This is a genomic window from Pseudomonas benzenivorans (genome assembly GCF_024397895.1).
In the GTDB taxonomy this organism is placed as follows: domain Bacteria; phylum Pseudomonadota; class Gammaproteobacteria; order Pseudomonadales; family Pseudomonadaceae; genus Aquipseudomonas; species Aquipseudomonas benzenivorans_A.
The window spans coordinates 4,292,625-4,349,659 of sequence record NZ_CP073346.1; the positions used below are offsets into that span (position 1 = coordinate 4,292,625).

45 protein-coding genes and 1 pseudogene (2 of these 46 cut by a window edge) are annotated in these 57,035 nt (G+C 65.3%); 22 read left to right on the forward strand and 24 right to left on the reverse strand.

What is annotated here, in order from left to right:
• A protein-coding gene (rlmKL, locus tag KDW96_RS20160) for a bifunctional 23S rRNA (guanine(2069)-N(7))-methyltransferase RlmK/23S rRNA (guanine(2445)-N(2))-methyltransferase RlmL (RefSeq protein ID WP_255837991.1) crosses the window boundary here: on the forward strand, positions 1 to 2,088 show its 3' portion. Its footprint begins 180 nt before the window's first position; only the last 2,088 of its 2,268 coding nucleotides appear in the window; its start codon lies beyond the left edge, outside the window; its stop codon occupies positions 2,086 to 2,088.
• Positions 2,089 to 2,152: 64 nt separating this feature from the next.
• Here the strand turns inward: rlmKL and dacB are convergent, their stop codons facing one another.
• On the reverse strand, positions 2,153 to 3,589 hold the full coding sequence (dacB, locus tag KDW96_RS20165) for a D-alanyl-D-alanine carboxypeptidase/D-alanyl-D-alanine endopeptidase (RefSeq protein ID WP_255837992.1): 1,437 nt from the start codon (positions 3,587 to 3,589) through the stop codon (positions 2,153 to 2,155).
• Positions 3,590 to 3,825: 236 nt separating this feature from the next.
• Here dacB and KDW96_RS20170 point away from each other — a divergent pair, with 236 nt between their 5' ends.
• On the forward strand, positions 3,826 to 4,167 hold the full coding sequence (locus KDW96_RS20170) for a YggL 50S ribosome-binding family protein (RefSeq protein ID WP_255837993.1): 342 nt from the start codon (positions 3,826 to 3,828) through the stop codon (positions 4,165 to 4,167).
• Positions 4,168 to 4,205: 38 nt separating this feature from the next.
• On the opposite strand, the gene KDW96_RS20175 is transcribed toward KDW96_RS20170, so the two are convergent.
• From KDW96_RS20175 to KDW96_RS20185, 3 genes are all read right to left on the reverse strand, one after another.
• On the reverse strand, positions 4,206 to 7,178 hold the full coding sequence (locus KDW96_RS20175) for an HD domain-containing phosphohydrolase (protein WP_255837994.1): 2,973 nt from the start codon (positions 7,176 to 7,178) through the stop codon (positions 4,206 to 4,208).
• 103 nt (positions 7,179 to 7,281) lie between these two features.
• Positions 7,282 to 8,346 carry an FUSC family protein gene (locus tag KDW96_RS20180; protein WP_255837995.1) on the reverse strand — a complete coding sequence of 355 codons (1,065 nt, stop codon included), beginning with the start codon at positions 8,344 to 8,346 and terminating at the stop codon, positions 7,282 to 7,284.
• A gap of 3 nt (positions 8,347 to 8,349) precedes the next feature.
• A complete protein-coding gene (locus KDW96_RS20185; protein WP_255837996.1) occupies positions 8,350 to 9,681 on the reverse strand; it encodes a deoxyguanosinetriphosphate triphosphohydrolase in 1,332 nt (443 codons plus the stop codon).
• A 278-nt stretch (positions 9,682 to 9,959) separates the two neighbouring features.
• Between KDW96_RS20185 and KDW96_RS20190 the strand changes: the two genes are divergently transcribed.
• Positions 9,960 to 10,337: a DoxX family protein gene (locus KDW96_RS20190; RefSeq protein ID WP_255837997.1), complete on the forward strand. Its 378-nt coding sequence runs from the start codon at positions 9,960 to 9,962 to the stop codon at positions 10,335 to 10,337.
• A 220-nt stretch (positions 10,338 to 10,557) separates the two neighbouring features.
• On the opposite strand, the gene KDW96_RS20195 is transcribed toward KDW96_RS20190, so the two are convergent.
• The 3 genes from KDW96_RS20195 to KDW96_RS20205 are packed head-to-tail and all read right to left on the reverse strand — an operon-like array spanning position 10,558 to position 15,470.
• Positions 10,558 to 11,916, reverse strand: a complete 1,359-nt coding sequence (locus KDW96_RS20195) for an HlyD family type I secretion periplasmic adaptor subunit (protein ID WP_255837998.1) — start codon at positions 11,914 to 11,916, stop codon at positions 10,558 to 10,560.
• A gap of 9 nt (positions 11,917 to 11,925) precedes the next feature.
• On the reverse strand, positions 11,926 to 14,076 hold the full coding sequence (locus KDW96_RS20200) for a type I secretion system permease/ATPase (protein WP_255840579.1): 2,151 nt from the start codon (positions 14,074 to 14,076) through the stop codon (positions 11,926 to 11,928).
• A 32-nt stretch (positions 14,077 to 14,108) separates the two neighbouring features.
• A complete protein-coding gene (locus tag KDW96_RS20205; RefSeq protein ID WP_255837999.1) occupies positions 14,109 to 15,470 on the reverse strand; it encodes a TolC family outer membrane protein in 1,362 nt (453 codons plus the stop codon).
• Between the two features lie 459 nt (positions 15,471 to 15,929).
• Between KDW96_RS20205 and KDW96_RS20210 the strand changes: the two genes are divergently transcribed.
• Entirely contained in the window at positions 15,930 to 24,887 is an 8,958-nt protein-coding gene (locus tag KDW96_RS20210) for a retention module-containing protein (RefSeq protein ID WP_255838000.1), read from the forward strand.
• A 71-nt stretch (positions 24,888 to 24,958) separates the two neighbouring features.
• Positions 24,959 to 25,297, forward strand: a complete 339-nt coding sequence (locus tag KDW96_RS20215) for a tryptophan synthase subunit beta (RefSeq protein ID WP_255838001.1) — start codon at positions 24,959 to 24,961, stop codon at positions 25,295 to 25,297.
• A gap of 5 nt (positions 25,298 to 25,302) precedes the next feature.
• On the opposite strand, the gene lapD is transcribed toward KDW96_RS20215, so the two are convergent.
• From lapD to KDW96_RS20235, 4 genes are all read right to left on the reverse strand, one after another.
• Positions 25,303 to 27,258 carry a cyclic di-GMP receptor LapD gene (gene lapD / locus KDW96_RS20220; protein WP_255838002.1) on the reverse strand — a complete coding sequence of 652 codons (1,956 nt, stop codon included), beginning with the start codon at positions 27,256 to 27,258 and terminating at the stop codon, positions 25,303 to 25,305.
• A gap of 9 nt (positions 27,259 to 27,267) precedes the next feature.
• Complete coding sequence (gene lapG / locus KDW96_RS20225; protein ID WP_255838003.1) at positions 27,268 to 27,960, reverse strand: cysteine protease LapG; 693 nt, start codon at positions 27,958 to 27,960, stop codon at positions 27,268 to 27,270.
• 106 nt (positions 27,961 to 28,066) lie between these two features.
• A complete protein-coding gene (locus tag KDW96_RS20230) occupies positions 28,067 to 28,468 on the reverse strand; it encodes a YbaN family protein (protein WP_255838004.1) in 402 nt (133 codons plus the stop codon).
• A gap of 11 nt (positions 28,469 to 28,479) precedes the next feature.
• Positions 28,480 to 29,067 (reverse strand): UPF0149 family protein, encoded by a 588-nt coding sequence (locus tag KDW96_RS20235; RefSeq protein WP_255838005.1) that lies wholly within the window; start codon positions 29,065 to 29,067, stop codon positions 28,480 to 28,482.
• 309 nt (positions 29,068 to 29,376) lie between these two features.
• Here KDW96_RS20235 and recQ point away from each other — a divergent pair, with 309 nt between their 5' ends.
• From recQ to KDW96_RS20270, 7 genes are all read left to right on the forward strand, one after another.
• Positions 29,377 to 31,503 (forward strand): DNA helicase RecQ, encoded by a 2,127-nt coding sequence (gene recQ / locus KDW96_RS20240; protein ID WP_255838006.1) that lies wholly within the window; start codon positions 29,377 to 29,379, stop codon positions 31,501 to 31,503.
• A 129-nt stretch (positions 31,504 to 31,632) separates the two neighbouring features.
• The gene (locus KDW96_RS20245) at positions 31,633 to 32,772 is read left to right on the forward strand and encodes a GGDEF domain-containing protein (RefSeq protein ID WP_255838007.1); all 1,140 of its coding nucleotides are present in this window, start codon (positions 31,633 to 31,635) and stop codon (positions 32,770 to 32,772) included.
• Positions 32,773 to 32,880: 108 nt separating this feature from the next.
• Positions 32,881 to 33,897, forward strand: coding sequence for a DUF2804 domain-containing protein (locus KDW96_RS20250; RefSeq protein WP_255838008.1), 1,017 nt, complete (start codon positions 32,881 to 32,883; stop codon positions 33,895 to 33,897).
• 81 nt (positions 33,898 to 33,978) lie between these two features.
• Positions 33,979 to 34,413 (forward strand): MarR family transcriptional regulator, encoded by a 435-nt coding sequence (locus KDW96_RS20255; RefSeq protein WP_255838009.1) that lies wholly within the window; start codon positions 33,979 to 33,981, stop codon positions 34,411 to 34,413.
• Positions 34,413 to 35,816, forward strand: a complete 1,404-nt coding sequence (locus KDW96_RS20260) for a DHA2 family efflux MFS transporter permease subunit (protein WP_255838010.1) — start codon at positions 34,413 to 34,415, stop codon at positions 35,814 to 35,816. Before KDW96_RS20255 ends, KDW96_RS20260 begins: the two co-directional genes overlap by 1 nt.
• Positions 35,817 to 36,141: 325 nt before the next feature.
• On the forward strand, positions 36,142 to 38,193 hold the full coding sequence (locus KDW96_RS20265) for a FimV/HubP family polar landmark protein (protein ID WP_255840580.1): 2,052 nt from the start codon (positions 36,142 to 36,144) through the stop codon (positions 38,191 to 38,193).
• A 125-nt stretch (positions 38,194 to 38,318) separates the two neighbouring features.
• Entirely contained in the window at positions 38,319 to 38,612 is a 294-nt protein-coding gene (locus KDW96_RS20270) for an Rdx family protein (protein ID WP_255838011.1), read from the forward strand.
• On the opposite strand, the gene KDW96_RS20275 is transcribed toward KDW96_RS20270, so the two are convergent.
• From KDW96_RS20275 to KDW96_RS20285, 3 genes are all read right to left on the reverse strand, one after another.
• A complete protein-coding gene (locus KDW96_RS20275; protein ID WP_255838012.1) occupies positions 38,613 to 39,464 on the reverse strand; it encodes a DMT family transporter in 852 nt (283 codons plus the stop codon). It lies immediately after the preceding gene.
• A complete protein-coding gene (locus KDW96_RS20280) occupies positions 39,461 to 39,796 on the reverse strand; it encodes a tRNA-binding protein (protein WP_255838013.1) in 336 nt (111 codons plus the stop codon). The genes KDW96_RS20275 and KDW96_RS20280 overlap by 4 nt, the downstream gene beginning before the upstream one ends.
• Before the next feature lie 83 nt (positions 39,797 to 39,879).
• Entirely contained in the window at positions 39,880 to 40,632 is a 753-nt protein-coding gene (locus KDW96_RS20285) for an AraC family transcriptional regulator (protein WP_255840581.1), read from the reverse strand.
• A 136-nt stretch (positions 40,633 to 40,768) separates the two neighbouring features.
• Between KDW96_RS20285 and KDW96_RS20290 the strand changes: the two genes are divergently transcribed.
• Complete coding sequence (locus tag KDW96_RS20290; RefSeq protein ID WP_255838014.1) at positions 40,769 to 41,584, forward strand: UDP-2,3-diacylglucosamine diphosphatase; 816 nt, start codon at positions 40,769 to 40,771, stop codon at positions 41,582 to 41,584.
• Complete coding sequence (locus KDW96_RS20295; RefSeq protein ID WP_255838015.1) at positions 41,581 to 42,618, forward strand: glycosyltransferase family 4 protein; 1,038 nt, start codon at positions 41,581 to 41,583, stop codon at positions 42,616 to 42,618. The genes KDW96_RS20290 and KDW96_RS20295 overlap by 4 nt, the downstream gene beginning before the upstream one ends.
• A gap of 59 nt (positions 42,619 to 42,677) precedes the next feature.
• On the opposite strand, the gene KDW96_RS20300 is transcribed toward KDW96_RS20295, so the two are convergent.
• Together KDW96_RS20300 and KDW96_RS20305 are read right to left on the reverse strand one after the other, a co-directional pair.
• Positions 42,678 to 44,066: an adenylate/guanylate cyclase domain-containing protein gene (locus tag KDW96_RS20300; protein ID WP_255838016.1), complete on the reverse strand. Its 1,389-nt coding sequence runs from the start codon at positions 44,064 to 44,066 to the stop codon at positions 42,678 to 42,680.
• Positions 44,067 to 44,281: 215 nt separating this feature from the next.
• Positions 44,282 to 44,599, reverse strand: a complete 318-nt coding sequence (locus KDW96_RS20305; RefSeq protein WP_255838017.1) for an Mpo1-like protein — start codon at positions 44,597 to 44,599, stop codon at positions 44,282 to 44,284.
• 171 nt (positions 44,600 to 44,770) lie between these two features.
• Between KDW96_RS20305 and KDW96_RS20310 the strand changes: the two genes are divergently transcribed.
• The gene (locus KDW96_RS20310; RefSeq protein ID WP_255838018.1) at positions 44,771 to 45,772 is read left to right on the forward strand and encodes an AraC family transcriptional regulator; all 1,002 of its coding nucleotides are present in this window, start codon (positions 44,771 to 44,773) and stop codon (positions 45,770 to 45,772) included.
• A gap of 19 nt (positions 45,773 to 45,791) precedes the next feature.
• Here the strand turns inward: KDW96_RS20310 and KDW96_RS20315 are convergent, their stop codons facing one another.
• Positions 45,792 to 47,246, reverse strand: a complete 1,455-nt coding sequence (locus KDW96_RS20315; RefSeq protein ID WP_255838020.1) for a TrkH family potassium uptake protein — start codon at positions 47,244 to 47,246, stop codon at positions 45,792 to 45,794.
• Between the two features lie 117 nt (positions 47,247 to 47,363).
• Positions 47,364 to 47,666, reverse strand: a pseudogene (locus KDW96_RS20320) (potassium transporter TrkH); the annotation flags it as partial.
• Positions 47,667 to 48,048: 382 nt separating this feature from the next.
• Here KDW96_RS20320 and KDW96_RS20325 point away from each other — a divergent pair.
• A complete protein-coding gene (locus KDW96_RS20325; RefSeq protein WP_255838021.1) occupies positions 48,049 to 48,420 on the forward strand; it encodes a YkgJ family cysteine cluster protein in 372 nt (123 codons plus the stop codon).
• Between the two features lie 79 nt (positions 48,421 to 48,499).
• The gene (locus tag KDW96_RS20330) at positions 48,500 to 49,060 is read left to right on the forward strand and encodes an NAD(P)H nitroreductase (RefSeq protein ID WP_255838023.1); all 561 of its coding nucleotides are present in this window, start codon (positions 48,500 to 48,502) and stop codon (positions 49,058 to 49,060) included.
• A gap of 42 nt (positions 49,061 to 49,102) precedes the next feature.
• Here the strand turns inward: KDW96_RS20330 and KDW96_RS20335 are convergent, their stop codons facing one another.
• From KDW96_RS20335 to KDW96_RS20355, 5 genes are all read right to left on the reverse strand, one after another.
• Positions 49,103 to 50,434, reverse strand: coding sequence for a sensor histidine kinase (locus KDW96_RS20335; RefSeq protein WP_255838024.1), 1,332 nt, complete (start codon positions 50,432 to 50,434; stop codon positions 49,103 to 49,105).
• A 66-nt stretch (positions 50,435 to 50,500) separates the two neighbouring features.
• Complete coding sequence (locus tag KDW96_RS20340; protein WP_255838026.1) at positions 50,501 to 50,905, reverse strand: Spy/CpxP family protein refolding chaperone; 405 nt, start codon at positions 50,903 to 50,905, stop codon at positions 50,501 to 50,503.
• Positions 50,906 to 51,020: 115 nt separating this feature from the next.
• Positions 51,021 to 51,698 carry a response regulator transcription factor gene (locus tag KDW96_RS20345; RefSeq protein WP_255838028.1) on the reverse strand — a complete coding sequence of 226 codons (678 nt, stop codon included), beginning with the start codon at positions 51,696 to 51,698 and terminating at the stop codon, positions 51,021 to 51,023.
• Positions 51,699 to 51,705: 7 nt separating this feature from the next.
• A complete protein-coding gene (locus tag KDW96_RS20350; RefSeq protein ID WP_255838029.1) occupies positions 51,706 to 52,095 on the reverse strand; it encodes an SH3 domain-containing protein in 390 nt (129 codons plus the stop codon).
• A 51-nt stretch (positions 52,096 to 52,146) separates the two neighbouring features.
• Positions 52,147 to 52,446 carry a YciI family protein gene (locus KDW96_RS20355; RefSeq protein WP_255838031.1) on the reverse strand — a complete coding sequence of 100 codons (300 nt, stop codon included), beginning with the start codon at positions 52,444 to 52,446 and terminating at the stop codon, positions 52,147 to 52,149.
• Positions 52,447 to 52,607: 161 nt separating this feature from the next.
• On the opposite strand from KDW96_RS20355, the gene KDW96_RS20360 reads away from it, so the two are divergent.
• Positions 52,608 to 53,471, forward strand: a complete 864-nt coding sequence (locus KDW96_RS20360; protein ID WP_255838032.1) for a PHP domain-containing protein — start codon at positions 52,608 to 52,610, stop codon at positions 53,469 to 53,471.
• A gap of 13 nt (positions 53,472 to 53,484) precedes the next feature.
• Positions 53,485 to 54,111: an L-threonylcarbamoyladenylate synthase gene (locus tag KDW96_RS20365; protein ID WP_255838033.1), complete on the forward strand. Its 627-nt coding sequence runs from the start codon at positions 53,485 to 53,487 to the stop codon at positions 54,109 to 54,111.
• A gap of 39 nt (positions 54,112 to 54,150) precedes the next feature.
• Here KDW96_RS20365 and KDW96_RS20370 read toward each other — a convergent pair whose 3' ends face one another.
• Positions 54,151 to 54,507, reverse strand: coding sequence for a PA2779 family protein (locus tag KDW96_RS20370; RefSeq protein WP_255838034.1), 357 nt, complete (start codon positions 54,505 to 54,507; stop codon positions 54,151 to 54,153).
• Between the two features lie 242 nt (positions 54,508 to 54,749).
• Between KDW96_RS20370 and KDW96_RS20375 the strand changes: the two genes are divergently transcribed.
• The 3 genes in view from KDW96_RS20375 to scpB are tightly spaced (at most 13 nt apart) and all read left to right on the forward strand, a layout consistent with a single transcriptional unit that may run on beyond the window.
• On the forward strand, positions 54,750 to 55,925 hold the full coding sequence (locus KDW96_RS20375; RefSeq protein ID WP_255838036.1) for a tryptophan--tRNA ligase: 1,176 nt from the start codon (positions 54,750 to 54,752) through the stop codon (positions 55,923 to 55,925).
• Between the two features lie 13 nt (positions 55,926 to 55,938).
• Positions 55,939 to 56,766, forward strand: coding sequence for a segregation and condensation protein A (locus KDW96_RS20380; RefSeq protein WP_502221328.1), 828 nt, complete (start codon positions 55,939 to 55,941; stop codon positions 56,764 to 56,766).
• Positions 56,767 to 56,768: 2 nt separating this feature from the next.
• A protein-coding gene (gene scpB / locus KDW96_RS20385; protein WP_255838037.1) for an SMC-Scp complex subunit ScpB crosses the window boundary here: on the forward strand, positions 56,769 to 57,035 show its 5' portion. 516 nt of this gene lie beyond the right edge of the window; 267 of the gene's 783 nt are visible here — the first part of the coding sequence; it begins with the start codon at positions 56,769 to 56,771; its stop codon lies beyond the right edge, outside the window.

Sequence of the window (57,035 nt, forward strand, 5' to 3'; positions counted from 1 at the left end):
CTGCTGGTGCTCAAGCGCTTTCCGGTGCAGGACGCCGAGAGCCTGTATCACGGCGTGCTGGAGGTCGACTGGTTCGAACACCTGGAGCCGAGCGGCAGCCTGGCGGTGGAGTTCAGTGGCCATGGGTCGGGGATCGACAACACCCACTTTGGCGCACTGAAGGTCAAGGACGCCATCGTCGACAAGCTGCGTCAGGCCGACGGTACCCGGCCGTCGATCGACAAGCTCAACCCCGATCTGCGCGTCCATCTGCGCCTGGAGCGCGGCGAGGCGATCCTCTCCCTCGATCTGTCCGGCCATAGCCTGCACCAGCGCGGCTACCGTCTGCAGCAGGGCGCCGCGCCGCTCAAGGAAAACCTCGCCGCCGCCGTGCTGATCCGCGCCGGCTGGCCGCGCATCGCCGCCGAGGGCGGGGCCCTGGCCGACCCGATGTGCGGCGTCGGCACCTTCCTGGTGGAGGCGGCGATGATGGCCGCGGACATCGCGCCGAACCTCAAGCGCGAGCGCTGGGGCTTCAGCCAGTGGCTGGGCCACGTGCCGGCGTTGTGGAAGAAGCTGCAGGCCGAGGCCCAGGAGCGGGCCGGCGCAGGTCTGGCCCGAGCGCCGCTGTGGATCCGCGGCTACGAGGCCGATCCACGCTTGATCCAGCCGGCACGCAACAACATCGAACGCGCCGGCTTGAGCGACTGGGTCAAGGTCTACCAGGGCGAGCTGGCGACCTTCGAGCCGCGTCCGGATCAGAACCAGAAGGGCCTGGTGATCAGCAACCCACCCTACGGCGAGCGCCTCGGTGACGAGGCCAGCCTGCTGTACCTCTACCAGAACCTGGGCGAGCGCCTGCGTCAGGCCTGTCTGGGGTGGGAGGCCGCGGTGTTCACCGGGGCGCCGGAGCTGGGCAAGCGCATGGGCATCCGCAGCCACAAGCAGTACGCCTTCTGGAACGGCGCGCTGCCCTGCAAGCTGCTGCTGATCAAGGTGCAGCCGGAGCAGTTCGTCACCGGCGAGCGGCGCACCCCGGGGCAGCGCGAGCGTGAGCGCGAACAGGCCGAAGCCGCCAAGGTACAGGCCGAGCCGCAAGAGCGTCAGTACAACAAGAACGGCAATCCGATCAAGCCGGCAGCGGCCGCCGTCGTCGAGCAGGCGCGCCTGAGCGAAGGCGGGCAGATGTTCGCCAACCGCCTGCAAAAGAACCTCAAGCAGCTGGGCAAGTGGGCGCGCCGGGAAGAGATCGAATGCTACCGCCTGTATGACGCCGACATGCCGGAGTACGCCCTGGCGGTGGATCTGTACCGAGACTGGGTGCACGTGCAGGAATACGCCGCGCCGCGCTCGATCGACCCGGAGAAGGCCCAGGCGCGCCTGTTCGATGCCCTGGCGGCAATCCCCCAGGCCCTGGGTGTCGACAAGAGCAAGGTGATCATCAAGCGCCGCGAGCGCCAGGCGGGCACCAAGCAGTACCAGCGCCAGAGCACGCAGGGTCAGTTCATGGAAGTGAGCGAGGGTGGCGTAAAGCTGCTGGTCAACCTCACCGACTACCTCGACACCGGTCTGTTCCTCGACCATCGTCCGCTGCGCCTGCGCATCCAGCGCGAGGCGGCGGGCAAGCGCTTCCTCAACCTGTTCTGCTACACCGCCACCGCCACCGTGCATGCGGCCAAGGGCGGGGCGCGCAGCACCACCAGCGTCGACCTGTCGAAGACCTACCTGGACTGGGCACGGCGCAACCTGTCGCTCAACGGCTATTCCGACAAGCAGCGGCTGGAGCAGGGGGACGTGATGGCCTGGCTGGCCGAGGATCGCGGCGAGTACGAGCTGATCTTCATCGACCCGCCGACCTTCTCCAACTCAAAGCGCATGGAGGGCGTGTTCGATGTGCAGCGCGACCACGTGCAGCTGCTCGACCTGGCCATGGCGCGGCTGGCGCCGGGCGGTGTGCTGTATTTTTCCAACAACTTCCGCAAGTTTCAGCTCGATGAGGGGTTGGCGGCGCGCTACGCGGTGGAGGAGATCAGCGCCAATACCCTGGATCCGGATTTCGCCCGCAACCCGAAGATCCATCGCGCCTGGCGCATGACTTCTCGGGGCTGATAGAGGCGGGTGCCGCGGCGGCTGCCGCGGTACCCGTTTCCGGGCCGGCCTGGCTCGCTCGGCCCTACTTCGGTTGCCGGTAGAGGTCGACCAGCACCTGATCGAGGATCGAGGACGCGCCCCAGGGCCGGGGGTCGTTGAGGATGGCAACCACCGCCCAGGTATTGCCATTGCTGTCGCGGCTGTAGCCGGCGATGGCCCGCACGTTGTTCAGCGTGCCGGTCTTGATGTGCGCCTGACCTTCCAGGGCGCTGCGCTTCAGGCGTTTGCGCATGGTCCCGTCCATCCCCACCAGCGGCATCGAGCTGATGAACTCGGCGGCATAGGGGCTCTTCCAGGCCGCCTGGAGGATAGTCGCCAGCTCGCGGGCGCTGACCCGCTCGGCCCGCGACAGGCCGGAACCGTTCTCGATCACCAGGTGCGGCGCGGTGATACCCTTGCGTGCCAGCCAGGCACGGATCACCCGCTGCGCGGCCTTGGCATCGTCGCCGTCGGCGGAATTGCGAAACTTCGCGCCGAGGCTGAGGAACAGTTGGCGGGCCATGGTGTTGTTACTGTACTTGTTGATGTCGCGGATGATCTCCACCAGGTCCGGGGAGTGCGCGCGGGCCAGCAGGCGGGCGCTCTTAGGCACGTCGGCGATGCGGTCCTGGCCGAGGATGCTGCCGCCCAGCTCCTGCCAGATGGCTCGCACGGCGCCGGCGGCGTAGCTCGGGTGGTCGAGCAACGACAGGTAGGTCTGGGCGCTGCAGCCCTCGGCCAGTTGGCCGGTGACGATCACCGTGGTGCCGTCGAACTGCTTTACCGGGTTGTAGCGCACGTCCGGCCAGCCGGGACACTTGCTCGCCTTCAGCAGCTTCACCCGGTTGTCGATGCGGATGTCGGCGATCGGCGGCTCGACCGCGATCTGCACCTTGCCGGCCTCGGCGCGGGCGATGAAACGCAGCGCCTTGAGGTTGACCAGCAGGGCGTCCGGGGTCACCAGATAGGGCTTGTTGGCGTCGCCACCGTCGTCGTTGAAGGTCGGCAGCTGGGGCTGGATGAAGTGGCTGCGGTCGAGCACCAGGTCGCCGCTCACCTGGCGCACGCCGTTGGCGCGCAGGTCGCGCAGCAGCAGCCAGAGTTTCTCCATGTTCAGCTTGGGATCGCCGCCGCCCTTGAGGTAGAGGTTGCCCTGCAACACGCCATCCTTGAGCGGGCCGTCGGTATGGAACTCGGTGACCCACTGGTGGGTCGGGCCCAGCAGCTCCAGGGCGGCATAGGTGGTCACCAGCTTCATGGCCGAGGCCGGGTTGACCGATATGTCGGCATTGACCAGGGTGCGGGTGCCGGGGCCGGTCAGCGGCAGGGTCACCACCGACAGCGAGCGCGGGTGGATCTTGTTGGCCTTGAGCGCCTGTTCGACCTTGCTCGGCAGGCGGTTGTTGTCGGCGGCCTGCAGCGGCAGGGCGAGGGGCAGCAGGAGGCTGGCGATCAGCAGCCGGCGCAGGATTCTAGTCATGGGCAGAGGCCCTCAGGGCGGGGGCTGGAAGTGACGCGTGGCATGTGCGGTGGGTCCCACGATGGTTCGGCAAGCAGCCCGGCATTATGCCCGAAGGCCCGTGGGCCAGGGTGGCCCCGGCGACCGGCGTAATCGATATATTTTGCGGCGGGCGAAGGGCGGGCAGACACGGAGGCGGGCAAACCAGCCGGCAAACTGCTAGAGTGCCGCGCGTTATTACTTTTGAGGATCCACCCATGGCTACCAACCGTTCCCGTCGTCTGCGCAAAAAACTCTGCGTGGATGAATTCCAGGAGCTGGGTTTCGAGCTGAACCTGAATTTCAAAGAGGACCTGACCGACGAAGCCGTTGACGACTTCCTCGACCAGTTCCTGCGTGACGCCATGGAAGCCAATGGTCTGGGCTATGTGGGCGGCGACGACTACGGCCTGGTCTGCCTGGCCAAGCGTGGCTCGGTGAGCGAAGAGCAGCGCGCCCAGGTCGAAGCCTGGCTGAAGGGCCGCAGCGAGCTGATCGACTTCAGCGCCAGCCCGCTGATCGACGTCTGGTACCCGGAAAACGCAATCAATCCGGCCTGATGTCATGTGGCTGGGCATGCGCCGCGCATGCCCAGCCGTTACCCCCCCGCCTCTCCGCTCTCCAGGCCCGCCTTGGCCAGCACCGCCGCCTCGTCCACCGCATCGATCTGCGCCTGCTGCATGAAACGCTCGGCGTATTCCCGGTAGACCCGCGCCCGCACGAACAGGCCGAACAGCTGCGGGTCGATATGCGCCGTGCGGCACATCTCGGCCATCAGGTTCAGCGATTCCGACAGCAGCTTGCCCTTCTTGTAGGGACGGTCCACCGCGGTCAGCGCCTCGAAGATATCGGCGATCGCCATCATCCGCGCCGGCAGGCTCATCTGCTCGCGGCGCAGGCGTTTCGGGTAGCCGCTGCCGTCCATCTTTTCGTGATGACCGCCGGCCATCTCCGCGACGTTCTGCAGGTGGGGCGGGAAGGGCAGGCGATCGAGCATGAGGATGGTCTGCACGATGTGGTGGTTGATGATGTAACGCTCCTCGGTCGTCAGGGTGCCGCGACCGACGCTGAGGTTGTGCAGTTCGCCGCGGTTGAACTTGTACTGCGGCACCTCCAGCTGGAAGCCCCAGGGATTGTCGGCCGGGATCAGCTCGTCGGCAGGGCGCTCGAGCAGGTGTTCGGGCTTGTCGGCCAGCAGCGGCTCCTCCACCGGCAGGCTCGCGGGCGGCCGCCGCTGCAGGCGCTGGGCCTCCTCCCAGGACACGCCGAGACGGTCGTCCAGGGTGCGGGTCCAGGTGCGTGAGGCGATCTGCCTGAGGCGCTCCTGGTCGGCCTCGGCCATGCTTTCGCCGCCCAGGTTGCAGGCGGCGACGAAGGCGAACTCCTCATCCAGGCTGGCCAGCAGCGAGTCGCGCAGTTCGCCCAGGGCATTCGGCTCGCCACCTTCGGCGCAGCCGCGCCAGTAGGCGATCCAGGCATCGCGCTTGAGCACCTCGAAGCGCATGCGCACCTCGTGGATGCGGTCGTACAGGGTTTCCAGCTTGGTCGCCTTGTCCACCACGTATTCCGGGGTGGTGACCTTGCCGCAGTCGTGCAGCCAGGCGGCGATGTGCAGGGCTTCCCATTCCTCGACGCTCGGCTGGTAGTGCTGGAAGGCGGGGTCGTCGCTGTCGGCCGCGGCACGGGCGAGCATCAGGGTGATCTCCGGCACCCGCTGGCAGTGGCCGCCGGTGTAGGGGCTCTTGGCGTCGATGGCGCCGGCGATCAGCTGGATGATGGCGTCGAGCAGCTTCTTCTGGCGCAACAACAGGCGCTGGCTCTCGATGCAAAGGGCGGCGACACCGGACACTGCCTCGACGAAAGCCACCCGTTCGCGGCGCAGCAACGCCAGTTCGCGAGGCTCGCCGCTGTCGCAGTGCAGCAGAACCAGTATGCCGACCGTGTCGCCCTGACGGTTGTGCAGGCCGGTGGCGACCAGGTGGACGCGTGGACTGTCGAGGGTGCTCAGCAGGCTGCGGTAGTCGCCGGCCTGGTCGAAGCCGAGCGAGACCACCGCGCTCGGCCCGCCACCGGCAGGCCCCCGCAGCCACTCGGGCAGGGCATCGGTGGCATTGTCGTAGCCGGGTATGTGGTGCTGGCCGAGACTGCGTCGTGTGCCATCGAGGAACAGCCCCTGGGGTTCCAGGCGGCCGTGCTCGGCGTCGACCAGGTAGATCAACCCGCCCTGGGCCTGGCTGATGCCCACGGTTTCCTCCAGGACCCGCTCGAGCAGGATGTCGAAGCGCGTCACGGCCGACAGGCTGGCGGCGATCTCCAGGAAGCTGGCAATGGTCTCCTTCATCTGGGTCATGGACACCGCCAGCTGATCGACCTCCAGTACGGGCGAGTGGCCGCTGGCGGGATACTGGAAATCGAAGCGGCGGATCGCCTCCGCCTCGTCGACCAGGGACTTCAGCGGCTTGACCACCAGGCGCGAGGTCAGCCAGCCCAGTGGCAGGCACAGCAGCAGGGTGGCGAGGGTGATCAGCGCGCCCTGCCAGCGCAGGCGATAGGCGTCCGCCAGCAGTTCGTCCTCCGGCACCAGCAGCGCCAGGAACAGCCCTTGCGGGCCGCCTTCGACCAATCGGCTGCGTGACACCACCCAGCGCCGTCCGCGCAGCTCGAGCACGCTCTGTTGCAACTCCCCGGTGTCATTGGCCAGCAGGGCGTCGATCTCCGGACTGAGTTCGCGGGCCGGGCTCAGCATGGCCTCGCCATCCATCATCATCATCAGACGGGCGCTGTCGGGGTAAGCCACGGCGTTGCCGGCGGGGTCATAGAGAACGACCTGGCTGCTGGCGGTGATCTGCCGGTCTGTCAGGGCGGCGGACAGCTCGGCGAGGGTCAGGTCCGCGGCCAGCACGGTGGTCAGGCCGCTGCGCCTGGCCAGGGTGGTGCCGACCTCGGCGGTGGAGAAGAACACATAGGGCTTGGTGGTGATCTGCCCGCCGTCGACGCGGGCGCGGCGGTACCAGGGGCGACTGCGCGGGTCGTAGTCCTCATCCAGGCGTGGGCTGCGGCTGAGCAGGTTCAGGGAGCCGTCGAAGAACAGGTAGGCGGCCTCGACCCCGGCGGCGCTGCGGTCGATCGACCAGACCTGAAAGGCCGCGTTGTCCGGTGCCGAGAAGCGCAGCTTGATTGCCTCGTCACGCAGCGGCCGGACCATGAAGAAGTCGCCGTCTTCGTAGCCGAGGTACAGCGAGGCCATCTTCGGGTTGTCGCGAAGGGCCTGGGCAAAGGGCTTGAGCAGTGCCAGGCGGCCCTGCAGGTCGCCGGCCTGGCTGGCCTCGTTCAACGCCAGCAGGCTGAGCAGCTGGCGGATCGGCTGGTAGGTGTGCTCGAGATCGAGCTGCACGTTCTGCTGGATCTGGGTGAACAGCCGGGCGCTGCTGTCGAAGATGATCTGGGTGGTCTGCCGGTGGTTGAACACCCCCAGCACGGTGCCGGTCAGCAGCAGCAGCAGGGTGAACAGCAGGCTGATGTGCACGTGCAGGGGAAAGCGGCGATCCCGTGGCCAGAATCTGCTGGGCATAGCGCGTCACTCCGTCGGTTGCGCCGTTGAGCCATAAGCATAGTGAAGGGGGCGTGCAAGCGTCGGCTGAAGGCCGATCGCCGCCGGATTGAATCCAGGTCGCTCAGCGGGTGTTACGGGTGGCGGTGCTGTGTCGGGCGCGATTCTCCAGCAGCTGTCGCAGGCCATACATCAGCAGCGCCACGCACAGCGCCAGGACCACGCCGAACAGCGCGTTGAGCAGGCGCGGCTGGGCCAGTTGCCAGTCCAGGGAAAGGCTTTCGGCGAGCAGCACGAAGCTGAGGGTGGTCTGCATCACGAACACGCCATAGTGGTTGGCCTGCAAGGCGCGACTGATGGCTATCAGTGGCACCAGAATGGCCACCATCAGTGGTGGGTCCTGCAGGCTGTGACCGAGCAGGATCAACAGGCCGGCGGCGGCCAGGCTGGCCAGGCTCGATTGCAGGGCGCGTACCAGGCTGCCCTGAAACTCCAGCTGCAGGGTGGTCACCACGATCAGGGTCAGCCAGTAGCCGTGGTGCAGGCCGGCGAGACTGACCAGCATTCCTGCCAGGCCCAACGCCAGGGTGCAGCCCAGCGCGTGCAGGCGCCACTGCCGGCGTGGCAGGCGCCTGGCATGGCGTCTGAGGACTTTGAGGATGCCGATGAAGCGCGGCATGTAGGGCCACATGCGCAAACCATGCAGGCCGCGCAGGCCGAAGGCCAGCAGCATGACCCAGAGGCCGCCGAGGATGAACAGGGTGGCGATGGCGTAGGGGTTGTTGAGGTTGCCGATGCCGTACTGGCCCTGACCCAGGCACAGGCACAAGGCCAGGCCGAGCCCCTGCTTGCCCGCCTCGCTGCCGAAGCGTTGCAGCCAGGCGAGGAGGAAACCGAACGCGGCGAACAGGCCCAGGCTGATCAGCGGATCGCTGGCCGACCAGAAGCCCAGGCCGGCGCTGCAGGCCCCGAGCCCGGTGAGCAGCAGCATCCTGAGCATGCCGAAGCGGTGCAGGGGGCTGGCCTGGGCCGCCTGAAAGGCGCCCAGCGAGGCCCAGAGAAAACCGGTGTGGCCGCTGAACAGGCCCAGCAGCAGGGGCAGTGCGCAGCCGATACCCGCCACCAAAGCCGGTCCCCAGGCGGGCGGGCCGGCGTGCCAGCTGAGGGTGTCGCGCAGGGCCTGTCTCATCGATTACACCGGACTCGAACGTCCCGTCATTTCGCGGGCCATTTCAGTAGCGTAGCTGTCGGTCATGCCGGCGATGAAGTCGATTATGCGCAGGAAGGACTTGTGCAGCGGCCAGCTCGGGTCGGGCGCATTGTGACCGAGCAGGTCGAGGATGCGCCGGTGCTTGAACGACGGTGCGCGGCCGCCCTGTTGCTCCAGCGCCGCGCCGCAGAAGGCGTTGAGGAGGATCTCCAGGGTGGTGTAGGCGCCGATTTCATGCAGGGTCTTGCGCTTGTCCTGAAAGATCTTCTGCCGCGCCATGGCCTTGGCACTCTGCACGCAGCGCTTGGCCGGGCCGTGCATGTGCTCGACCAGATCGCCTTGCAGGGTGCCGGCCAGCAGCGCCGGTTGCTGGGCGACAAAGGCGTGGGCGGCGGCGTTGGTCAGGTGCTCGATGGCCTTGCCGCGCAGGATCGCCAGCTTGCGCCGCCGGGAATCCTGTGGGCCGAGTTGTCGATAGGTTTGCGGCAGGTCGTCGCCGACCAGGTCGAGCAGCAGGGCCTCGACCTCAGCGTATTCGAGCAGGTCCATCTCCAGGCCGTCTTCCAGGTCGATCAGGCCGTAGCAGATATCGTCGGCCGCCTCCATCAGGTACACCAGCGGGTGGCGCCCCCAACGCTGCTCCTCGAGCTGGGGCAGGCCGAGCTTCTGGGCGATCTGCTCGAGCAGCGGCAGTTCGCTCTGGTAGCAGCCGAACTTGTGCTTCTTGTAGCCCAGCGCCTCGGCGTGGCGGGCCGTCCAGGGGTACTTGAGGTAGGTGCCGAGGGTCGCATAGGTCAAGCGCGTGCCGCCGTCGAACTGGTGGTATTCCAGCTGGGTGAGTACACGAAAGCCTTGGGCATTGCCCTCGAAGCTGAGGAAATCTGCGCGCTCGGCCTCGCTCATCGCGTCCAGCCAGCCACGCCCGGCGGCCTGCTGGAACCAGTGGCGAATCGCGTCCTCGCCGGAGTGGCCGAATGGCGGATTGCCGATGTCGTGGGCCAGGCAGGCCGACTGCACGACCATGCCCAGGTCGCTCGGCTCGCACCAGTCGGGCAGGGTGTCGCGGATCATCTCGCCGACGCGCATGCCCAGCGAGCGGCCGACGCAGCTGACCTCCAGCGAATGGGTCAGGCGGGTGTGGATGTGGTCGTTGCTCGAGACCGGATGCACCTGGGTCTTGCGGCCCAGGCGGCGAAAGGCGCCGGAGAAGATGATGCGGTCGTGGTCTTTGTGAAAGGGGCTGCGGCCCAGTTCGTCGACGCTGTGCGTCGGCTTGCCGAGACGCTCACGGTTGAGCAGGGTTTGCCAGTCCAAGGACGATCCTCGCCATTCAGTGGCCGATGGGCCTAGCTTCGGGGTTCACGCGAGCGCCTGCAAGCTCTGCTTGGCGACGAGACCGGCACCTGGCGGGGCGGGGCCGGCGTTGCTAAGGTCAATGCAGGGTGCAGATGGAAGCATTAGGCCAGCTATAAGCCGATTTAACGGCGAAGTTGCGTCTTTCCTGGCGCGCTCGGGCCCGGATGGCTCGGTGCAGTCGAGGCGTGCGGAGTCAGGTACCGGATGACGCGGTTTTCCCTTTTAGAGGTGGGTGTATGAACAATGCAATCGTCTTGCTCGCTCGGCTGCTGCTCGCACATATATTTCTGCTGGCCGGCATCAACAAGATTTCCGGTTTCGCCGGTACCCAGGGCTACATGGAAAGCATGGGGGTGCCCGGGGTGCTGCTGCCCTTGGTGATCCTTCTCGAGGTGGGCGGCGGTCTGGCGCTGATCCTCGGCCTACTCACCCGCTGGGCGGCGCTGGCGCTGGCGGCGTTCTCGGTGGCGGCGGCTGTGATCTTTCATTCCAACTTCAGTGAACAGATGCAGATGATCCTGTTCATGAAGAACTTCTCCATGGCCGGGGGCCTGCTCATGCTCTACGTGCACGGCGCGGGGGCCATCAGCATCGATGCCATGCGCGGCAGGTAGTGCGGCATTGGGCGCGTCTGGCGTGGCAGGCCGCGCCAGCTTCGCGCTTGCGGTGCAGTGAGCCCTTGAGCCGAGGGGGGCGCGCATCGCTTAGGCTGGCCAATGCCCTGGCCGCTGCAGTCATCGGAACATTGGGCGTGGCCGGGATCTGCCGGGCCTTCACCCCGGCAAATTGTCGAAGGCATTCAATGCGCGCCCATGCATTGGCGCGGCTCACGGCTCAGCGCTCGCGCAGCGCCTCCGAACGGGCCTTGAGTACCGGCTTGAGCAGATAGTCCAGCACGCTTTTCTCGCCGGTGATGATGTCCACCGTGGCGATCATGCCGGGAATAATCAGCAGCGGGTTTTCGTCGCTGCCCAGGTGGCTCTTTTCGGTGCGCACCTGGATCAGGTAGAAGCTGTTGCCTTCATCGTCGGTGATGGTATCGGCGCTGATCAGCTCCAGGTTGGCTTTCATGCCGCCATAGATGGTGTAGTCGTAGGCGCTGAACTTGACCATGGCCTTCTGCCCCGGGTGCAGAAAGGCGACGTCCTGGGGGCGGACCTTGGCCTCGATCAGCAGGTTGTCCTCCAATGGCACGATCTCCAGCATGTCGTTGCCGGGCTGGACGACGCCGCCGATGGTGTTGATCTTCAGTTGTTTGATCACGCCCTTGACTGGGGACATCACCGTGGTGCGGCTGACCCGGTCCTCGATCGCCGAGCTGGTCGCGGTGATCTTCTTCAGCTCGGTGCGCGCCTCGTTGAGCGCCTTGAAGGCTTCGGAGCGGAACGCCAGTTCGGACTCCTCGATCTTGCTTCTGATTTCGCTGATGGCCGCTTCGGCCCGGGGGATGGCCAGGTTGGTGGCATCCAGGGAGCCGCGTACCTCGACCGCACTGCGACGCAGGCGGAGGATTTCCACCTGGGAAATCGCGCCGCTGGCCACCAGCGGTTGCGACATGTTCAGCTCCTGCTGCAGCAGACCGAGACTGGAGCGGTATTGCCGAGACTTGGAGCGAAATTCCGCCAGCTCCTGCTCCTTCTGCCGCAGCTGCTCGCCGAGCGTACGCTGCTCGCTGTGCAGCCGCTCCTGCCGCGAGCGATACAGGGCCAGTTCGTCCTCGGCCAGCTGCGGCGCGCCGGCGGTGATGGCCTGCGGCATGGCGATGTCGCGGCCCTCGGCCTCGGCGCTCAGGCGTTCGATGCGGGCGATCAGGGCCAGGCGGTCGGCTTCGGTCTCGCCCTGGTTGGAGAGAAAGCGGGTGTCGTCGAGGCGTAGCAGCACATCGCCTTTGTCCACCACCTGGCCCTCGCGCACGAATATTTCGCTGACGATGCCGCCTTCCAGGTTCTGGATCACCTGGATCTTGCTCGAGGGTATCGCCTTGCCCTCACCGGTGGTGACTTCCTCCAGCACCGCGAAATGGGCCCAGGTCAGTGCCGAGAGCAGGCAGGCGGTGACCAGCCAGATGGTGATGCGCGAGAACCAGGGCGAGTCCTCGAGCACGGTGCCCTCGACCTCGGGCATGAATTCGGTGTCCTGCCGCTGTCGACGCAGGCTGGCAAAGTAGTCGCTGACGGTCTGGTTGGCTTGCATATATGGGTCCTAGCTCGCCGCCGGGCCGACGCGGCCGGTGCGCAGGGCCTCGATCACCGACTCTTTCGGGCCGTCGGCGACGATGTGGCCGTTGTCCAGCACCACCAGGCGTTCGACCAGGCTTAGCATCGACGCGCGGTGGGTGATCAGCAGCAGGGTTTTGCCCTGGGCCCAGGTCTGCAGGCGATTGCGCAGGATCTCCTCGCTGGTGTTGTCCATCGCGCTGGTGGGTTCGTCGAGCAGCAGGATGGGTGGGTCGAGCAGAATGGCGCGGGCCAGCAGCACGGCCTGACGCTGGCCACCGGAAAGCAACTGGCCGCGTTCGCCCACCGGCCGGTCGAAGCCCTGCGGGTGCTGTCGGGCCAGGTCGTTGACGCCGGTCAGTTCGGCGACCTCGAGCATGCGCGCGTCGCTGATGTAGCGGGCCCCGAGGGTCAGGTTGTCGCGCAGGCTGCCGGCCAGCAGGGGCAGGTCGTGGGCGACGTAACCGATCTGGTGACGCAGGTCGGCGACGTCCAGCTGGCGCAAATCGAGGTTGTCCAGCAGGATCTGGCCTTGCTCCGGCTCGTAGAACCCCATCAGCAGGCGGGCCAGGGTGCTCTTGCCCGAGCCGCTGCGGCCGATGATGCCGATGCGCTCGCCCGCGGCCATGCGCAGGCTGACCTCGGCCAGGGCGGGCGCGCTCTGGTTCGGGTAGCGGAAGGTCACCTGGCGGATGTCCAGGGCGCCCTTGAGCTGTGTGCGCTCCAGGGGCCGTTGCTTGGCCTGGCGTTCCTGCGGCAGGGCCATCAGCGCGTCGGTGCTGGTCATGGTCAGCCGGGCCTGCTGGTAGCGCGTGATCAGCCCGGCAATCTGGCCCAGCGGCGCCAACACCCGGCTGCCGAGCATATAGCAGGCCACCAGGGCGCCCACGCTGAGGTCGCCGGCGATAATGCTGTAGACCCCCGCGACTATGGTGGACATGCCGGCAAGCTGTTGCAGGAACAGCGTGCCGTTGGTTGCCAGGGCCGACAGGAAGCGTGCATGGCTGTCCAGGCGGGTGACCGCGCCGTGGGTCTTTTCCCACTCGTGCTGGCGTTCGCTCTCGGCACCGTAGGCCTTGAGGGTTTCCAGGCCGCTGAGGGTTTCGATCAGCAGGGCCTGGCGTTGTGAGGCCAGTGCCAGGCTCTTCTGCACCGTGTCGCGCAACCGGGTCTGGATGATCAGGGCGAACAGCGCGGTGAGCGGGAAGGCCAGCAGGGGAATGACCACCAGCCAGCCGCCGATCAGCCAGATCACCACGATCATCAGCAAGGCGAACGGCAGGTCGATCAGGCTGGTCAGGGTCACCGCCGTAAGGAATTCCCGCAGGCCCTGGAAGTCGTGGATGCTCTGGGCGAAGCCACCGACGCTGGCCGGTCGGGCCTTCATCGCCATGCCACTGATGCGTTCGAACAGGGTGGCCGACAGCACCACGTCGGTCTTCTTGCCGGCGCTGTCCAGCAGGTGGGCGCGCAACACCCGCAACAGCAGCTCGAAGCCGGTGCCGATGAACAGGCCGATCGCCAGCACCCAGAGCGTCGCGGTGGCCTGGTTGGGGACCACGCGGTCGTAGGTCTGCATGACGAACAGCGGCACCAGCAGGCCCAGGGCATTGATCAGCAGGCTGGCGAGGATGGCGTCGGAATACAGCCAGCGCGACAGCTTGAGGGTGTCGCGGAACCAAGCTTCGATGCGCGGGACCAGAGGCCTGTGTGCGTCCTCCAGCTCGTGCCGGGGGCGGGCGAACAGGGCCTGACCGCTGTATTCATCGGCCAGTTGCCGGCGACTGACCCACTGCTCGCCGCCTTCCGCCTCGCTGGGCAGGATCAGCGCCTGGTCTTTCTCACCCCATTTGCGCAACACCGCCGTGCGGCCGTCTTTCAGCAGCAGCAGGACCGGCAGGTTCAGCGCGGAAATGGCACCCAGTTCACGACGCAACAGACGCGCCTGCAAGCCGGCGCGGGCCGCGGCACGGGGCAGCAACTCGGCGCTCAGGCGTTGCTCGGGCATCGGTAGACCGGCGCTCAGGCTCGCGCGGCTGACGGTGCAGCCGTGCAGCCTGCAGAGAATCAGCAGGCCATCGAGCAAGGGGTCATCGTGGCTCAGGCGAGGGTCACTGGCGGGCCCGGGCCGTTCCATGGTCGTCACGTACTACAGCTCCTCGGCCGGTACTACTTCATTTCCGGCAAGCGTGCCTCGCTCTTTACCTCGGTAAGGGCTACAGCCTCGGCCGGTACCACGACCTGCTGCTGACGCAGCAGCTCGCCCATGGCCGCGATCACGCGGTACATGGCGAACTCCTCGGTGTAGCGCACTTCGCTGTAACGGCGGTTGGCTGTGAAGAGTTCGTTCTCGCTGTCGAGCAAGTCGAGCAGGGTGCGTTGGCCCAGGCGAAACTGCTGCTGATAGGCCTCGCGCACTCTTGCAGTGTAGTCGGCGTAGTCGCGGGCCTTGGGGGTCTGCAGGCGGGCGTTCTCCATGGCGTTCCAGGCCAGGGAGAGGTTTTCGTTGAGCACCCGCAAGGCGTTGTTGCGAATGTCCATGGACTCGTTGATCTGATGGGCGGTGGATTGCAAGCGGGCCTTGTCGCGCATGCCATTGAACAGGTTGTAGTTCATCACCACGCCGGCACGCCAACCGTTGGAATGTCCTTCATCGCCCTGCAGGTTGTCGTCCGCGCTGGTCGCCACCTCGACATCCAAGCGTGGGTAGAAGGGCGACTTGGCCACCTCGTACTGCTTCTCGGCGGCGTGGACATCGGCCTGCGCCGATTTCAGAAAGGGGTTGTTGTCCATCACCATCTGCCGCGCGGCAACCAGGTCCGCCGGCATCGAGCCTCTGACCGTGGCCGGGGAGGCCAGCTCATCGGGCATGCGCCCGACGGCGCTGAAGAAGTTCGCCTCGGCGTCGGCCAGGTTGACCTGCTCGGTGTAGAGGTTGTTCTGCGCCAGGGCCAGACGGGCCTGGGACTGGTCGAGGTCGGCGGTGCTGCCGACGCCCTGGCGGCTGCGCAGGTCGATCTGATCATTGATGCGCTGGTGGGCGAGCAGGTTGTTCTTCGCCAGGGAGGCCAATTCGCGGCGCTTCAACACCTCCAGGTACACCTCCACGGTGCGCAGTGCCAGGCTTTCCGAAGTACCCAGCACCCGGTAGGCGCGCGAATTGACCACGGCTTCGGTGCGGGCCACTTCGTTAGGGGTATTGAAACCGTCGAACAACATCTGCCGCAGGCGCAATTCCGCGTTGCGGTAGTTGAGGGTTTCGGTGTTGTGAGAGCCCGGTACGCGTGCGCGGGTGGTCGGGCTGTCGGTGTGCTCGCGGCCGTAGCCGACCAGCAGGTCGACTGTCGGCAGGTAGCCGCCCTTGGCGATCTTCATTTCCTCTTCCGACGAGAGGCGGCTGTTGATGCCGGCGTGAATTTCCGGGTGGTTGTCCAGCGTGCTCTGGATCGCCTCGGACAAGGTCATCGCCTGGGCCTGGGCGCAGGTCATTGCCAGCAGCATGCCGGCCCAAAGGGGGTTTAAAGCGCGCATGTGATGAATCTCCCTATATAGGTATTTTTTTCTGTCGCCAGAAACTTGTCTCTTTCTGGGCATATAAACGCTTCAGGCTCTTAACGTTTTAGCTAAGAACAAGTTTTTAGGGCGCTCAGAAAAAATTCGCACAAGGCTTATGAAGAAAAAGTCTTATGCAATTCCGCGAAAGGATCCCAGTGTTTTCATTCAGAAGGCATGCAAGCGCGTCTAGTGAGTCGCTGCTTGGGAAAACGGTGGTCGAACACAGTTCGCATTACATAGGGCGGGGATTTTTCTGATGGAGTAGTACGACGTTGGCTGTGTGACATTTTTTTGTCGTGTCTGTTTGTTGATTGGCCATGTACGCCGTGTCATTTCACTCAGTTGCTGCTTGGACGCGCTCCATGTTCGGAAAGGTGTTTCGGCCCTTTTTGAGTCGAGTCGGCGAAGGTCGGCAGCTGCAGTGAGGATGGAATCATGGCTACTTTGATCGGGGTCGTCAGTCAGGTTATCGGCGAGGTCTATGCGGTGGCGGGCGATGGATCGCGGCGGCTCCTTACCGAGGGCGATCGCGTCTATGCCGGCGAGCAACTGGTCACCGGCGTCGCAGGCGCCGTGGCGTTGGATCTGCGCAATGGTCAGCAACTGACCCTCGGGCGTGACAGCAACCTGAACCTCAGCGAGCAGTTGCTGGTCCAGTCCCCCGAAGGTTCGGCGCCTGCACAGCAGGCAATCTCCGATGTACCCAGCCCAGATGACCTGACCGATGTCGAGCAGCTGCAAGCTGCCATCGAAGCCGGTGAGGACCCGACCCTGACCGCCGAGGCGCCTGCAGCAGGTCCAGGCGCAGGAGGTGGTGCAGGCGCTGGTGGCGGCGGCGGACACAGCTTCGTCCTGCTGGGTGAAACGGCAGGCGCGCTCGAGCCGATCATCGGCTTTCCGACCGAGGGCCTCAGTGCAGGGCCTGAGTTCCCAGATCCTGAGCCCTTTGTCGCAGAGGACGAAACGCCGCCCGCCATCGATTCCACCCCGGAAATAGAGGTCGAGTATCAGGACTTCGAGGGTTCGGTCGTCACTGGCCCTGCACAGGTCGATGAGCAAGCGCTGAGCACTGGCACCAATCCCTCAAGCAATGCCGAGCAATCCTCCGGAAGGTTCATCGTCACCTCGCCAGATGGCGTGTCCGCGCTGGAGGTCCTCGACTTCAATGGCATCTGGATCGATGTCACCAATGGCGGTGTGGTCCAGGGGCAGTACGGCATTCTGACCGTGGATGCCGCGGGCAACTGGACTTATACGCTTACCGCCAACACGCTGGATCACAGTAATCCGAACGCGACCGGCGCGGCGGACCAGGTTGGCGAGAGCTTTCAGGTGCGGGTGTTCGACCTGGATGGCGATGTGTCGCCGACTGTGTCACTCGATGTGCTGGTCAATGACGACGGTCCTAGCCTCGCCGAGGGTGAGGGGGCAGTGGTTTTAACGTTCGTAGACGAAGACGAGGTTACTGGCGGTGTCAGCGATGGTGATGGCGTGACGAACGTCGCCTCGGGGGCTGTTGGCGCCTTGCATGCCCTGGTCAACTTCGGTGCGGATGGTCCGGGCAGCTTTGGCCTCTCGGTCAGCCCCGCGGCGTTGTCCTCCCTCTCAGCACAAGGCCTGACATCGGGCGGTACGGCCCTGTCCTACAGCGTGGCCGGCAACCTGCTGACTGCTTCGGCCGGCGCGACCACGGTATTCACGCTGCAGGTGAATAGCGACGGCAGTTATACCTTCACCCTGGTCGGCCCGCTGGACCATCCCGTGGCCGACGGCAACGACGATGAGTTGCTGAGTCTGCCAATCGACTTCTCCGCTCTGCTTACCGCCACCGATGGTGATGGTGACTCGGTCGGTGCATTCAACAGCGGCAGCTTTGTCGTCAATGTCGAGGACGACGTGCCGGTGGCGGTGGTTGGCGAACAGCGGCCGACCATTAACCAGCTGGTGCATGAAGACCCGCTGCTAAACCCGCACCAGGGCAACAGCGAGGGTGGCCAGGTGCTGACGGCCAGTGGTGCGGCCGGGGCTTTGCACGCGCTGGTCAACTTCGGGGCCGACGGTCCGGGCAACTTTGGCTTGTCTGCAGACCTCAGCTCTCTAAGCGCTCAGAGCCTGACTTCCGGTGGCGAGGCGCTGAGCTACTCGCTGGTGGGCAGTACCCTGACCGCCAGCGTCAGCGGCTATGACGTGTTCACCCTGGTGGTGAATGCCGACGGCAGCTACCAGTTCAACCTGATGGGGCCGATCGACCATCCGCTGATGGACGGCAATGACGGCGAGACCCTGGCGGGCCTGGGCATCGACTTCTCCGGCGTACTGACTGCCACCGACGGTGACGGCGATCCGCTGGTAGGTGGCTTGCCGGCCGGCAGCTTCACCATCGATGTCGAGGACGACGTGCCGGTGGCGGTGGTTGGCGAACAGCGGCCGACCATTAACCAGCTGGTGCATGAAGACCCGCTGCAAAGCCCGCACCAGGGCAACAGCGAGGGTGGCCAGGTGCTGACGGCCAGTGGTGCGGCCGGGGCTTTGCACGCGCTGGTCAACTTCGGGGCCGACGGTCCGGGCAACTTTGGCTTGTCTGCAGACCTCAGCTCTCTAAGCGCTCAGAGCCTGACTTCCGGTGGCGAGGCGCTGAGCTACTCGCTGGTGGGCAGTACCCTGACCGCCAGCGTCAGCGGCTATGACGTGTTCACCCTGGTGGTGAATGGCGATGGTAGTTACCAGTTCACCTTGTTGGGGCCAATCGACCATCCGCTGATGGACGGCAATGACGGCGAGACCCTGGCGGGCCTGGGCATCGACTTCTCCGGCGTACTGACTGCCACCGACGGTGACGGCGACCCGCTGGTGGGCGGTTTCCCGGCCGGCAGCTTCACCATCGATGTCGAGGATGATGTGCCGGTGGCGGCCGGCGGTGAAGAGCAGCCGACCATCAACCAGTTGGTCCACGAAGATCCGCTACTAAGCCCGCATCAGGGCAACAGCGAGGGTGGCCAGGTACTGACGGCCAGTGGTGCCGCCGGGGCTTTGCACGCGCTGGTCAACTTCGGGGCCGATGGTCCGGGCAGCTTCGGCTTGTCTGCAGACCTCAGCGCTCTAAGCGCTCAGAGCCTGACTTCCGGTGGCGAGGCGCTGAGCTACTCGCTGGCGGGCAGTACCCTGACCGCCAGCGTCAGCGGCTATGACGTGTTCACCCTGGTGGTGAATGGCGATGGTAGTTACCAGTTCACCTTGTTGGGGCCAATCGACCATCCGCTGATGGACGGCAATGATGGCGAGACCCTGGCGGGCCTGGGTATCGACTTCTCCGGCGTACTGACTGCCACCGACGGTGACGGCGACCCGCTGGTAGGTGGCTTGCCGGCGGGCAGCTTCACCATCAATGTCGAGGATGACGTGCCGGTGGCGGTGGTTGGCGAGCAGCGGCCGACGATCAACCAGTTGGTGCATGAAGACCCGCTGCAAAGCCCGCACCAGGGCAACAGCGAGGGTGGCCAGGTACTGACGGCCAGTGGTGCGGCCGGGGCTTTGCACGCGCTGGTCAACTTCGGTGCCGACGGTCCGGGCAGCTTCGGCTTGTCTGCAGACCTCAGCGCTCTAAGCGCTCAGAACCTGACTTCCGGTGGCGAGGCGCTGAGCTACGCGTTGGTGGGCAGTACCCTGACCGCCAGCGTCAGCGGCTATGACGTGTTCACCCTGGTGGTGAATGCCGACGGCAGCTACCAGTTCACCCTGTTGGGGCCGATCGACCATCCGCTGATGGACGGCAATGACGGCGAGACCCTGGCGGGCCTGGGCATCGACTTCTCCGGCGTACTGACTGCCACCGACGGTGACGGCGACCCGCTGGTGGGCGGTTTCCCGGCCGGCAGCTTCACCATCGATGTCGAGGACGATGTGCCGGTGGCCCGTCTGAGTGATCAAGCCCCTGACTTGGGCAAGGTAAAAGTGGACGAGAGCCTGCCGGCCTTCGGTGGCGAGGGCGTTGATGGCATCGCCATGGCGATGCTGAGTGCGGCCGTGGTGCAGGCGCAATTCGACAGTGCCTATGGCGCCGATGGCCCTGGCACGACGGCCTATAGCCTGATGTTGACGGGCAGTGATGTGCCCAGCGGGCTGTTCGCGGTGGACGCGAGCGCGCCGGACGGCAAGGGTGCGCAGATCCTGCTCAATCAGTCGGGCCATGTGATCACCGGCAGCGTGGGCCTGGATGACTACTTCACCCTGACCATCGACCCGGCGACGGGTGCGGTGACCCTGCAGCTGCTGGACAACATCTGGCACAGCGACACCGCTGACCATGACGATGCGCAGACCCTGTTGCTCGATGCCGGTGTACTGAAACTGGTGCAGACCCTGACCGATGGCGACGGTGACAGCGACAGTGTGTCGATCGACCTGGGTGCGGCCGGAGTGTTCCGCTTCGAGGACGACGGCCCGGATGCCAGCTTGAACAAAGATGCCCCCGATCTGGGCAAGGCAGAAGTGGACGAGAGCCTGCCGGCCTTTGGCGGCGTGGGCGGTGATGGCATCGCCATGGCGGTGCTGAGTGGCGCGCTGGTGCAGGCGCAGTTCGACAGTTCCTACGGCGCCGATGGTCCCGGGACGACCAGCTATAGCCTGGCGCTGGACGGTAATGGCGTGCCCAGCGGGCTGTTCGCGGTGGACCCGAGCGCGCCGGATGGCAAGGGGGCGCAGATCCTGCTGAGTCAGGTGGGCAACGTGATCACCGGCAGCGTGGGCGCGGCGGACTACTTCACCCTGACCATCGACCCGGCGACGGGCGAGGTGACCCTGCAGCTGCTGGACAACATCTGGCACAGCGACACCGCAGACCATGACGATGCGCAGACCCTGTTGCTCGATGCCGGTGTGCTGGAGCTGGTGCAGACCCTGACCGATGGTGACGGTGACAGCGACAGCGTGTCGATCGACCTGGGCGCGGCCGGGGTGTTCCGCTTCGAGGACGACGGCCCGGATGCCAGCCTGAATGAATATGCCCCTGAGCTGGGCAAGGCAGAAGTGGACGAGAGCCTGCCGGCCTTTGGCGGCGTGGGCGGTGACGGCATCGCCATGGCGATGCTGAGTGCGGCCGTGGTGCAGGCGCAGTTCGACAGCGCCTATGGCGCCGATGGCCCTGGCACGACGGCCTATAGCCTGATGTTGACGGGCAGTGATGTGCCCAGCGGCTTGTTCGCGGTGGACGCGAGCGCACCGGACGGCAAGGGCGCGCAGATCCTGCTGAGTCAGGTGGGCAACGTGATCACCGGCAGCGTGGGCGTAGATGACTACTTCACCCTGACCATCGACCCGGCGACGGGTGCGGTGACCCTGCAGTTGCTGGACAACATCTGGCACAGCGACACCGCTGACCATGACGATGCGCAGACCCTGTTGCTCGATGCCGGTGTACTGAAACTGGTGCAGACCCTGACCGATGGCGACGGTGACAGCGACAGCGTGTCGATCGACCTTGGCGCGGCCGGGGTGTTCCGCTTCGAGGACGACGGCCCGGATGCCAGCCTGAATGAATATGCCCCTGAGCTGGGCAAGGCAAAAGTGGACGAGAGCCTGCCGGCCTTTGGCGGCGTGGGCGGTGATGGCATCGCCATGGCGGTGCTGAGTGGCGCGCTGGTGCAGGCGCAATTCGATAGTGCCTATGGCGCCGATGGCCCTGGCACGACGGCCTATAGCCTGATGTTGACGGGCAGTGATGTGCCCAGCGGCTTGTTCGCGGTGGACGCGAGCGCACCGGACGGGAAGGGTGCGGAGATCGTGCTCAATCAGTCGGGCCATGTGATCACCGGCAGCGTGGGCCTGGATGACTACTTCACCCTGACCATCGACCCGGCGACGGGTGCGGTGACCCTGCAGCTGCTGGACAACATCTGGCACAGCGACACCGCTGACCATGACGATGCGCAGACCCTGTTGCTCGATGCCGGTGTACTGAAACTGGTGCAGACCCTGACCGATGGCGACGGTGACAGCGACAGCGTGTCGATCGACCTGGGCGCGGCCGGGGTGTTCCGCTTCGAGGATGATGGGCCGGTACAGTCGGGTAGCTATGGTCAGCGGCCTACTGTGTCCGGGACTGTGCACGAAGATGCCCTGACCCTGGTGGATGGGGCGCCGCATGAGGGCAACGATGAAGGCGGCCAGTCCACGACTGCGTCTGGCGGTGCAGGTACCCTCAATGCGTTGGTCAATTTTGGCGCCGATGGGCCCGGCGACTTCGGCTTGTCCGACAGCCCGGCGGCCATCAACTCCATGGTGGCGCAAGGCCTGACCTCTGATGGGACACCCCTGAGCTATAGCGTGGTGGGCAACCTGCTGACGGCAAGCGCGGGCGCTCAAACCATCTTCACCCTGCAGGTCAATGCGGACGGCAGCTACAGCTTCAGTCTGCAAGGACCGTTGGATCATCCTCAACCTGGCAGTACCGATGACGGTCAGTTGCTCGGCTTGCCGATCGATTTCTCCGGCGTGTTGACTGCCACCGACGGCGACGGTGACCCAGTCGGCGGCTTCGAGGCGGGCAGCTTCACCATCGACGTCGAGGACGATGTGCCGCTGGCGCAGAATGACAGCGCAAGCGTGCTGGCAGGGCAGAGTAAGGACTTCAATGTGGCCTTCGTCCTGGACTTCAGCGGCAGCATTAATGACGCCGAGTTGAACCAGATGTTGCAGGCGGTGCGGGCAGCTGGGCAGGCGCTGTTCAACGGAACTCCCGGAGCGGTGAACATCAAGCTGGTCGCCTTCTCGGCGACGGCGACCTCTTACGCACAAGTCACGGATTTCGCTTCTCTGAACAGCTTGATCGCCAGCCTCAATCCTGCTGAGGGGGGGACACGTCCGTTCAATGGTCAGACGGACTTTACCGACGCGATCATCGAAACCATGGGCGCCTATAGCCCGATTCCGGGCTGGAGCAATCAGGTGTTCTTCATCAGCGATGGCAATCCGAATCAGCAGACCGGGCCGGGAGGCACCTCGCTGACTACACCGGTGGCCACCGCATGGAATAGCTTCGTCAACGACAACGGCATCAGCGTCACCTCGATCGGCGTCGGTAATGGCATCAGCCTGGCGCGCCTGCAGGATATCGACGTGGATGGCGAAGGGGCACCTATCCTGGTCGGCGACTTCGATGACCTGATCGATACCTTGGTCGGGCAGGTGCTCGGTGATGTGGTGTCCGGCAACGTGCTGCTCGGCAACGACAATGCGGTCGGTGGCGGTGACGACGACGCCTTCGGCGCCGATGGCCCTGGCTACATACAGTCCATCGAAATCAATGGCATCACCTATACATGGGATGGCGTGGGCACCATCGTCGCCAGTAGCGGGCCGAATATCGCGGGCAGTCAGCTGAGTGATATCACCACGGCGCAAGGTGGCAAGCTGTCCTTCAACTTTGCCACGGGAGCCTGGATTTACCAGGCGCCTTCCGGCATCAACGGCGACAAGGTCGAGGCCTTCAACTACACCATTGTCGACAACGATGGTGATCCGGCCAACGCCACCTTGACCGTCTATGTGGAAGACCAAAGCCCGGTGGTCGCACGGGTCGATGAAGATGAGCTGCCTGGGGGAATCACCGATCTCGATGCGGTCAACACGGTTGCTGCAGGCAGCTTGGTCGACTTGCTTGTAGGTCCGCCGGCAACTACAGCACAGTTCTCCCTGTCCACTGACACCAGTGGCTTGGCGATGGCGACGTCCGCGGGTGTGGCGTTGGTCTACTCGGTATCTGGCGACACCCTGACTGCAACGGCGGGGCCAGGCGGCGCCGTGATCTACACCTTGCAGGTGCAAGCCAACGGCGATTACACCTTCAATCTGCTAGGGCCTCTCGATCATCCACTGAATAACAGTGATGACAACGAACTGCTGACCTTCAACTTCGCCAGCATCCTTCAGGCGAGTGATGGCAGCGACCCACTGGCACTGGCTGGCGGTTTCCTGGTGCATATCGAGGACGATGTGCCGGTAGTCCACGGTATTCAAGACGGCATTATGGGGAACTTTGCCGGAACCCTGCATGGCGTTGCGGACATCGACTTTGGTGGCGACGGTTTCGGCGCCTTCCACCTGTCTGGTGTCGCACCCAATGCGCACATCAATTACAACACGGTGGATAACCCGGACGGCTCCTCGGTACTGACTGCGACCATCAACGGCAGTGGCGAAACCTTCTTCATCCTGACGATGAATGTCGACGGCACCTACGACTTCAATCTGGTGACGCCTAGTCCCACGATGGAGACGACGAAGTCTCTGATTGGGCTCACCCCGGGAGGTCCAGTACCTACGTTGGTCTTGCCGATCAATGGGGTGACGGCGACCTTCACCGAGTTGGCCTCCAGTCCAGCCACCGGGGGCATCAACTCGTCTACGCCGGGCTTGGGCATCGACAACAATCATGTTGATAGCGGCGAGCTATTGAAGGTGGCTTTCAATACGAACGTCGTAAATACCCGCTTTACCCTGAATAACCTTAGAAACAGTGGTCCTCACGTGGACTCGCTGACTTGGGCAGTATTCAGTGCCGGCGTGTTGATCGCCTCGGGTACGTGGACCCCTCCACCTGGAACAGGTCAGAGCACTACCACGGTGTTCGATATCCTGGACCCAATCGCTGGCTCCACGATGACCTATGACAATCCCAACGACCCAGCCGACATATTGGCCAACGGCTTCGACGAAATTCGTCTCGGAGCTGCAAGTGGGGACTCATACCGCCTCTTGTCGATCACGGTCACCGAGGAAATATTCCCAGACGATGCCAACCTGAGTTTCAACCTGGATGCAACGGATGGCGACGGCGATGCGATTCCTACCACCAGCTTTAGCGTATCCGTGGAAGGAACTGGTTCTCCGGCCGCCGGCTTTACCTTGAATGGCACTGCCGCGGACGAGGTGCTGCTTGGCAGTACCGGCAACGACACCCTGATCGGCGGTGAGGGCGACGATGTGCTGATTGGGGGCCTGGGCAACGACACGCTGACCGGCGGCGGAGGCGCTGACACGTTCAAGTGGCTGCTAGGGGAAACCGGAACCGATACCGTCACGGACTTCGCCAAGGGCTTCAATTCCGGAGGCGATCGACTGGATCTGTCGCAGTTGCTGGTGGGTGAAAACGGCTCGGCGGGGGATCTCGGTAATCTGCTGAGTTACATCGATATATCTACCGATTCGCTGGTAGGGACGGCGGCGCTCGACACGGTTATCAAGGTCGATGCATCGGGTGGTGGGAATTTCGCGACGCCAGACCAGACGATAGTGCTGCAGGACGTCAACTTGTTCGCCAGTTATTCGGTGGGGTCAGAGGCCGATGTAATCCTCAATATGCTCGCCGACGGTACGTTGAAGGTCGATACGGTCTAATCTGCAGGCATAGAGCCGGCCCGCCACCCCAGGGTGGCGGGCCTTCTTTTGAGCAGTAGCAGGAGGCATCCATGGTCTACGTACAGCGCGATGAGCGACGGCGGATCTTGCGAGTGGAGCAGGAGCCGTTCGACAGCATGAGCCAAAGCATGCCGGCGGACGATCCGGAAGTGCAGGCCTGGCTCGCCAGTCATGCGTTGAACAATCGCCTGGTGGCGCTGCAGCAGTCCGACCTGGAGATGATCCGCGTGCTGGAGGATGTGGTCTCGGCGCTGGTCAGTCGCGGTGTCATTCGTTACACGGACCTGCCGGAGGCGGCGCGGCGTAAGCTGAGCCAGCGTGCGGAAACCCGGGCCGAACTCGAGGGTCTCGGCAGCTTGCTCGGCGGTGACGAGCCGCCGCTGCGATGAGGTCTCTATGGCGTCTGCCAGGGCGCTGGTAGTCCGATAAGGCGGCCCATGGCGCCGTCGATGCCCATCTCTTCTAGTACTTCCAGTTCGCCTTCGGTCTCTACCATCTCGGCCAGCAACGGCAGGTCGATGCTGTTGGTGGCGCGGAAGATTGCCTCGATGAACAGGCGCTTGTCACTTTCCCGGTCGATGGCGCGGATATAGCTGCCGTCGATCTTCAGGTAGGCCAGGCCGAGGTGGGTCAGGTTGCCGATCAGGCTGAAATGACCGCCGAAGTGCTGCAGCCCCAGGCGGCAGCCGGCATCGCGCACAGCCTGGCTCAGAGCTTCCAGTTCCGGTGGCGGTGGCAGATGGTGTTCGTCGACTTCGAGGGTGAGCAGTTCGGCTTGTTGGGGGTGTTGCTTGAGGACGGCCAGCAGACGCGAGAAGTTCTCGGGTTCGCGCAGGGTGGTGGCCGAAAGGCTGAGCGCCACCGGATGCGCGTGGCGGCTGAGGTGGGCGAGGCAGTGCTTGAGCATGACCAGGTCGAAGCGCGCGGCCCAACCCAGGCGCTCGATCCAGGGCAGGAAACGGCCCGCCACGATGGTCTCGCCACGCGGTCCCAGCAGCCGTGCCAATACCTTGTGGTGCAGAATCGTGGTGCGATCGGCACAGGCCACCACCGGCTGCAGGTAGAGGCGCAGCTTGTTCTGGCTCAGGGCATCGTCGAGCCATTCGCGCCAGTCATGCAGGCCCTGGTTGGGCTGACCCTCGGAGTACTCCAGGCGTTGCCAAGGCTTGCCAGGCTCGCCGAACGCCTGGGCCTGGGCCAGGGCCTGATCGGCGCGTCCCAGCACCTGGGCGACATCTTCGCCCGGGCGGAAGGCGGCGATGCCGATGTAGGCCACCGGCGCGCAGTCGCTCGCCCCGGTTTCGCGCAAGCTTTCCAAACCCTCAGTGAGTTCATAGGCCAGTTGTTCGGCGTCTTCGCCGCTCAGGCCCGGTGCCAGCAGGCTGAACTCGGCGCCGCGGCTTCGCGAGGCCAGCCAGGCCTTGCGATTGGGGCGGTCGAGCAGGCGCTTGAGCAGCTCGCCGATGGCCGTCAGCAGGGCATCGGCGTGCGGGCCGCCAAAGCGTTCGTTGAGTCCGCCCAGGTCGTTGATCCGCAGCAGGGTGAGATACCCCTCGGTGTGGTGTTCCTGGCTGTCCAGCTGATTGGTCAGGCGAATCTCGAACAGGCGACGGTTGGCCAGGCCGGTGAGGCTGTCCTGATAGGCCTCCTCGCGCAGCCGTTCACTGCGCGCAGCCTCTTCCGCGAACAGCGCCTTGAGCTTGTCGACCATCTGGTTCATCGCCAGGACCACGCGCTTGAGCTCGGGCGTGCGCGGCACCTTGGGCAGGGTGATGAACTCGCGGCGGGTGATCGCCTGGGCCTGCTGCACCATAGTGTCCAGCGGGCGCAGCTGGGTGCGCAGCAGCCAGCCACCGAGAATCGCACTGATAAGGCCGCAAAGCATCAGCCAGGCCAGGCTGCCGAGGGCGCCGTTCCAGAGCTTGGCGAGGGCGAATCGGGGGTGGCTGAGCACTTCGACCCGGGCGGCCTGCTCCCAACCCCGCATGATCAAGGCGTCGCCCGCCTGGGGACGAAGGTCGACCAGTTCGGCGAACCATGTAGGCACCTCGCCGATAGCGCTGGCCGCCTGCCGTTCGACCATGACCTGCTCGCCGGGGATGCCGACCACGCGGATGCTGGTGAAGTAGCCGCTGTCGAAAATCGAGGTGACCATCAGTTCCAGCATGGCCGGGTCGTCCACATGGGGCGCCATCGACAGGCCCAGGGCGGTGGCGGCGTCTTGTGCATGGGCGCGCAGCTGGCTGATCAGCTGCTCCCGTGAGCTCTCCAGGCTGACGACGAAACTGCCGCTGAAGGCCACCATAAGGAACAGGCAGATGGCGAGAAATAGCTGTTTGAGCAGGGACATGGCGGTCTCCTAGCCGTCGCCAATGGCGAAGCCTTCAGTGCGCATTTTTTCCAGCAGGTCCTGCCAGCGAGAAAGCCGTTTGGCGTCGCCTTTCTTGTCGCGGCCGCCCGGTAGGTACAGACCTTCGGCATTGAAGGCGTAGACCGGAAGCAGGTCCTTGCGTTGGGAGGCCGGGCGGATTTCGTTGATCAGGTTGTCCAGCACCAGGGGTTCGGCAGCAGGGCTTGTGTAGTAGGTCAGTACCATGTGTGCCTGGTTCAGACGCAGCGCCTTGACGTAGGTGATGCGCAGCTTGTCGCTGGGAACGCCTAGGCGGCGCAGGGTGAAATACTTGGCGATGGAGTAGTCCTCGCAGTCTCCGGCCCCCTGGACCAGGGCCTCGATCGGCGTGGCCCAGTAGTCGACCTGCTGCCAGGTGCGGATATCGTCGACGAACCGCAACTGGCGGTTGAAGAAGCTATTGACCGCGCTGAGCATTTCCCTTTCCGGCAGATTGCCGCTGGCCTTGATCAACTCGTCCCAGGCTCCAATCCGTTGTTTGGCGGTGCCGAGTTCGCCGTAGCGGCGTTCGGCATTCTGCAGGATGAGCTCGAAGTCCCAGTTGGCCAGGGCGCTGGTGAGCCCGACAAGCAACACGCAGGCGCCAAGCCACAGCGCGGGCAGGCGCGGGCTCCGTCCTTGAATGCGCTGCCGTTGCCGCATATGCCGCGCCTCTGCAGAAGATGAAGCTAGTCTAGGCGCTGGCGAGGCGTTTCGCCGTCTTTGCGTGGGCCAGGCCGCGAGTTGGCGATGATCGAACGCCCGGAGATCAGGGGTTGGGCAGGGTCTTCTGCTTGAGGATATAGAGGCTGACCAGAACTGCGCTGGTGAGCATAAAGGCACGTGCCCAGGGCAGCGGCACCAGGTAGCAGGAGAAGGCGATGCTCAGCCACATCAGAGCCAGGGCGTAGACCTTGGCCCGGCGCGGGATGCCCTGGCCCTCGAGGTAGTCGCGAATCCAGGGGCCCAGGTGGGGGTGGCAGACCAACCAGCGGTAGAAGCGCTTGGAGCTGCGCACGAAGCAGGCCGCAGCCAGGAGCAGGAAGGGCGTGGTCGGCAGCACCGGCAGGAAGATGCCCACCACACCGAGCACGACGCACAGCCAGCCCACCGCAAGCAGGGCGTAGCGCACGCTGCGGTGGTTGCTTTCGCGGATATCGCTATGCGCCATGGCGCAGTCGCTTAGTGATGGCGCGGCTTGAGCAGGGCCGGCTTCTCTTCCGGGGCATGGCACAGCAGGAACAGGGCGGTCAGCAGTTCGGGGATCTGCTCGACCATGCTGTCGACCAGGTCTTGGTCGCGGGCGATTTCGGCAAATTCCGGCTGCTCGTCAAACAGGCCCGAGCCGACCATGATCGGCAGCAGCAGTTCGCTGACTTCGTCTTCGGCGTCTTCGAACCAGGTCGCCTCGCGCAGGAATACCCCTTCCATGAAGCCGATGCACCAGCCGCGCAGGTCGGAATCGTCCGGATCCTCGCCCAGGTCGAGCTCGCACGGCATCTCCGGGTCATCGTCGCTGGCCAGTTGCCGGGCGATGTGGGCCTTGAGCTGCAGCAAGGTCGCTTCGATTTCGTCGCGCTCGGCGTCACTGCGATAGTGCGGCGGCTCGGCGAACAGGGCGTCGATCCACTCACGCTCCGGAATCGGCTCCGCGCAGATCGACAGGGCAGTGAGATAGCCATGGGCAGCCACGTAGTCCAGGGCCTCTTCATGCAGCTCATCGGCATCTAGAAAGGCTTGCAGGCGGGACAGTTGCTCGGCAAAGGACATCGTGGGGGCTACCTTGAAGGAGTGTACGAGGCTGAATTTTAGCCCGGATCACCCTGCATAGGCGCGCGCCCCGCAGTTTTTTTTCGCCGCACGCCTTTTACGAAACCGGCCAATCCCGGTGCCCCGCGGGAAACTTTTGGGAGTCGCGGTGACCTGCGCTCGGTATCGCCGATGGGCGTGGACCTGCGTGGCTGGCGGCTGACGTATAATGCGCGGCTTTGTCACGGCGCCAAGGCGTCGCGCCCACGCCGATGGGCGCTCTCGGGGTCGGTTCAGGGATGGGCTCGGCCCCGCCAACATGGAGTTCCTATGCTCGAACAGGCCCAGCGCATTCTCAAAGACATCTTCGGCTACGATGCCTTCCGGGGGAATCAAGGTGCGATCATCGAGCGCGTGGCGAGCGGCGGCGATGCCCTGGTGCTGATGCCCACCGGCGGCGGCAAGTCGCTGTGCTTCCAGGTGCCGGCGCTGCTGCGCGAGGGCCTGGCGGTGGTGGTGTCGCCGCTGATCGCCTTGATGGACGACCAGGTCGCCACCCTCGACGAATTGGGCGTCGCCGCGGTGGCGCTGAACTCCACCCTGGACGCCGATGCCCAGCGCGAGATCGCCGAACGCATCAAGCGCGGCGAAATCAAGCTGCTCTACCTGGCCCCCGAGCGTCTGGTCCAGCCGCGCATGCTGGCGTTCCTGCAGCGCCTGCAGATCGCCCTGTTCGCCATCGACGAAGCCCACTGCGTGTCGCAGTGGGGACACGACTTCCGCCCCGAGTACCTGCAATTGGGGCAGCTCGCCGAGCTGTTTCCCGAGGTGCCGCGCATCGCCCTGACCGCCACGGCGGACATGCGCACCCGCGAAGAGATCATCAACCGCCTGCACCTGCAGCAGGCCGAGCGCTTCCTGTCGAGCTTCGACAGGCCGAATATCTTCTACCGCATCGTGCCCAAGGAGCAGCCACGCAAGCAGCTGCTGGCGTTCCTGGCCGCGCGCAAGGGCGACGCGGGCATCGTCTACTGCCTGTCGCGCAAGAAGGTCGAGGAAGTCGCCGCCTTCCTCTCCGGGCAGGGCTTCCCGGCGCTGCCCTACCACGCCGGGCTGAGCAATGAACTGCGCGCCTACCACCAGAAGCGCTTTCTCAACGAGGAGGGGCTGATCATGGTGGCGACCATCGCCTTCGGCATGGGCATCGACAAGCCCAACGTGCGTTTTGTCGCCCACCTCGACCTGCCCAAGTCGCTGGAGGCCTACTACCAGGAAACCGGTCGTGCCGGTCGCGACGGTCTGCCAGCGGATGCCTGGATGGCCTATGGCCTGCAGGATGTGATCTTTCTCAAGCAGATGCTCAACAATTCCGAGGGCGACGAGCGCCACAAGCGGGTCGAGCAGCACAAGCTCGACGCCATGCTCGCCCTGTGCGAGGAAACCCGCTGCCGACGCCAGGTGCTGCTGGCCTACTTCGACGAGGAACTGCCGCAGCCGTGCGGGCATTGCGACACCTGCACCGACGCGGCGGAGACCTGGGACGCCACCGAGCCGGCCCGCCAGGCCCTGTCGGCGATCTACCGCAGCGGTCAGCGCTATGGCGTCGGCCACCTGGTCGACCTGTTGCTCGGTCGCGACAACGACAAGGTGCGCGGCCTCGGTCATCAGCACCTGACGGTGTTCGGTGTCGGCAAGGCGCTCGGCGAGAGCGAGTGGCGTTCGCTGTTTCGCCAGCTGGTGGCGCGCGGCCTGGCCGACGTCGACCTCGAAGGCTACGGCGGGCTGCGCCTGTCGGATAGTTGCCGGCCCTTGTTGCGCGGCGAAGTGAACCTGCAGCTGCGCCGCGATCTCAAGCCTCAGCACAGCGCCAAGGGCTCCAGCAGCGCCGCCAGCCAGCTGGTCCGGGGCGAAGAGCGCGAGCAGTGGGAGGCGTTGCGCGCCTTGCGTCGCAAGCTGGCGGAGGAGCATGGGGTGCCGCCCTACGTGATATTCCCGGACGCCACGCTGTTGGAAATGCTGCGCAGCAAGCCCGGCAGCCTGGCGGAAATGGCCCAGGTCAGCGGCGTCGGTGCGCGCAAGCTGGAACGTTACGGCGAGGCCTTCCTCGACGTGCTGGGCGGCGCGGAGCAAGCGCCGCCGGTGGTGGTCGATCTGCGGCATGAGCTGGTCAGCCTGGCGCGCGCCGGGATGACGCCGACGCAAATTGCCGGCCAGCTCAAATGCAGCGAGAAGAACGTCTACAGCCTGCTGGCCGAGGCAATCGGTCGGCAGCAACTGTCCCTGGAACAGGCGCTGGATCTGCCCGAGGAGCTGCTCGGCGAGCTGCAGGACGCCTTCCTGGACGGTGAAGGCGAGCTGCCGCCGGTTGGCGCAATCCTTCCGCTGTTCGCCGGGCGTCTGGAGGAGGGTGTGCTGCACTGCGTACGTGCGGCGTTGCAGGCCGAGTTCGAGGTCTGAGGTCGCCTGGGGCTGTGTCGGGGGATAGGCGTTTTATTTCTGGCGTCGTAATATCGACGACCCTGCCGAGGCGCAGGGCCCACGCAAGTCTGACCAGTAGAGGTAACGGTGGCGCACCCGGATGCTTGGTTGGATGAGGTTCACCCCAGCCCCTATGCCGAGCAGCTTGCCCAGGGCTTTCGCGCCTTGCGCTTCGGACCCGCGCTCGAACGCGAGTACCGGGTCTATGTCCTGCAAGACAGTCTGGTGCTCAAGCGTATCGCCCTGAGCGTTGCCATGGTGCTGTGGCTGGCGTTCGCGGCATTGGACTTCGTGATGGTTCAAGGTCCGCAAGTATGGGGGATGCTCGGCGTTCGCCTGGTGGTCTTTGCCCTGTTGGCGATTTGTGCCTGGCCGATGTTTCGCCGCGACTGCCTGCGGCTGACGCTGCCCTTGAGCCTGCTGTGCATCCTGGCCCTCGGCGTGGGCGCCGCCTTGGTGGTCGGCATCGCTCATCGGGCCGACCCGACGTACCCCTATGAGGGGCTGCTGCTGATCAGCATGGGGGCCTACTTCCTGATCGGCTTGCGTCTGGGCGAAGCGGCCGGCTGTGCCTTGCTGGTACTCCTCAGTTATGTGGCAGCCGAACTCTGGGCCGGTCTGGCGACGCCGCAGCTGATCAATAACTGCGTGTTTCTGCTGTTCAGCAACCTGATCGGCGCCGTCGGCTGCTACCTGCTGGAGTTCAAGTCGCGCGAACATTTTTTGATCAGTCGCCTGATGCGCATCCTGGCCGACCACGACAGTCTGACTGGGCTGAACAACCGCCGCAGTTTCAATCGTCAGTTCGAGCGGCTGCGCCGTCAGGCCCAGCGTGAGGGGCGCTCCCTGGCGTTGCTGCTTTGTGACATCGATCATTTCAAAGCCTACAACGACTGCTACGGCCATCAGGCCGGCGACGGTGTTCTGCAGCAGGTCGCCAGCCTGCTGCAAGCAGTGGGGCGTCGCCCGCTGGATATGGCGGTGCGCCTGGGCGGCGAGGAGTTCGCCGTGCTCCTTTACGACATAGGCCATAAAGAGGCGCGTCAGCGCGCGGAAGTGTTGCGATCCAGCCTGGAGCAGCTGGGTATTCGGCATGAGCGCTCGGACACCGCAAGCATGCTGACCATGTCTATTGGTGTCGCCTGCTTTTTGCCCGGCGGAGAGGGCGGTTTCGCGCAGTTGTACGAGCATGCCGACCGCGCGCTTTACGAGGCCAAGGCCTTCGGCCGCAACCAGGTCGTGGCCTAGCACGGTCGCTTGGCCGCTTTTGCCCCAGGGTCTGACGCGGTTGGTGAATGCCGCGGCGGCAGCCCGGGTGCTAGCATCGCCCTGGTCTTTCCCGCGAGGCCACCCAAGATGGAGCGCTTGATTCAGGACGACGGCCAGCCGCACTACGGCATCTTCACTACGCCGCCTAAGCGGATCAACTACCGCGATTTCGATTTTCGCTCGCCCATGGGCCGGCGCCTGGGAGCCCTGGCCAAGTGGCGGCGCTTCCACCAGTTTCAGTATTTCGGCTTGATCAGCGAGCAGCTGATCGTCGGGTGCGCCCTGGCCAACCTGAGCCTGGCCGGCATCGGGTTCGTCTACCTGTTCCATCCCCCCAGCGGGCGCATGATCGAACGGCAGTTCAAGTTGCCATTCGGCTTCGGCACGCACTTTTCCCAGCAACCGGACGATGGCCTGTGCGAACTGCGCAGCGGCCGCAACCTGCTGCGCCTGGAAAATCGACCGAGTCCGAAGGAGAAGCGCCTGCTGGTCGAGCTGGACGACGGAACCCGGATCGATGCCTGCTTCTCCGAGGACGAACCGCGCTTCCAGCCCATGTGCATCAGCACGCCTGCCGCGGTGAACGGCTGGGTCTATGCGCAGAAGGTGGCCGGGGTGCGCTGCGCCGGGGAGGTCAGAAGCAGCCTGGGTGACTTCGATCTGCAGCGCCTCGGCGCTTTTGCCCACCACGATTGGTCGGCCGGCTACATGCGTCCGGAAACCCACTGGAACTGGGCTTGTCTCTCGGGCCAGGTCGCCGGCCGGCGGCTCGGCCTGAATTTGTCCTGCGGGGTGAACGAGACCAGCTACACCGAGAACTGCTACTGGCTGGATGGCGAGTTGCTCAAGGTCGATACGGTGCGCTTCGCCTTCGACCGACAGCGGCCGTTGCACCCCTGGTGCATCAGTTCCCAGGACGGTCAGGTGGCGCTGCGGTTCGAGGCGCGCGGGCAGCATCAGGAACGCATGAACCTGGGTATTCTGGCCAGCAACTTCAAGCAGATATTCGGTCAGTTCAGCGGCGTGCTGCGTCCGCCGGGGCGTGACGAGGTGCCGGTCGCCAATCTGTGGGGCTTTGTCGAAGATCAGTATGTGAGGTGGTGAACCCTTCGTAGGGGTTGCCCTCGGAACAGGGTTCTGATTAGCTTACTAATTATTAGTATTTGATGATTATAAGAGCTATCCATGTCGCAGACCGATCAACACCGTTTCGCCATGCAAATCGCCCAGCTATCCCGCGCCTGGCGCGCCGAGCTGGATCGCCGCCTGGTTGGACTCGGACTCTCCCAGGCCCGCTGGCTGGTGCTGCTGCACCTGGCCCGTTTCGAAGAATTGCCGACCCAGCGCGAGCTGGCGCAGAGCGTCGGCGTCGAGGGGCCGACCCTGGCGCGCCTGCTCGACAGTCTCGAGGCCCAGGGCTTGGTGAGCCGTCAGGCCGTCCCGGAGGATCGCCGGGCCAAGAAGATCTGCCTGAGTCCGCAGGCCCAGCCACTGATCGAGAAGATCGAGGCGATCTCCACCCAGTTGCGCAAGGAGTGTTTTGCCGGCATCGAGGAGGAGGAGCTGCGCCGCTGCCAGCAGGTACACGCAAGGATTCTGGGCAACCTGGAAAAGCGTTAATGGCCGAAGACCTGCAAACCCTGCAGGAGCGCTTCGGCGCGCGCTATCCGCGCTGGCTGCTGGGCGTGCTGATGATAGGCAGCATGGCCATGGTGGTGGCCTCGACCACCATCAACGTGGCTTTGCCGGCGATCATGGCGGACTTCGCCATTGGTCGGCCGGTGGCGCAGTGGTTGTCCACCGGTTTCCTCGCGGCGATGACCGCCGGGCTGCTGTTGGCCGCCTGGGCGCACGCGCGCTGGGGCGCCCGGCGCACGGCGCAGATAGGCCTGGGCCTGTTCATTCTCACCTCGCTGCTGGCCGTGCAGGCCCAGGAGGCCTGGCAGCTGATTGCCTTGCGCATCGTGCAAGGCCTGTGCGCCGGAATCGTCCAGCCATTGGCCATGGTGCTGATTTTTCGCGTGTTCGCCGATGGCGGGCGGGGCATGGCCCTGGGGCTGTACGGCCTCGGGGTGATGGTGGCACCCACCCTGGGGCCGAGCATGGGCGGTTATCTGGTCGACCATTTTGGCTGGCCGGCGGTGTTCTGGCTGCCGTTGCCGTTGTGTGGGCTGGCATTGCTGGGAGGGCAGTGGCTGCTGCCCAATCAGCGGGAGAAAAGCACGCCATTGCTGGACATTGCCGCCTTCGCGCTGCTGTGCGTGGCGCTGTTCGCCTCCCTCGGTGCCCTGGCCGAGGCGCAGCGCTTCCCCTGGGAGGCGCCGCGGGTCTGGCTCCCTGGATTGGTCGGGCTGCTGGCCTGCGCCGGCTTCTTCGCCCGCAGCCGGCGCAGTGTGCGTCCCCTGCTGCCGCTGAACTTGTGGCGGCATCGGGGATTTCGCAGCGCCAGTTGGGTCGCGCTGACCCTGGGGCTGGGGTTGTATGGCTCGACCTATCTGATCCCGCTCTACCTGCAGACGATCCAGGGCTACGGCGCTGGCCTGGCGGGATTGCTGCTGCTGCCCACCGGCGTGTTGATGGGGGCGGCGTCTTTCACCGGCGGTTGGCTGAGCGATCGAGCCTCAGCGCCGCTGTTGCTGGGCGGTGGTTTGCTGATATTTGCCCTGTCCTGCGCTGGGCTCGGCTGGCTCGAGCAGGGGGCGTCGTTCATTCTCCTGTGCTTCTGGGCCTGTGTCGGGCGGATCGGTCTCGGCCTGTTGCTGCCAGCACTGAGTACCGGCTCGCTGGATATCCTCAGCCCGCAGGAGCTGGCTCAGGGCGCCGGCGCCATCACCTTCGTGCGGCAGTTGGGTGGTGCCATCGGGGTCAACCTGCTGACGTTCTTTCTCGAGTGGCGGCATGGGGCCGAGGGCGGCCATGGTGTGGCCGAGGCGCAGGCTTTCCAGCAGAGCTTCTGGTTGATGGCAGCAGTTTTTGCCCTCACCGTGCTGGCCGCCGGGGGCGTTCGCCAAGCTGCGCGCTGAGCGTTAAAGAAAACGGCTCAGTTAATCGCGGGTCTTTCCTGCTTTCTTGTCCGCTGGCCATATGCTGTGCCGCTGTTTGGCCACTAAACTGCGCAAAGTCGATAAATGTGACCATACTCACTGTTAAGCCGGGCTCGACACGGAGTGTTGTTCCCGGCGAACTATTTGCTTAACCACCTGACTCCACCACTCACAGGACGTGTAAAGCCGAGGGCTAACCAGTGGTGAGAATGTTCAGGTCGGAGTTTCCGGGGGAGGTCATATGGCTCGGGTTCGCCACTTACTGCTTGGCCTGGCATCCAGTTCCGCGCTCTATTCTGGCCTGGTGCCCGCCTTGGGGTTGGGTGAAATCACCCTGCATTCGGCGTTGAATCAACCGCTCGAAGCGGACATCGAGCTGCTTGAGGTCGATGACCTGGGTGCCGATGACCTCAAGGTCAGGCTGGCGCCGGCTGAGGTGTTCAGCCGCTCGGGCGTCGATCGCCTGTACTTTCTCAATGATCTCAGGTTTACCCCGCTGCTGCGTGGCGGCAGTGGCGTCATCCGGGTCCGCTCGAACCAGCCGGTGCGCGAGCCCTATCTGAACTTTATCGTCGAAGTGGCTCGGCCCAATGGCCGTTTGCTTCGCGAATACACCCTGTTGCTCGATCCGCCAGGCTCATCGGCCTACCGCACCGTTGCTGTGGCGCCGGCGGCGCCAGTCACTCGGGTTCGGGCAAAGCTGGATGTCGCCTCCGCGGTGCCAAGCGCCTCGCGACCCAAGCCGGCGGCGAGCTTGGACGCGCGCTATCAAGTGGTGCGCGGCGACAGCCTGTGGAAGATTGCCGCGCGCTTGCGCACCGAAGGCAGTCAGGCGTCCCAGCAGGCGCTGATGGACGAGATTCATGCGCTCAATCCCCAGGCCTTCGCCGGTGGCGATGCCAACCGCTTGCTGGCCAACGTCGAGTTGCTGCTGCCCGATTCGGCCGCAGCGGTGCAGCAGACCCGGACCGCCGACGCGGCGCCGGAACCGGCAGTCGAGTCTCAGGTCGCTACGGCTGCCGAGGCGCCAGCGTCTGAACCCCTCGATCCGCAGATCGAGCTGATCCTCCAAACGCAGCGTCGCGTGGAGCAGGAACTGGCCGCCCAGGCCGCGGAAACGCTGCAGTTGCAGCAGCAGTTGGCCGAGGCCCAGGCCCAGGTCCAGCAGTTGCAGGCGCAGATGGACAGCAAGGATCAGCAGCTTGCGGTGCTGCAGGCCCAGTTGGCCGATGCCGGCCAGCTCAGCCAGGCGCAACCCGTTGTCGCGCCGCAAACGGCCGAGGCGCCGGTGCTGGCCGAGTCAGGCGCGCCCGATGCCATTCAGGGGCGTAACTGGGTCGGGGCCGGCTTTGCCGCGCTGCTGCTGTTGCTGGCAAGCATTGCCGGTTTGTTGTGGCGTTCGAGCCGCCGCCATGCCGAGAAAGTGGCTGAGGCGCAGACGAAGTTGGAGCCTCAGGTCGTTGCGATGGACGCTGACGAAGACACCGACCTGTCACCTGCTGTGCAGCAGCCGAAGGTGGCCCGCCAGAAACCTCAGGTCCAGGTGCCGGCCGCCGCGCCGGTCCGTCAGGCACCGGCTGCCGACGCCCTGGAGGGTGTCGATATCTACATTGCCTATGGTCGCTTCGGCGAAGCAGCCGCGGTGCTGCGCGATGCCCTCGACGCTCAGCCGGAGCGCAATGATCTGCGCTTTCGCCTGATGGAGGTGTTGGCCCAGCAGGGTGATGTGCAGGGCTTTGCCGAACAGGAAGCGATCTTTCGCGAAGACGGGGACAGCGCATCGTCCGTCGACGAACTCAAGACCCGCTACCCGCAACTGGGCACCGAGCCGGCGATCGACGCCCTGGAGGATGCGGTGCTCGACTTCGAGGATGCCCCCGTACCGGCGAAGTCGTCGGCACCGGTGTCCAGCGCTGAAGAGTTGGAAGATTTTCAGCTCAACCTGGACGACCTGTCGCTGGACGCCGACTGGGATCTGGTCACCCCGTTCGAGTCTCCTGCTAGCAAGAAGGCGGCGGCGGATGACGAGCAGAAAGCGCAGATTGACGATGCTCCGCGCCTAGGCAGCCCCTTCGCCGGTTCGATGCTGGTCGAGGAGGCACCGGCCGAGGACTGGTCGCAGGACGAGCTGGACGAGAATTTCCGCAGCCAGCCGCAAGTATCCGACAGCCCCTTGATGCTTGAACTCGACCATCTGGCGAGTGACCCGGAGAACCTCACCAAGCTCAACCTGGCGCTGGCCTATATCGAACAGGGCAGCCTCGAAAGCGCCCTCGATATTCTCAACGAAGTGATCAGCGAGGGTGACGAGGCGCAAAAGCAGCAAGCCCTCGAGTTGCTGGCAAAAATCGCCTGACGGCGCTCGCCGAAGGTAGCCAAACAGAAAGGCCCGTCCAAGTTCAGCTGGACGGGTTTTTTTCTGCCCGTGCCTACCGCAACGAGCCTATCATCGCGCGCTCGTTTCATACCCGGAGAACGCTCATGTCCAGTCCCAAGGCCGAAGTGGTGATCACCTACTGTACTCAGTGTCAGTGGTTGCTCCGCGCCGCCTGGCTGGCTCAGGAGCTGCTGTCGACCTTCGCCGACGACCTGGCCAGGGTCAGTCTGGAGCCCGCCACCGGTGGAACCTTTCGCATCACCTGCGACGGCGTGCAGATCTGGGAGCGCAAGGCCGATGGTGGCTTTCCCGAGGCCAAGGTGCTCAAGCAACGGGTGCGTGACCATATCGATCCGCAGCGTGATCTGGGCCATAGCGACCGCCCGCGCGACGCCTGATCAGCGTGCCAGGCGCGCCGAGGCGAAGATTGCCAGGATGATCAGGCAACCACCGGCGAACATGCGTACCGTCGGCACCTCCTGGAACAGCCACCAGGCGAAGGCGATGCCGTAGACCGGCTCCAGGGCGAAGATCACCGCCGCGCTGCGCGCCTTGATCACCCGCAGGCTGGCGACGAACAGGCTGTGGGCCAGGCCCGTGCAGAGCACCCCGAGCATGGCCAACCAGAACCAGTCGCGCCCGCTCAAGTCCGATAGCAGGGGCCAGGCCACGGGGGTGAAGCAGGCCAGTACGGTGAGGCTCTGCCACAGCGCGGCCTGTACCGGATCGACGCCACGGGTGCTGGCGCGGTTGAGCAAGGACAGCAAGGCGAACAGCAAGCCTGAGAGCACGGCCCACAGCAGCCCGGCCGTGCCCTCACTGGCCAGGTCGAAGTGGGGGGTGACCAGAACCAACCCCAGGCAGACCACGCCGACCATCAGGTATTCGCTGGGGCGGGTGCGCTCGCGAAACAGTAAGCCTTCCAGCAGCACGGTGAAGGCCGGAAAGCTGGCAAAGCCGAGGGTGGCAATGGCCACGCCGGAGACGTTCACCGCCTGAAAGAAGGTCATCCAATGGGTGCCCAGCAGGAGTCCGCCGAGTATCAGCAGGCCCAGTTGGGCCGTGCTGGGGCGGTTTCCACGGGCCTGGCCGAACAGTTGGGCGAACAGGACCAGGGCCAGCACGGCGAACAAGGCTCGACCGACGGCTATGGCGAGCGGCGCGCTATCGGCCAGCTTGCCGAAAATTCCCGAAAGGCCGAACAGCAGGGCACCCAGGTGAATCGCAAGCAATGCCCGGCGTTCGTTCATGCCAGGCGCGCGCCATTGGGCAGCGGCTTGTCGAAGCTGGCCAGCACCACCTTGTTGTCGGCGTCATAGACGCCGGTCACCAGAATTTCCGAGCGCACGCCGGCGATGCGCTTGGGGGCGAAGTTGCACACGCACAGGACCTGGCGACCGATCAGCTCGTCGCTGCCGTAGTGGGCGGTGAGCTGGGCGCTGGAGGTTTTCACCCCGAGTTCGCCGAGGTCGACCCGCAGCACATAAGCGGGCTTCATTGCCTTCTCGTTCGGTTCGGCGGACAACACGGTACCCACGCGCAACTCCACTCGCTGAAAATCGTCCCATTCGATGTACTGCATAGCGCCTCCAGGTCTGCTGTTGCTGGCAGTCTAGGGGACGTGCAGGGACGATGTCTGTCGCGGGACTCGCGCGCTTTGTCGCGTCACTCGCACGTGCGGCGCAACGCCCGCGGCGTCATGCCGAACTGGCGCGAGAGGGCGGCGGTGAAGGCACTCTGGGAGCTGTAGCCGACCCGCGCGGCGATCTCGCCGACGGCCAGCTGGCTGTGCTGCAGGAGCTGGCGGCCAAGTTGCAGGCGCCGACGACGGACGTATTCCATCGGCGTCTGCCCGGTTTCCTCCAGGAAGCGCGCATGAAAGCGCGCGGTGGACAGCCCCGCCAGACGCGCCAGGTCGCCCACCTGCAAGGGGTGCGCGGCATGTTGATCGATATGGGCGTCTATGGTCGCCAAAGGCAGGCTCTGGCGCGCGGCGTAACCCTGGGTTTCGGCCGTCAGACTGGCCAGCAGCAGGGCCGCACCCTGTTCGGCAATCAGCGGGTCGTTGATCGCACTGGCGGCGAGCCAGCTGACCAGCTGGCTTTGCCCCGGATCGAGGGTCAGGGCGCCGGGCCTGTCGAGCAGGCGCCGGCTGGCGTCGGCACGGCTGCCCAGTCGCTGGTGCAACCACTGCGCCGAGGGTACGTCGAGCACCAGGCATTGGCTGCCTTCTCGACTGCCGCAGGCATGTCGGGCGCCCTCGGGGACCACGGCGAGCGTCTGGCGGAGCACCTGACTGCCGAGGCCGTCCACCTCGAAGTCCAGTCGTCCGCTCAGGCCGAACACCAGCTGGGCGTGGTCATGGCTATGGCTGAGCAGGTCGTGGCTGTAATGGCGCAGGGAAAGCAGCGAAGGCATGGTGGCGTCCTCGAACAAGGCCATCAGTCTACCCCGGGTCGCGGGAAAATGGCGCGGTAACGCAAGCGCAACCTTGCTGTAACAAGGGCTTCACCCCCTTCGCCCATGCTCGTCGAAACCCTGGCGGAGGCCGCCCATGAGCAGCGCAGAGCAGGTGAAGCCGAGTCGCAAGCAACGTGTCCGCACCCTGTGGATTTCCGATGTCCACCTGGGCACCCGGGACTGTCAGGCCGAGCACCTGGCCGCCTTTCTCAAACGCTACCAGGCCGACAAGGTCTACCTGGTTGGCGATATCATCGACGGCTGGAAGCTGCGCGGCGGCTTCTACTGGCCCCAGGCGCACAGCAACGTGATCCGCCGGCTGCTGACCATGAGCAAGCGCGGTACCGAGGTGATCTACGTCACCGGCAACCACGACGAGTTCCTGCGTCGTTATTCCAGCCTGGTGCTGGGCAATATCCAGCTGGTCGACGAGGCGGAGCACCTCACCGCCGACGGTCGCCGGCTGCTGGTAATCCACGGCGACCAGTTCGACGTGATCACCCGCTACCACCGCTGGCTGGCCTTTCTCGGCGATTCGGCCTACGAGTTCACCCTGACCCTCAACCGCTGGCTCAACCACTGGCGGCGGCGTTACGGCTATGGCTACTGGTCGCTGTCGGCCTACCTCAAGCACAAGGTCAAGAGCGCGGTGAACTTCATCAGCGACTTCGAGGAAGCCATCGCCCACGAGTGCGTCAAGCGCGGTTTCACGGGGGTGGTCTGCGGGCACATCCACCATGCCGAGATCCGTTCGGTGGGCGGCGTCGAGTACATGAACTGCGGCGACTGGGTCGAGTCCTGCACGGCCCTGATCGAGCAGCTGGACGGCAGTATCCAGCTTTACCGGCTGGCCGACGAGCAGGCGCTAGCGCCGCTTGAGCAGCCCATCGCAGTCGAGCCGGCGGCATGAGGATACTGATCGTCTCCGATGCCTGGTCGCCGCAGGTCAATGGCGTGGTCACCAGCCTGCAGGCTCTGGTTGGCGAGCTGCGCGCCCTGGGCCACCAGGTCAAGTTGCTGTCGCCGCAGGACTTCCGTTCGCGGCCTTGTCCGACCTATCCGGAAATCCCGCTGGTATGGGACCTCTGGCGAGTGGGGCCGGCGATCCGCGACTTCCGCCCGGATTGCGTCCATCTGGCGACCGAAGGGCCGCTGGGCTGGGCCGCGCGACGTTGGCTGGCCAGGCGTCGCCTGGCCTTTTCCAGCGCCGTGCACACGCGTTTTCCCGAGTACATCCACACTCGCTGGCGCTGGTTGCCGCTGAGCTGGGGCTACGCCTTCCTGCGGTTGTTCCATCGGCCGAGTCAGGCGGTGCTGGTGACCACCGAGCGTCTGCGCGCCGAGCTGGCCGGTCGTGGGCTCAGGCGCCTGGCACTGTGGCGCAAGGGCGTCGATACGCGGCTGTTCCAGCCCCGGGCGCAGCTGCCTGGCCCGCTGCAGCCGGTGTTCCTCTGCGTCGGGCGCATCGCCGCCGAGAAGAACCTGGAGGCCTTTCTCGCCCTCGACCTGCCGGGGGAGAAGCGCGTGGTCGGTGACGGCCCCCAGCGCGAGGCGCTGCAGGCGCGCTACCCCCAGGTCAGGTTCCTCGGCTATCAGCATGGCGAAGCGTTGGCCGAGGCCTATCGGCAGGCCAGCGTGCTGGTGTTCCCCTCGCGTACCGATACCTACGGGCTGGTGATGCTCGAAGCGCTGGCGTGCGGCACACCGGTGGCCGCGTTCCCGGTTCCCGGGCCGCTGGATGTGCTGAAGGCGGGCGTCAACGGGGTGATGGACGAGGACCTGCGTGAGGCCTGTCTGGCCGCCCTGGAGCTGGATCGAAGCCGTTGCGCCGAGCTGGCGGCGCAGCAGTCCTGGCGGGTCTCGGCGCTGGAGTTTCTGGCGCAGCAGTCGCTGCTCGACGGCGCGTCTGGCGCCGAACCGGCGGTGTTGGTGCCCAAGCCCTGAGGACGCCCCGGCACCGGTAGACGCCCATGAAAAAAGCCGCCCGAGGGCGGCTTTTTCGATCACATGATGACCTTGTCGCGCAATTTTTCCGCCGCTTGTTGCAGGGCCTGGATCACCCGCTGCTTGTCGAAGTTCTGGATGCCGTTGGTATCCAGGTACATGGAAAAACCGGGCAGCTCGTGCTCGACGTAGCTGGAGGTGGCGCCGAGGTCGCGGCGGAAATCCACCACCTGGTAGATCTGCACCGGGCGGGAGAAGCCCTTGACGCTGATCTGGCCCTTGTCGCGACACATGATCACGTCCTTGATCATGGAGTAGGTCTCGTGGGAAATGAGAATCTCGCCGGCCTCGGCGGCGCTTTCCAGGCGGCTGGCGAGGTTCACGTCGCGGCCGATGATGGTGTAGTCCATGCGCGTGTCGGCGCCGAAGTTGCCCACCGTGCAGTAGCCAGTGTTCAGGCCCATGCGGATTTCCAGGGGCTTGGTGATGCCCTGGGCGCGCCATTGCTGGCGCAGCACCTTCATATGCTTGCGCATGGCGATGGCCATCGACACGGCGGCCACGGCGTCCTTCTTGGCGCCCTTGCTGGCCGGATCGCCGAAGAACACCATGACGGCGTCGCCGATGAACTTGTCGATGGTGCCGCCGTACTTCAGGCAGATCTTCGACATTTCGTTGAGGTAGCTGTTGAGCATGTCGGTCAGGGCTTCGGCTTCCAGCTCCTCGGACAGCTCGGTAAAGCCCTTGATGTCGGAGAAAAACACCGTGAGCTTCTTGCGCTGGGTCTCCAGGCGCACGCTCTTCTTGCCGCTGAAGATCGATTCCCACACCTGGGGCGACAGGTACTTGGCCAGGTTGCGGGCCAGGCGCGCGGCCTTCTCCTGCTCGCGCTTGATCTCGCTGCGCACCTGCGCCAGGCGCAGCCCCTGCTGGTGCACGAAGTAGGCGGTGATGCAGATGTACAGGGTGGTGAAGACGATGCTGACCAGGGCGACCAGGGCAGGGGTGTCGAGGTTGAGGTGCAACTCGATCAGCAGGCAGGTGACCAGGGTGCCGCTGAGCGCGATCAGCAGGGCCAGGCCCATGTGGCGCAACCCACCGATCACCAGTGAGCTGAAGACCAGCGTCAGCAGGCACATCAGGCTGGGTACCACCGAGAAACCGAGCAGGGCCAGCGCCGCGCCGCAGTGCAGGGCGTCGATCACCAGCAGGGCCAGGGTCGTGCGCTGCGGCTGGTCGCGCTTGAAGCGCAGGCTCAGGTGGTGGGCCAGGTGCGGGTAGAGCAGGGCATAGGGCACCATCCACAGGATGCTGTAGGCAAAGTGCTGGGCATAGGTACCGGCGGCGATGCTGGCAGCGACGGCGATATAGGCCAGCACGCGGGAGTAGTACTCGCGCAGTGGCGGCGCCGGCAGCGCGTGGGGCCGATTCGAGGTGGTGGCATTCATGCGATGGAGGTGATCCCTGCTGGATTTCTGACGCCTCTGCTGGACGCCTGGAGTGTCTGCAAGCACTGGGCCAGGCTTGCGACAAGGCTGGGATCATAACCAAGCGCCGGGGCCTCAGCCAAGCATCGCGGCCGAACGGTGTGCGGGGGGCGGTCGGCGGTCACGGCGGCGCTGTCGCCGCGCCGGCGCCAGCGGCTGACGCTTCGGGGGCGTGCCTAGAACTTGATGCGGCCGGTGAAGGCATCCTTGAGCATCACCCAGTCGCCGAGAAAGCTGTACAGCGGGTACTGGAAGGTGGCCGGGCGGTTCTTCTCGAAGACGAAGTGGCCGACCCAGGCAAAGCCGTAACCGGCCAAGGGCAGGGTCAGCAGCCACAGCCACTGCTGGCTGACCAGGGCATAGCCGAGAATGCTCAGCACCAGCAGGCTGCCGACATAGTGCAAGCGGCGACAGACGGGATTGCTGTGTTCCTGCAGGTAATAGGGGTAGAACTCGGCGAAGCTTTGGTAACGCGCTGGTGTCTGGCTGGCCATGGAGGGTCTCCTGCGGTTGCGTTGGCCGCGCCGGCCATTGAGGCGGGAGCGGCTTTTCTGCAGTCTAAGCCCTGTATCCGGCCGTGGCAGTGACAATGGGTGCCACACTAGTATCCTTGCGCCACCAGGCCGCCGGCGGTGGCCTCATCAGAAACCGAATAAGAAGACGCCATGAGCGAACGTACCACTTCGTCGAGCTGGGCCCTGGGCATCGTCCAGGCGCTGGAATTGGGTGGCGTCGACTGCCGTGCGATCTTCCCCGAGCTGGGCCTGGATTACGCGGCCCTGGAGGACCCAGACGCGCGCTTCCCGCAGGACGGCATGACGCGTCTTTGGCAACGTGCCGTGGAGCTGTCCGGTAATCCGGCGATCGGCCTGAACATGGCCAAGGTGGTGCGCCCGGCGTCATTCCACGTGGTGGGCTACGCGCTGATGTCCAGCCGTACGCTGAAGGAGGGCCTGACCCGCCTGGTGCGCTACCAGCGGATCATCGCCGAGGGCGCCGACCTGAGCTTTCGACCCACGCCCTGCGGCTACGAGCTGGTCCTGGCGATTCACGGCGACCGTCTGCCGCCGGCGCGACAGAGCGCCGAAGCCTCGCTGGCCTACGCCCTGGCGTTCTGTCGCTGGATGACCGGCAAGCCGCTGCGCCCGCAGCAGATCCTCTTTCAGGGCGATCCGCCTACCGACCTGCAGCCGTTCGAGCAGGTGTTCCAGGCGCCGCTGCGCTTCAATGCGGCGCATTACGCCCTGCTGTTCGAACGGGCGGACATGGAAATGCCGTTGCCCACCGCCAATGAATCGCTGGCGCAGTTGCATGACCGGTTTGCCGGCGAATACCTGGCGCGCTTTTCGGAGAGCCGGGTGACCCATTTGGCCCGCCAGGTGCTGTGCCGCCTGTTGCCCCAGGGCGAACCCAAGCGCGAGGCGGTGGCGCAGACGCTGCACCTGTCGCAGCGCACCCTGCAACGACGCTTGCAGGAGGAGGGCAGCAGCTTTCAGCAGCTGCTCGATGACACCCGCCGTGAATTGGCCGAGCAGTACCTCGCGCAGCCCAGCCTGACCCTGTTGGAAGTGGCCTACCTGCTGGGTTTCGCCGACCCGAGCAATTTCTTCCGGGCTTTCCGCCGCTGGTTCGCCTGCACGCCCGGCGAGCATCGCGCGCGCCTTTAGCCGTGGCGTCCCGAGCCGATCAGTGGCGCCAGAAGGACGGCATCAGCAGCACCAGCACGGTGAGGATTTCCAGACGACCGAGCAGCATGCCCAGGGTCAGCAGCCATTTGGCCATGTCCGGCAGCGGCGCGTAGTTGCCAGCCGGGCCGATGATCGGGCCCATGCCCGGGCCCACGCCGGAGACCGCGCTGGCGGCGCCGCTCAGCGCGGTGATCCAGTCCAGGCCGCAGAGGGTCAGGGCCAGGGCCAGGCCGGCGATGGTGATGGTGAAGAAGAAGGAGAAGGTCAGGATCGAGCGGACGATGTCCTCGTCCAGGCGGTGCATGTTGTACTGCTGCTTGATCACCGCTCGCGGATGCACCAGCTGCTGCAGGTTGGCCTTGAGCAGCACGTAGGCCACCTGGAAGCGGAAGATCTTCAGGCCGCCGGCGGTGGAGCCGGAGCAGCCGCCGATGAAGCCCAGGTAGAAGAACAGCATGCCGGCGAAACCGCCCCACAGGGTGTAGTCACCGACGGCGAAACCGCTGGTGGTCATGATCGAGGTGCTGTTCACCACGACGTGGCGGATGGCCTCCAGCCAATGCAGCTCGGACGTCAGGCAGTACCAGGTGCCGAGCACCAGCCAGGTGCACAACAGGATGCCGAGAAAGCCCTGCACCTGCTGGTCCCTGATCAGCGCGCGGTAGTTGCCGCGCATGGTCGAGACGTACAGCACGAAGGGCAGGCTGCCGAGGATCATGACCGCCACGGCCACCCAGTGCACCGCGGGCTGGGTCCAGTTGCCCAGGGAGCGGTCGGAGGTGGAAAAACCGCCGGTGGCGATCGCCGACATGGTGTGGTTGATCGCGTCGAACAGATTCATGCCCGCCAGCCAGAACGCCAGCACGCTGAGCAGGCTCAGGCCCACGTAGGCGGCAATCATGTACTTGGCGACCATGTGCGAGCGCGGCATGACCTTTTCCGAGCGATCCGAGGATTCGGTCTGGAACAGGCGCATACCACCGATGCGCAGCATCGGCAGAATCGCCACCGCCATGCCGATGAAGCCGATGCCGCCGAGCCAGTGCAGCAGCGAGCGCCAGATCAGGATGCCCGGCGACATGCTGTCCAGGCCACTGAGCACCGTGGCGCCGGTGGTGGTGATGCCGGACATGCTCTCGAAGAACGCGTCGGTGTAGCTCATGTGCTGGGTGAACATGAAGGGGATGGCGGCGAACACGCACACCAGCAACCAGCTCGACACCGTCAGCATGTACATGTCGCGGGGGCGAAGCTGGGTGTTTTCCGGTCGGCCTTGAGCCACCATGGCGAGCCCGGCGATAAAGGTGATCAGGCTCGACCAGAGGAAGGCGTTCAGCTCGTGGGCCCGCTCGAAGAGCACCAGGGTGGCCATCGGTACGACCATGCTGATGGCCAGGGTGATCAGAAAGATGCCGTTGATAAACGCGATGATTCTTAGGGTCGGCAAGGCCATCTAGTCGGTTCCAAAATTGTTGTCTTCAGTCCATGGCTGCACGGCAACCGCCTAGTGGTCGGTTGCGCTGCCGACCGTCAGTGTTTCCGGAACGCTGGGGTCACCAGCACCGTGAGTATCTCCAGACGGCCCGATGATCGGCCCCGGGCCCGGGCTCACGTTGCACACCGCGGTGGCGGCGGCAGTCAGTGCGGTGATCCAGTCCAGGCCGAGCATGGCCAGCGGCAGCGCCAAGGCGCCGATTGTAATGGTGAAAAAGAAAGAAAAGGTGATCTGCGAGAGGACAATCTCCTCATCGAGGTTGTGCCCGTTGTACTGCTGCTCGATCACCGCGCGCGGATGCACCAGTTGCTGCAGGTTGGCCTTGAGCAGCGCCCAGGCGACCTGAAAGCGGAAAACTATCAATCCGCCGGCGGTTGCCGCGCAGGGTCGCCGCATAGGCATAGAGGGAGAAGGGCGGGCTGCCGAGGATCATCCGCTCCAGTCCGATCGCGGCGGTGATCGGGCTCGACCAGGGAAAAGCGAAGAGGTCTTCGGATGCGTCGAAGATCATCGGCGTCAGCATGGGAATGAGCATGCTGGCGGCCAGGGGGGTGAGGAAAATGCCGAGGATGAAAGCGATGATGCGCAGCGGCGGCAAGGCCATGAATGGGGCTCGGGCTGAGGGGCGGCAAAGGGCGCCATTCTGCCCGCGGCCGGTGATCCCTACACCAGCCATCATGCCGCGCTTTACAAGCGATGGGCGCTGCATAGAATAGCGCCCCAGGTGCCGGCCCTTGCCGGTTTCTGAGCCCTCTAAATCATGTCAAACGCTAATCCTTGCCTTACGTGCGGCGCCTGCTGCGCGCATTTTCGTGTGTCCTTCTTCTGGGGTGAATGCCAATCGGCCGGCGGCGTAGTGCCGGACGAGCAGGTGGTGCTGATCACCCCGCACCGGGTCGCCATGCGCGGCACCGAGAGCAAACCGGCGCGCTGTGTGGCCTTGCTCGGCGATGTCGGTCAGGGCGTGCGCTGCACCCTGTACGAACAGCGCTCCAGCCCCTGCCGCGAGTTCGAGGCTTCCTGGGCCAATGGCGAACACAACCCGCGTTGTGACGATGCCCGTCGTGCGCACGGACTGCCGCCCTTGACGCCGCCGGTGCAGCCGAGCGTGTCGCCGGAACGGGTGGCCTGAGTCTCGAACCGCAGTTTTTCCCCAACCCTCGGGCCCGAGCCTCTAGAATTGCCGCTTCTTTGTTTTCTGGAGGTGGCCGATGGATGCGCTCGATGCCCTGCTAACCCGTGTTTCCGCACCGCGTCTGCGCGCGCCCGCGCCGGACGTGGCGCAGCGCGAACTGCTGTTTCGCGCCGCGCTGCGGGCGCCGGACCACGGTCAGTTGCGGCCGTGGCGCTTTCTGACCGTCGAGGCCGAGGCGCGCGAGCAAATGGGCGAGCTCTTCGCCGAGGCGCTGCTGGCCGGTTCCGCCGAAGTCGGTGAGGAAGCGCTGGCCAAGGCGCGCGCCATGCCACTGCGTGCCCCCCTGCTGGTGGTGGTGATCGCGCGCCTGCAGGACCATCCCAAGGTGCCGCGCCAGGAGCAGGTGATCGCTGCCGGCTGTGCGGCCCAGGCCATCCTGCTCGCTGCCTATGCCCAGGGCGTTGGCGCGGTCTGGCGCACCGGCGAGATGGCCTACAACGCCAGGGTCGCCGAAGGCCTGGGCTTGAGCAGCGATGAGCAGATCGTCGGGTTCCTCTACATGGGGACGCCGGAGCGCGAACTGCGCACGCCGGCGCCAGTGCAGGTGGCGGACTACGTCAGCACCTGGCCGGCCTGATCGGCGTTCTCCCGCGAGCGGACCCGGCCGGCACACCGGCCGCTAGGGTTGGCCCATTGTGCTGAGCGGCAGGCACAGGCTGGCGCTGAAACCGCCGCCGGGGCGATTGGTCAGCGCCAGTCGCCCGCCGTGACGCTCCGCCGCGCGGCGGGCGATGGCCAGACCCAGGCCGTGCCCAGGGGCGCGTTGTCCGGGGGCGCGGAAGAACGGTTCGCCCAACTGGGGCAGGTGCTCGGCGGCCACCCCGGGGCCGCGGTCGCGCACGTTGATGCACAACTCGCCCGCCTCTCGGGTCACGCTCAGCTCGATCGGCTGGCCCGCCGGATTGAAGCGCAAGGCATTGCGCAGCAGGTTGTCCAGGGCCCGTTCGAGCATGTCCGGCCAGCCGCTTAGTCGTGCGTCGCTGGCGACCTGAACGCTGACGGTCTGCTGCGGGGCGCCGAGCCGGGCGTCCTCCTGCAGTTTGCGCAACAGCGCGTTCAGGTCGATCGGCTGGGCGGCGCCGGGGTCGGCGTCGAGGCGGGCGAGGGTGAGTATCTCGCTGATCAAGGCCTCCAGGCGGTCGCACTCCTGGGCCAGGCGCGGCCACAGGCTTTCCCGCTCCTGGGGTTGTGCGCGCTCGGCCAGGGCCAGGGCGACGCGCAGACGGGCCAGGGGCGAGCGCAGCTCGTGGGAGACGTCGCGCAGCAGTTGGCGCTGACTGCTGATCAGGCCCTGCAGGCGCGCGCCCATGCGGTTGAAGTCCCGGGCCAGTACGCCCAGCTCGTCGCGGCGTCCGGCCAGACGCGCCAGGCTGGTTTGCTGGTAGGCGGTTTGCCCGAGGTCGTGGACGGCGCCGCGCAGGCGATCCAGCGGGCGGGTGATCGACAGGGTCAGCAGCAGGCTGAACAGGGTCAGGATCACCAGGGCGATGCCCAAGGCGCTGAGTGGCCAGAGCAGGCTGCCGCGGTGCCAGGCGAACAGCTCGGGGTGCGGGATGCGGTAGACGAACAGGTAGGTCTCGCCGCTGCGCGGGCTGGTGTATTCGGTGCTCAGGCGGCGCCAGGGCAGGCGCCGGGCATTCGGCTGGCGCGCCTCCAGGGCGGCGGCGCGCCGTGGGAAGGTGCCTTTGACCAGGGGCTGGCCGTTGTCACCCAGGACCTGGACATGGAGGCGAAACTCCTTTCTGCGCTGCTCCAGAAATGCCTGGGCGACGCTCGGCCCCTGCTGCTCGTAGCGCTCCGTCCAGGTCTCCGTCAGGCTGCTCAAGGCCGGGTGCTGACTGAGAATCCAGGCGTCCTGATTCAGTGCGCGGCCGAGCAGCATGGACAGTCCGGCCACCAGGGCCGTGGCCAGCCAGAAGCTGGCGAAGATGCGCCAGAACAATGAACGCACGAAAGCTCCTTAACTCAGTGAAAGCCCCGCGCGCCGAGCGCGTGGGGCTGGTGCGGCTCGCGCGAGCTACTCGCTCTTCTTCGCCTGTTCGGCCTTCCAGGCCATGAAGGCTTTACGCTCTTCGCGTCGTTCCTGCATTTTCTTCAGTTGAGCGTCAAACGCCGCCTGCTGCTCGGGTTTGAGCAAGGCGCGCATGGCGCTGTGCTGTGCCTCCTTGGCTGCCTGCAGTTCCGCCTGCATGGCCTTGCGTTCGGCGGCGGGCAGCTTGTCGAGGTAGCGCTGGGTGATGGCATGGCGGCTTCTCATCTGCTCGCCCATCAGTTCGCGCATCTCGCGCTGTTGCGCCTTGCTCAGATCGAGCTCCTTGAACATCCGACCGCCATGTTCGCCGCCGTGGCGTGGGCCGCCTTCGCTCATGGCCAGGGCCGGCAATGCCAGGGCAAGCAATGCTGCAGTTAGGATCTTGCGCATGATGAATCTCCTCGTCTGTGAGCCGGTCGGTTGCCGGATGAGCCCAGTCTAGGGCGCGCAAGGTCAAGGGCAGTCAGATAAGGGTAAAGCTTGGGTAAAGGCGCAGGGGCCCGGTTCAGGCACTGTAGTAGTAGCCGCGGCCGCGCAGGGCGACGATCCGCGGGCGGCCGTCCGGGTGCGGGCCGAGCTTCTTGCGCAGGTTGCTCACGTGCATGTCCAGGCTGCGGTCGTAGAGGGTCAGCTTGCGGCCCAGGGCCAGTTGCGCCAGCTCCTGCTTGTGCACCGGTTCGCCGGGCTGGCGCAACAGGGCTTCGAGCAGGCGACTCTCGGAGAGGGTGAGCAGCACCTCTTGCTCGCCGATACTGACCGTTCCGCGAGCCTGGCTGAAGCACAGGTCGTCCACTTCCAGCTGGCTGGGGGCTGCGGGCGGCGTGCTGCGTCGCAACACGGCGCGCAGGCGGGCGGTGAGTTCGCGCGGGTCGCAGGGTTTGGCCAGGTAATCGTCGGCGCCCAGCTCCAGGCCGAGAATGCGATCCAGTGGTTCGCCGCGGGCGGAAAGCATCAGCACCGGCAGCTCAGGGTGCTCGCGGCGCAGGCGCTTGAGCAGCTCCAGGCCGCTGCCATCGGGCAGCATCACGTCGAGTACCACGGCGTCCGGGCACTGGCTCGAGAGGGCCTGGCGCGCGGCGTTGCCGTCGTGGCAGGTGCGGACGTCAAAGCCCTCCTGGGTCAGCCAGTTGGCCAGCAGCTCGCAGAGTTCGACGTCGTCATCGATCAGCAGCAGGGCGTTCATGGGCGCTTCAATTGATCCACTCGCGGCGGGTCCTGCGGTTGCCCCGCAGCATTGCGCCGAGGATCACACCGAGCAGCCCCGCCCCCGCACCGACGGCGAACCAGGTCTGCTGTTCGCTGAGCAGGCGCGCTGGCGTGTCGGCCTGGGTCTTCTTCAGCTGCAGCTTGAGACGCTGGTTTTCCTGGCGCAAGCGTTGCAACTGAGCCGATTCGCGCTCGCCATTGTTGGCCTGCAGTTCGGCATTCAGCGCATCGCGTTGCGCCTCACTGGCGGCCAGGCGCTGCTCCAGTGCCTCGATCTGTTCCTGCGCCTGGGGCTGTCCCGGGCTCTCCTCGGCGTGCAGGTGAAGCGGCAGCAGCCCTATGACCAATAGCAACAACGGCAGACCTGAACGCATCGGAACTCCTATTTCCTGTCGATGATGGGGGCAGCGAAGCTGGCGCTGTGGTTAGGGCAGTACCTTCTTGAAGGGTTTGACCAGGACCGAGGCGTAGACCCCGGCGGCGCGATAGGGGTCGGCATCGGCCCAGGACTGCGCGGCGCTGAGCGAGTCGAACTCGGCGACGATCAGGCTGCCGGTGAAACCCGCCGGGCCCGGATCATTGCTGTCGACCGCCGGGTGAGGGCCGGCCAGCACCAGGCGGCCTTCGTTCTTCAACTGCTCCAGCCGCGCCAGGTGGGCGGGGCGGGCGGCCAGGCGGTTGTCCAGGGAGTTTTCGACATCGGTGGCGATAATGGCGTAGAGCATCTCAGGTCCTTAATTGGCGGCCGGCGCAGCAGTCAGTAGGCGGTGGCTGCAGCGCAGCAAAGCAGTACCTGCGGGCAAAGTCGAGGAAATGTCGCGATGCGCCAGCAGGAACCCGCGGGGAACGGCATAATAACAAACATAAATAATCGGAAAACGCCCCTATGGAAGTCGATTTACATTGCCACAGTACGGCCTCAGACGGCGCGTTGGCCCCGGCCGTGGTGGTAACGCGGGCCCATGAGCGCGGGGTCAGACTGCTGGCCCTGACCGACCATGACACCCTGGAAGGCCTGGATGAGGCCCGGGCAACGGCCGAGGCGCTGGATATGCGCCTGGTCAATGGTATCGAGCTGTCCTGCACCTGGGGTGGCGCGACCATTCATGTCCTGGGGTATGCCTTCGCCTGCGATGCGCCGGTGCTGCGCCAGGCGATCGCCGAACTGCACGACGGCCGCTGGCAGCGGGCCGAAGAGATCGGCAAGCGCCTGGCGGGCAAGGGCATGCCGGGTGCGCTGGCGGGTGCGCGCGCGGTACAGCAGGAGTTGGGCGACAGCGGCAACGCGCCCGCGCGGCCGCACTTCGCCGAGTTTCTGGTGCGCGCCGGGCACGTCAAGGATCGCGCCGAGGCGTTTCGCAAGTGGCTCGGCTCGGGCAAGCTGGGTGACGTCAAACAGCACTGGCCGACCCTCGAGCGGGCGGTCGATACCTTGCGTCAGGCCGGAGCCTGGATAAGCCTGGCACACCCGTGGCACTACGACTTTACTCGTAGTAAGCGGCGCAAGTTGATCGCCGATTTTGTTCAGGCCGGTGGTCATGCGTTGGAGGTGGTCAACGGCATGCAGCCGGCCGAGCAGGTTGGCAGTCTGGCGATACTGGCCCGCGAATTCGGTCTGCTGGTAAGCGCCGGCAGCGACTTCCATGCACCTGGCGACTGGTCCGAGTTGGGTATGTACCGTCCCGTTCCGCAAGACCTCTCGCCCCTTTGGGCACGTTTTCAAAATGGCCAGCAGTCTGCTGCAAACTGAACAGGGAGTCAGCGTGAGTCAATTCTTCCAGGTGCACCCGGAAAACCCGCAGTTGCGCCTGATCAAGCAGGCGGTGGAGATCATCAGGGCCGGCGGCGTGGTGATCTATCCCACCGACTCCTGCTATGCCGTCGGCTGTCGCATCGGTGACAAGAACGCCCTGGAGCGCATCCGTCGCCTGCGCCAGCTGGACGACAAGCATAATTTCACCCTGATCTGTCGCGACCTGTCGCAGCTGAGCCTGTTCGCCAAGGTGGATACCGGTGCCTTTCGTCTGTTGAAGAACCATACCCCGGGCCCTTACACCTTCATTCTCAACGCCACCCGCGAGGTGCCGCGCATGCTGCTGCATCCCAAGCGCCGCACCATCGGCCTGCGGGTGCCGGGCCATCCGATCGCCCTGGCGTTGCTCGAGGAGTTCGGCGAGCCGCTGATGAGCATCAGCCTCATCCTGCCGGGCGAAACCCTGCCGATGAGCGAGCCTCACGAGATGCGCAAGGCCCTCGAGCATCAGGTCGACCTGATCATCGATGGTGGTGTCGGTGGGCTGGAGGCGTCGACCGTAGTCAGCCTGGTCGACGACGAGGCGCAGGTGATTCGGGTCGGCTGCGGCGATCCGCGGCCGTTCGGCGGCGATTGACCCCTGGCCGCCGCAGCCCTGGTGGCCGGGCGCGCCCTCTTAGAGAATCAACACCACCAGAATGGCGACCAGCAGGATGATGATCACATCGCTTCCGCTGAGGGCGCCGGCGGCTGGCAGCGCGTCGATCCGCTGGGCGAGGCTGGCCGCTTCAGCAGGCGTCAGGGCGTCGACCCGGTTGCGCGCCTGCAGCGCAGGGACGCCCATGGTCTGCAGTTCGTCCTGCACCTCGTCGCGGTTGAGAAACTCCTGGAGCGTTTCACGGTCGGCCTGGCCGTCCAGATCGGCGAGCACTTCGGTGGTGCTGAGCATGCCGGCATGGCTCGGCATGGCAAGAGTGGTGCTCAGGCAGGCCGTCAGCAGGGCCAGGCCGAGAAGTTGTGCGAGCCTTTTCATCTTTTTTGGCTCCCGAGGCAGGGGAGGTGGCCGCGTCCCTTGGCTTGCGGCGGCGCGGGATGCTGCCGCTTGGCCCGCAGCGGCCGACGGCATTGTAGTTTCGACCGAGTTGCCGGTCGGCCGGTTCCCGCCTCCTTGGTTTCGTTGTGGCGCCCGGCCCCGCTATACTTCGCGCCCTTGTTGGATTGTTAAGGTAACCCGGTTTGAGCCTTGTTGATTCTGAGCGCCGTGTGCTCTCTGGCATGCGCCCCAGTGGCCGATTGCACCTTGGTCACTACCATGGCGTGCTGAAAAATTGGGTCAAGTTGCAGCATGCCTACGACTGCTATTTCTGCATCGTCGACTGGCATGCCCTTGCTACCGACTACGAGCAGGTCGGTCAGCTGTCCCAGCATGTCATGGACATGGCCGTGGACTGGCTGGCAGCGGGCGTCAGCCCGAGTTCGGCGACCCTGTTCATCCAGTCCCAGGTGCCCGAGCACGCCGAGCTGCACCTGCTGTTGTCCATGGTCTGTCCGCTCAGCTGGTTGGAGCGGGTGCCGACTTATAAAGAACAGCAGGAGCATCCGCACGGCAAGGATCTCGGGACCTACGGCTTCCTTGGCTATCCCTTGCTGCAGGCGGCAGACATTCTGTTGTATCGCGCCGGCGTGGTGCCGGTGGGCGCCGACCAGCTGCCGCACATCGAATTTGCCCGCGATGTGGCGCGCCGCTTCAATCACCTGTACGGCCGCGAGCCCGGCTTCGAAGGCAAGGCCGAGGCCGCCATCGGCAAGCTCGGCAAGAAGACTGCGACCCTCTACAACAACCTGCGCAAGGCCTTTCAGCAGCAAGGCGATGTCGAGGCCCTGGAAACCGCCCGGGCGCTGCTCAAGGAACAGCAGAACATCACCCTGGGCGACAAGGAGCGCCTGTTCGGTTATCTGGAAGGCGGTGGCAAGGTGCTGTTGCCCGAACCCCAGGCCCTGCTCAGCGAGGCACCGAAACTGCCGGGGCTGGATGGCGGCAAGATGTCCAACAGCAATGGCAACGCGATTTTCCTGCGCGACAGCGCCATCGAAGTCGAGGAAAAGATTCGCCGCATGCCCACCGACCCGGCCCGGGTGCACCGCAGCGACCCCGGCAACCCGGCCCACTGCCCGGTGTGGCCGCTGCATCAGGTGTACTCCAGTGAGCAGACCTGCGAGTGGGTGCAGCAAGGCTGCAAGAGTGCCGGGATCGGCTGCCTGGAGTGCAAGGGGCCGTTGATCGAAGCGGTGCAGGAGGAGCTCAAGCCGCTGCAGGCGCGCGCCGTCGATTATCAGAGCGATCCCGACGTGGTCCGCCGCATCCTGGCCGAAGGCGCCGAGCGTGCGCGCAACGAAGCCCGCGAGACCCTGGCCGAGGTGCGTCTGGCCTTGGGTCTGAACTACCGCTGAGTCGAGACCAGCCATGTCCCCTGCGCCGCCCGATGCACCCACCGACAGCCAGGCCGGCGCCCAGCAGGAGCTGCCGTTCGCCCTGGTCTACGGCCAGGCGGTCACCGAGCTGCCGCTGGACCTGTATATCCCGCCGGATGCCCTGGAGGTCTTTCTCGAGGCCTTCGAGGGGCCACTGGACCTGCTGCTCTACCTGATCCGCAAGCAGAACATCGACGTGCTGGACATTCCCGTGGCGGAAATAACCCGGCAGTACATGGGCTATGTCGAGCTGATGCAGTCGGTGCGCCTGGAACTCGCCGCCGAATACCTGGTGATGGCCGCCATGCTCGCGGAGATCAAGTCGCGCATGCTGCTGCCGCGCTCCAGCGCCACCGAGGAAGACGAAGAGGACCCGCGCGCCGAGCTGATTCGTCGGCTGCAGGAGTACGAGCGCTACAAGGCCGCGGCCGAGGGGCTCGACCTGCTGCCGCGAGTGGGTCGCGATCACACGGTGCCGCGCCTGGAGGCGCCCCAGGCGCGGGCCCGCAAGCTGCTGCCCGAGGTCAGCCTGGAGGAGTTGCTGCTGTCGATGGCCGAGGTCATGCGTCGGGCCGACATGTTCGAGAGTCATCAGGTGACCCGCGAGGCGCTGTCGACTCGCGAGCGCATGAGCGAGGTGCTGGAGCGCTTGAAGGGCGGCGCATTCGTGCCGTTCGTCGAGCTGTTCGCGGCGGAAGAGGGACGCCTGGGCGTGGTGGTGACCTTCATGGCGGTACTCGAACTGATCAAGGAATCCCTGGTCGAGTTGGTGCAGAATGAGGCCTTCGGGCCTATCCATGTGCGTGCGCGAGCTGAGTGACGATGAACCTGACCGATCCCCGCGAGCTGGCCAGCCTGCTGGAAGCCTTCCTCCTAGCTTCCGGCAAGCCGCAGTCTTTGGAGCGCCTGTTCGAGTTGTTCGAGGAGCGCGAGCGGCCGCCTTCGACCGTGTTCAAGGAAGCCCTGGAGGTGCTGCGCCTGTCTTGCGCAGGGCGTGCCTTCGAGCTCAAGGAGGTGGCGTCGGGCTATCGGTTGCAGGTGCGCGAGCGCTATGCGCCCTGGGTCGGCCGCCTGTGGGAGGAGCGTCCG

Excerpts from the sequence above, each read along its gene's own strand:
- KDW96_RS20260 (WP_255838010.1), top strand. The coding sequence starts at position 34,413 with ATGGCCGAAGACCTGCAAACCCTGCAGGAGCGCTTCGGCGCGCGCTAT.
- KDW96_RS20280 (WP_255838013.1), bottom strand. The coding sequence starts at position 39,796 with ATGCAGTACATCGAATGGGACGATTTTCAGCGAGTGGAGTTGCGCGTG.
- KDW96_RS20255 (WP_255838009.1), top strand. The coding sequence starts at position 33,979 with ATGTCGCAGACCGATCAACACCGTTTCGCCATGCAAATCGCCCAGCTA.
- dacB (WP_255837992.1), bottom strand. The coding sequence starts at position 3,589 with ATGACTAGAATCCTGCGCCGGCTGCTGATCGCCAGCCTCCTGCTGCCC.
- KDW96_RS20250 (WP_255838008.1), top strand. The coding sequence starts at position 32,881 with ATGGAGCGCTTGATTCAGGACGACGGCCAGCCGCACTACGGCATCTTC.
- KDW96_RS20175 (WP_255837994.1), bottom strand. The coding sequence starts at position 7,178 with ATGCCCAGCAGATTCTGGCCACGGGATCGCCGCTTTCCCCTGCACGTG.
- KDW96_RS20300 (WP_255838016.1), bottom strand. The coding sequence starts at position 44,066 with ATGAATGCCACCACCTCGAATCGGCCCCACGCGCTGCCGGCGCCGCCA.
- KDW96_RS20345 (WP_255838028.1), bottom strand. The coding sequence starts at position 51,698 with ATGAACGCCCTGCTGCTGATCGATGACGACGTCGAACTCTGCGAGCTG.
- lapG (WP_255838003.1), bottom strand. The coding sequence starts at position 27,960 with ATGCGGCAACGGCAGCGCATTCAAGGACGGAGCCCGCGCCTGCCCGCG.
- KDW96_RS20190 (WP_255837997.1), top strand. The coding sequence starts at position 9,960 with ATGAACAATGCAATCGTCTTGCTCGCTCGGCTGCTGCTCGCACATATA.
- KDW96_RS20180 (WP_255837995.1), bottom strand. The coding sequence starts at position 8,346 with ATGAGACAGGCCCTGCGCGACACCCTCAGCTGGCACGCCGGCCCGCCC.
- KDW96_RS20285 (WP_255840581.1), bottom strand. The coding sequence starts at position 40,632 with ATGCCTTCGCTGCTTTCCCTGCGCCATTACAGCCACGACCTGCTCAGC.
- KDW96_RS20210 (WP_255838000.1), top strand. The coding sequence starts at position 15,930 with ATGGCTACTTTGATCGGGGTCGTCAGTCAGGTTATCGGCGAGGTCTAT.
- KDW96_RS20170 (WP_255837993.1), top strand. The coding sequence starts at position 3,826 with ATGGCTACCAACCGTTCCCGTCGTCTGCGCAAAAAACTCTGCGTGGAT.
- KDW96_RS20315 (WP_255838020.1), bottom strand. The coding sequence starts at position 47,246 with ATGGCCTTGCCGACCCTAAGAATCATCGCGTTTATCAACGGCATCTTT.
- KDW96_RS20290 (WP_255838014.1), top strand. The coding sequence starts at position 40,769 with ATGAGCAGCGCAGAGCAGGTGAAGCCGAGTCGCAAGCAACGTGTCCGC.
- KDW96_RS20355 (WP_255838031.1), bottom strand. The coding sequence starts at position 52,446 with ATGCTCTACGCCATTATCGCCACCGATGTCGAAAACTCCCTGGACAAC.
- KDW96_RS20325 (WP_255838021.1), top strand. The coding sequence starts at position 48,049 with ATGTCAAACGCTAATCCTTGCCTTACGTGCGGCGCCTGCTGCGCGCAT.
- KDW96_RS20215 (WP_255838001.1), top strand. The coding sequence starts at position 24,959 with ATGGTCTACGTACAGCGCGATGAGCGACGGCGGATCTTGCGAGTGGAG.
- KDW96_RS20235 (WP_255838005.1), bottom strand. The coding sequence starts at position 29,067 with ATGTCCTTTGCCGAGCAACTGTCCCGCCTGCAAGCCTTTCTAGATGCC.
- KDW96_RS20375 (WP_255838036.1), top strand. The coding sequence starts at position 54,750 with ATGCGCCCCAGTGGCCGATTGCACCTTGGTCACTACCATGGCGTGCTG.
- KDW96_RS20380 (WP_502221328.1), top strand. The coding sequence starts at position 55,939 with ATGTCCCCTGCGCCGCCCGATGCACCCACCGACAGCCAGGCCGGCGCC.
- KDW96_RS20270 (WP_255838011.1), top strand. The coding sequence starts at position 38,319 with ATGTCCAGTCCCAAGGCCGAAGTGGTGATCACCTACTGTACTCAGTGT.
- recQ (WP_255838006.1), top strand. The coding sequence starts at position 29,377 with ATGCTCGAACAGGCCCAGCGCATTCTCAAAGACATCTTCGGCTACGAT.
- KDW96_RS20310 (WP_255838018.1), top strand. The coding sequence starts at position 44,771 with ATGAGCGAACGTACCACTTCGTCGAGCTGGGCCCTGGGCATCGTCCAG.
- KDW96_RS20305 (WP_255838017.1), bottom strand. The coding sequence starts at position 44,599 with ATGGCCAGCCAGACACCAGCGCGTTACCAAAGCTTCGCCGAGTTCTAC.
- KDW96_RS20205 (WP_255837999.1), bottom strand. The coding sequence starts at position 15,470 with ATGCGCGCTTTAAACCCCCTTTGGGCCGGCATGCTGCTGGCAATGACC.
- KDW96_RS20200 (WP_255840579.1), bottom strand. The coding sequence starts at position 14,076 with ATGGAACGGCCCGGGCCCGCCAGTGACCCTCGCCTGAGCCACGATGAC.
- KDW96_RS20370 (WP_255838034.1), bottom strand. The coding sequence starts at position 54,507 with ATGAAAAGGCTCGCACAACTTCTCGGCCTGGCCCTGCTGACGGCCTGC.
- KDW96_RS20340 (WP_255838026.1), bottom strand. The coding sequence starts at position 50,905 with ATGCGCAAGATCCTAACTGCAGCATTGCTTGCCCTGGCATTGCCGGCC.
- lapD (WP_255838002.1), bottom strand. The coding sequence starts at position 27,258 with ATGTCCCTGCTCAAACAGCTATTTCTCGCCATCTGCCTGTTCCTTATG.
- KDW96_RS20230 (WP_255838004.1), bottom strand. The coding sequence starts at position 28,468 with ATGGCGCATAGCGATATCCGCGAAAGCAACCACCGCAGCGTGCGCTAC.
- KDW96_RS20275 (WP_255838012.1), bottom strand. The coding sequence starts at position 39,464 with ATGAACGAACGCCGGGCATTGCTTGCGATTCACCTGGGTGCCCTGCTG.
- KDW96_RS20360 (WP_255838032.1), top strand. The coding sequence starts at position 52,608 with ATGGAAGTCGATTTACATTGCCACAGTACGGCCTCAGACGGCGCGTTG.
- KDW96_RS20295 (WP_255838015.1), top strand. The coding sequence starts at position 41,581 with ATGAGGATACTGATCGTCTCCGATGCCTGGTCGCCGCAGGTCAATGGC.
- KDW96_RS20195 (WP_255837998.1), bottom strand. The coding sequence starts at position 11,916 with ATGCAAGCCAACCAGACCGTCAGCGACTACTTTGCCAGCCTGCGTCGA.
- KDW96_RS20330 (WP_255838023.1), top strand. The coding sequence starts at position 48,500 with ATGGATGCGCTCGATGCCCTGCTAACCCGTGTTTCCGCACCGCGTCTG.
- KDW96_RS20350 (WP_255838029.1), bottom strand. The coding sequence starts at position 52,095 with ATGCGTTCAGGTCTGCCGTTGTTGCTATTGGTCATAGGGCTGCTGCCG.